Here is a 57,671-nt window from a genome sequence, read left to right as displayed (position 1 = left end):
GGGTCTCCCCATGTTCCTAGAGTGGAGCGCGGTCCAGATAATATGGGGGCAGGTACCATGCGTTGCAATAACTGCCATTCAAATAAAAACAACCCTGTTACCGGTGCGCCTGGAGCTCCAGGGTGGGTTATGGCACCCATTGAGTTGAACTGGTCACAAAAATCCTCGGCTCAAATCTGCAAGCTGCTAACTACTCCCCAGGACAACGGCGGGCGAGCACCAACCAGTCAACTGGAGTTTGTCAGTACCAGCCCACTGGTATTGTGGGGATGGCACCCCGGAGACAGCCGCCAGCCGGTAAATATCCCCCACGACAAGTTCATTGAAGCAATGAAAGGCTGGATTGCAGCAGGGACACCCTGCCCACCAGAGAGGGCATCAAACTAATTATGTATTTGCTAAATCTAAAATTATGCGGTTTACAGTGAGATGAAAATTCTTGAAAAAATATAATCTTAGTAATACAAACATCGAAATAAATAACAGTTCGGTATCTAGTTGAAGTTATTCTCGGAACCCTTTTATGGCCCACGATTTAACGCTAGACCATCTAAGAAACACCTACTCCCAAGGTATTACAACACCGCGTGAACTCATTGCCAGTCTATTAAAGCAAGCACTGCAGCAAGCCAATTATAACGCCTGGATAACTCTATTAACGCGAGAAGAGCTAGAGCCCTATCTAGAAGCATTGGACCGAATAAGGCCCAGCGATCTGCCATTATACGGAGTGCCCTTTGCTATCAAGGATAATATTGATCTTGCTGGAGTACCTACAACAGCAGCCTGCCCAGACTTTAGCTATATCCCTCACGAAAGCGCATTTGTTGTAAAGCTATTGATTGAAGCAGGAGCTGTGCCGCTCGGCAAAACCAATCTCGATCAATTCGCCACCGGCCTAGTAGGTGTTCGCTCCCCTTACGGAGAAGGTAAAAACTCTTTTAACCAGGAGTATATTTCTGGCGGGAGCAGTGCGGGGTCAGCTATTGCCACAGCACTTGGGCAAGTCAGTTTCGCTTTGGGAACAGATACTGCTGGCTCTGGTCGGGTACCTGCGGCACTCAATAATTTAATAGGCCACAAACCCACTCGGGGACTGCTGAGCACTACAGGGGTTGTCCCCGCCTGTAAAAGTCTCGACTGCGTGTCAATATTCACCCTAAATTGTCAAGATGCCGCCAGGCTACTTGATATTACGGCGAAGTTTGATTCAGCCGATATCTATAGCCGTACCACCCCATCTTCAAATAGGCTGCGGTACTTCCAGGAAAGCTTCCCTAACAATAAGATCAGTTTTTCTTTTGGTATACCTGAGCAACTTGATTTTCAAGGGAACAAAGAAACCCAGGCACTCTTTAATCAATCTATCAAAAAATTAAAAGTGCTGGGCGGACAGGCTGTAACTGTAGACTTTAATCCTTTTATAGAAGCGGCAAAGCTACTATACGAAGGTCCCTGGGTAGCCGAGCGCTGGATTGCAACTCAAGGTGTAAAACCGAAATCCATGCTTGAGGTAATCCGGAAGGTTATTAACTCCGCGGAAACAAAAACTGCAGCTGATGCTTTCTTGGGACAATACCGCTTACAAGCACTAAAGAGAATCTGTGATAAAACACTGGAGAATGTCGATTTTATCATTATTCCCACTATACCGACTGTTTACACCCGCCAGCAAATATCCGAGCAACCCATTCAAAGAAATTCTATTCTCGGAACCTACACAAATTTTATGAACTTATTGGACTATTCTGCGACCGCAGTACCCGTTGGCTTTCTTAGTTCCGGAATTAGCTGGGGAGTCACTTTGTTTAGCCAGAAACATTGCGATATGTCCCTGCTAAGTTTTTCTAATAGTTTACACCAGGCCTGCAATCTCCCATTGGCTGCTACAGGAGAACGCCCGGGAGAGACATCCAATCAAGGCAGCGGCTCTCGCCATTAGCTACACCGGACAAGCTGGTAAAAATTGTAGTCTGTGGTGCACATCTCAAAAAGGAACCTCTCAACTGGCAACTCACTGAGCGGGGAGAACAGTTATATCAGAAAACAACAACCAGTCTCCAATACCGACTCTATGCTCTCCCCGAGTAGGAGCTCCCCGCTCTGGTTCGCGATGAATCCGGAGATGGGCAAGCCATCCAGGTGGAAATATGGCAGTTGCCAACCGAATATTTCGGCAGTTTAGTTGCTGCAATACCCTCTATGGAAGCTGGCTTAACTGGCTCCAATCCAAACACTAAGCCCACTCGGCAAATTTACTTAGCCAGGAGGCATTCATTTTCCTTCCTACTACAAAGAGCTCTTCACTAGATTTTATATCTCCATCCTCCACCCTAACGATTACCCCACCCATTTCAGTTATCAGAGGCTCAGGCAGAAAAGCGAGCAGCCTATTATTTTTTACTAGCTGGCAAAGAACCCCATAATCATTTACAACGACCTGCACCTTGCGAGGATAATTAATTTCTGGCCAGCCATCGCTACCTATCCCCCGCTCTTCACCACAGAAGGGTGATATCCTCGGTGCGGCAAATGGATACTGCAAGATATCTGACAGTGAAGCCTTCACCTCAGCCCCCTGCTCCACGATCAAAGAGTGATCAGGCCCTGCAGCAATACACATTGATACTGAGCCAAGTGGCCGAGCATCCATTGTGGATGACAACTGCCCCAAAACCGCTCCGGTTATCAGGGCCAGGTCTACCTCCCCCCTGGATAACATCTTCAATGCCAAGGCTTCATAGGCCGATGTGAATGACAACCGCCCCCCTGCTTCCTCAGTAGTAAATTTGCGGTGGATAAATGTACCCCAGGCTAGTTGCAGCATAATCGGAGCAGCAATTCGGCACTCCTGATTTACCTTTAGCTCGCCAACTTCAGAGCGAATTCTTCTGGAAATCGCCACCATCTCAACCGCCCGACTTTGCAGTCTGCGGCCTGCTTCATTGATTTTCAGTTGCTTGCCAACTCGATCAAACAGGCGAGTACCCAGCTCTCCCTCCAGCCGTTTTAGGATTTTACTCAATCCACCCGGGCTCGTATCCAGCCTGTCTGCGGAGCGCTGCAGGTTCTCCGTCGCAGCAATCACTAGGAACTTCTCAAGTGCTTCTATTTCCATAGTGGAATCAAATGTCTCTATTTTTGAATCGATTATTCACTAGAGTACTCTTAGAATCCCCTGCATCCAAGGTCATAGCTACACAAAACCGATGAAAAATATTCTTCTATTTTTGGCGCTGACAATCAGCTCAAGCTTATGCTTCACACAATCTTCATTAGCACAAAGTGACAATTCGGTCGGCATTCATGGCATGGCCCTGTTTACCGTCGGCGGGCAAATTATTGCCACACACATGCCACTACATGGCGGAAAACACAGTCATCAAGTTATTTTGGAATTGGAGACTGATGACCAGGAGGAGGTGCAAAACCTCCTCAAGCGAAACGAGTTAGTTACATTGCTTCCAGAGGAATTTTCTTTACGCGAACTACGCGAGGGAAAACTCAATGCCTTTAACGCCCAAATGTTTACAGGGCATTTTGAACGAGGAGGAAAACTTGCGCTGCAAGCTGTTACTTTCCGAGTAACCTCTCGACTAATGGACAGCCCCCTTACCCGAACAGAAAATGGGCACTACCAATTAATACTCCTTAAAAATTACACTTTGCTTGTGCATGAAATTGCATCCACCCCCAGCTTCGACCAAATACTGCTGGTCAGCACCGACCATAATTTTTTCAGCGACATTTATAGCGGCAGTTTAAAACCGCTTTCGAAAGATAGCTGGCCAAAAAGCCTAACTAAAGCTGGCATCTACTATAAGGAAGAACTGTATTTTGAAAATCAGGATTTCCAGTAAGTGACCAAACCGATACTGATTATCCAACATGAGAAGACTGAGGGCCCGGGGTATATTTATGACTGGGCTACAGAGAAGCGAATACCGCTTTCTATCATTAACCCTCAGAAATCACCACTTCCTCAAAGCGGCTTTAGCGGAGTTATTATCCTTGGTGGGATGATGAACGTTTGTGAGCGCAAAAGGCTCCCCTGGCTTGCCAATGAGATTGCATGGGTAAAAAGCTGCATTGAACTCCCGATCCCAATACTGGGCATCTGCCTTGGGGCACAGATTCTTGCACATGCATTGGAAGCAGAGGTCCGCCAACTTCCTCAAGAGGAAATGGGCTGGCTACCTATAAGGTCTACAACAGCACTGAATTTTAATTTAGAGAGTGTATTCCAGGCACATAGCTATTTTTTTGAAATTCCGGAGGGGGCAATTTGCTTGGCAGAATCTGACTTGTGCCCTCATCAGGCCTTTTTATTCAGCGAAAAAATAATGGGTTTGCAGTTTCACCTAGAGTGGTCCAGTGAAGATATTGCCCAACTATTTCCTGAATACTTTAAAACCTACGGTTCCTCAGAGAAACTCCATCAGCAAGGGCGTGACTTTTTATATAAGATCCTAGACACTCACTTCTATAAACTAGGCAACCTTAGATAAGAAGCTTAAAAATGAACAAGTGGTGTAAAGCTGTACTCTCACCTAATAGTTATCATCCTTACTTTTTAAGGGGTAGCCAGGGGCGCAAACTCATCCAAGAGTAGCCGCCCCATATTAAACTGGCTATTAGTTACTACTCATCGGAGCATTCAATTCCACTCTCAAAGCAAAGGCCACCACGTTGAGAGCAAATTTCAAGTAATCTCCCCTTCGCTTCAATACGACTAAAGCCCTTAGAGTGAATACCCCCAGCTTTTACATCTGACATATAACAAGCCCACTTAGGGCGTTCCTCCACCGGAACTGGATGTGCCAATTCAGACTGAGCTTCAATACTCGCCTGCAACTCCAAAATCAAGCCCTGAAGCCGATGGACATTTTTTCGTAACTTAACCACTTCTTTTTCTAAGTCACGAACATTTTCAGCTCCAACACCTTGTTTGTGATCAGAGTGTACTTCTTTACGGAGCTTAACCACCTCTTTCTTTAACTGGCGGACTTCTTCCGCAGTTTGATGATTATCATGTGCAAATGCACTAGTGGAGAAAAGAGCAAAGGCAATTAAGAATGGCAAACTACGCATTGGGGTTACTTCCTAATGAATTTTTATTCCAGTAAAAATTTTGGGAGGAATATAGCGCAACTAACCTTAACTCAAAATGAATTCTATCGATGGAGATGCTCTGTTGACCGGATAAACATACCTACTCCAGCTATGACTCCCTCTTCACATTATTTAAATCAGAAGGATCTGTTTTAACCAGCAAAAGCGGACAAAATGCATTTGTTTTAGGTCAACAAAAAAGGGCGAACACTGTTCGCCCTCTCTTCCAAAGCCATGGATTTTGGTTACCCGCCAGTAAGGCTCCGCACCATACTGATCATCACACCCGCAGCCACCGCAGAACCGATAACACCGGCTACGTTGGGGCCCATTGCGTGCATCAACAGGAAGTTGTGAGGATTGGATTCGAGTCCCACTTTGTTGGACACCCGCGCGGCCATAGGTACGGCAGAAACACCAGCAGAACCAATCAATGGGTTAATCTTGTGCTTGCTGAATACATTAATCAACTTAGCCATCAACACGCCAGCCGCAGTGCCGATCGCGAACGCCACAATACCTAAGGCCAAAATACCCAGAGTTTTAGGGTCGAGAAATTTGTCTGCCGCCAATTTCGAACCAACGGAAAGTCCCAGGAAAATAGTGGTGATATTGATCAGCGCGTTCTGAGCAGTGTCCGACAACCGGGAAACGACTCCGCACTCACGCATCAAGTTACCAAAGCAGAACATACCCAACAACGGTGCAGCAGCCGGCAGGAACAGGGCCACCAAAATCAGCAGCAACATCGGGAAGGCAATTTTTTCCCGCTTGCTCACATGGCGCAATTGCACCATTTCAATTTTGCGTTCCTGCTCAGTGGTCAGGGCTCGCATAATCGGCGGCTGAATCATAGGCACTAGCGCCATATACGAATAAGCCGCTACAGCAATAGCCCCCAACAGGTCCGGGGCCAATAGGCTGGAAACATAGATAGCTGTGGGGCCATCTGCTCCACCGATAATACCGATCGCAGCGGCATCGGCGATTGAGAAGTCCATGATTCCCGCTACCGAGAGACCCACAGCACCGAGCACCGTGGCAAAGATCCCAAACTGGGCCGCTGCACCGAGGAACAAGGTGCGCGGATTGGCTAGTAGCGGACCAAAGTCGGTCATAGCCCCTACACCCATAAAAATTACCAACGGCGCAATGCCGGAAGCAATAGCTACGGAATAGAAGTTATACAGCATACCGTTGTTGAAACCGGCATCCCGGGCAAACTCAGCTGCTTGTACCTGCACGGCTGCCGGCGCACTGGCCAGAGCTTCCTTTAGCGCGGGTAAAGCTGAAGTACTATCGAGGCCCAGGATCTGGGCCATTTGCGCCAAAACAGCCCCATCTCCCTGGGTAAGGGCTGTCTCTGCGGCTGAGAGTGCCAAATCGGCACCGGGAATATTGGCCAGGATTCCGCCGAAACCGATAGGCACCAAAAGCAGGGGCTCAAAGTTTTTGCGAATGGCCAAAAACAGCAGGCCCAGGCCCACCAAAATCATAATGAACTGGCCCGATGCCATCTGCGCGACACCGGAGGAATGCCAAAGAGTAATCAGATTATCCACGTGTGACTCCTACCTTTGGCTATGCAATAGACAGCAGGGCATCACCCACCGCCACTGAATCGCCTTCTTTTACTGCCACACTGGCGACGTTACCGGCACGAGGGGCACTCACCACAGTTTCCATCTTCATCGCTTCCAGTACTAACACCGCCTGGCCTTCGCTCACCTGATCCCCAGGTTTCACCATTACTTTGAAGATATTTCCAGCGAGAGGCGCATTAACCGGCTCACCTCCGGTAGCAGGCACGGAAGGTGCACTAGCTGCAGATGCTGGAGCACCACCGGACACCGGAGCAATATTGGTTAAGTCGCCACCATCGGCCACAGTGACGGTGTAGCTCTGTCCCTCTACAGTCACGGTGTAAACTTCTTCACCTTTGTCGTTCTTAACTGCAGCACCTTCATTACCGGTAGGTACTGGCTCGAAAGCTTCTGGATTACCACGGTTTTTCAGGAACTTCAGGCCAATCTGTGGGAAGAGTGCATAGGTAAGCACATCGTCGATCTCCCCCTCACCATCGGTCAAGACTACATCCTGTTCACCGGTTTTCTCTTGAAGCTCCAGAGTCAATTTGTCCAACTCCGGTGCCAATAGGTCCGCCGGACGGCAAGTAACCGGATTAGCGCCATCAAGCACCCGGACTTGCAGCTCCTGGTTAACTTCAGCAGGCGTCGCACCGTACTCACCTTTCAAGACTCCGGCAGTCTCTTTAGAGATCGACTTGTAACGCTCTCCAGTCAGGACATTGAGCACCGCCTGGGTACCCACAATCTGGGAGGTGGGGGTAACCAGCGGGATAAAGCCCAGGTCTTCACGCACCCGCGGGATTTCCTCTAGCACATCATCCAAGCGATCCCCGGCGCCCTGTTCGCGCAGCTGGCTCTCCATATTGGTGAGCATGCCACCCGGCACCTGGGCCACCAGGATGCGGGAGTCCACTCCTTTCAAGGAACCCTCAAACTTCGCGTACTTCTTGCGGACGTTACGGAAGTAGGCCGCAATTTCTTCCAGCAGGTTAATATCCAGCCCGGTATCCCGCTCAGTGCCTTCCAAAATCGCCACCAACGCTTCGGTTGGGCTGTGACCATAGGTCATGGACATAGAGCTGATCGCTGTGTCCACGTTGTCGATACCCGCCTCAATACACTTGAGAGCGGTAGCCGTAGATAAACCAGTAGTAGCGTGGCACTGCATATGGATGGGGATGTCCACGGCGGCCTTCAAACGTTTCACCAGCTCGTAGCCCTCATAGGGGCGCAGCAGACCGGCCATGTCCTTGATCGCGATGGAATCCGCTCCCATATCCTCAATCTGGCGCCCCAGATCCACCCACAAGTCCATGGTGTGTACTGGGCTCACGGTATAGGAGATGGTGCCCTGAGCGTGCTTCTCTTGTTTCTTCACCGCAGCCAGTGCGGTTTTCAGGTTGCGCATATCGTTCATCGCGTCGAACACGCGGAACACGTCTACCCCATTGACTGCAGCGCGCTCTACAAACTTCTCAACCACGTCATCCGCATAGTGGCGGTAGCCGAGAATATTCTGTCCCCTGAACAGCATCTGTTGAGGCGTATTCGGCATAGCTTTCTTCAATTCACGAATACGCTCCCAGGGATCTTCGCCGAGATAGCGAATGCAGGAGTCGAAAGTGGCCCCCCCCCAGGACTCCAGAGACCAGAAGCCAACTTTATCGAGCTTCTCAGCAATCGGCAGCATATCGTCCAGTCGCAGTCGGGTAGCGAACAGTGACTGGTGGGCATCGCGCAGGACTACATCGGTAATCCCCAATGGCTTTTTAACCTCAGTCATGGGTTATCTCTCTCGGCAGAAATTATTGGAAATTGTTTGGAAGCGATTGGCGGTTAGCGTCTTTTGCGATGCTGTTCGATCGCAGCTTTAATCACCGCATGTAAATGGGCCTTATCATTCCCAGCGGTTGGGGAAGGCGCGTGGGATACGGGCTCCGCTTCGGGGAAATAGCGGGAGATGACTCTCGACATAATACCGGTACCGATCACCAGTAATAGCAGAAAAGTAAAAACAATTCCCATACCAAACAGGGTGATATCTAGCCCCTGTTGCAAAAGTGTTTCTTGCACTGTTTATTCCCCCTGGCACCAGGCAATAAAACCAGCCATCCTGGACGGTTTCATCCGTGCCCGTAACACTATGAATTTACGTATCTATTTATTCAGGACAGCTGAAACACCCCAATTGATATTTTGTGCGTATGTAAAATCTTCGCTCACAATTAAACAAATTTATGTTGTACAACCAATAAACTTGCCCGGGAAAATCTCACTTAGCCCAGCCGTCCCAAATTTCTGCACATCGGAATCTTATTCCCTAGACCGGTAATTTCAACCGCCGCTGCACCTGATCCTCCCCCAAAAAGAGCAGGCACACAGGAAAAAATTCGTTAGTTCCAAAATGCTGATATTTTTCTATTATCAATACAAGTTGCTTTTAAAATCAAACACTTATTGGTTTCAGGGGCAACGGAGGGGTCTAAATTGCCACGCCCAATTTTGGTGCGAAACATCAATAGGCTGAGTTTATTTCTCCTACTTTTATATACTGAAGAATGATCGTTTTTGCGCCATTACAATAACTTGCTGATAGAATATGCGCCTTTAGATTTATGATTTACCTCTCAACTGACTTATGACCGACAAGACACCTACCCCAGAACCTACGATTTACCAGGCACCAATGGAGGGGGTAATCGACCATCACGTACGTGCCCTGCTCTCCGCCATTGGAGGGGTCGATATCTGTGTTACAGAGTTTGTTCGTGTCACTAATACTCGCTTGCCTCGCAGAGTATTCACCCGCTTGTGCCCAGAGGTCGACAAAGGTGCAAAGACCCCAAGCGGGATTCCAGTACGGTTACAGCTGTTAGGCGGCAACCCCAATGCAATGGCAATTAATGCAGTAAAAGCAGTTGAGTTCGGTGCTACAGCAATTGATCTCAATTTCGGCTGCCCTGCAAAATCAGTGAATAACAGCGACGGTGGCGCCTGCCTATTGCAAAGCCCTCACAGAGTGGAAGCTATTGTAGGAGCGGTTCGCCGCGCTGTCCCGGAAAACATCCCTGTCACCGCAAAAATCCGACTGGGCTTTAATGATCGCTCTAGCTATATGGATAACGCCCAGGCCGCAGCAGCTGGCGGCGCAAATGAACTGGCAGTACACGCTCGCTCCAAAGTCGATGGCTATAAACCCCCAGCCTACTGGGAATACATCGGTGAAATTCGTCAAAAACTCGAAATCCCAGTCATTGCCAACGGGGATATCTGGACACTTGAGGAATTTCAACGCTGCCGTGAAGCAACCGGATGCCAAGCATTTATGTTTGGTCGCAGCCTGCTAGCCAGGCCAGATTTGGGCAAGCAGATAAAAGCCTACTGCTCAGGTGAGAGCTATACAGCAATGGGCTGGCAAGAGATTATTGAAATTCTTTGGGGTTACTATCAAACCACCCGAGAAGTTTACCCTTCCAAGTATCTGGGCAATCGTATTAAGCAATGGCTCGCTTACTTGAAATTGGCTTTTCCTGAAGCCCAATTGTTCTTTGATAAAATAAAACGTCTCAGGGAGGCAGAAGAGCTTGATAGAGCTTTTTCCGAAGAGCGGAAAATTCAAATAGCATCAATTGAGGCAGCCTAATTTTCTGCACCTCTGCCAGTATCGGAATTGATACTGGCAGAGGCAGTTACCCGCTCAGATCCACTCTCACAGATCCATTTTTGACTGCCGACTCAAGTAAGCCGGATTGTAAAATTTTTCCGCTAACTGATGCGCAGTGCTACTTTCGTAGTGAACTCTGGTTTCAGTGGTAGCTTTGATGCTATCAACCAAAACCATCTCCTGCACAAATAGCTCTTCATCCTTTATCCCCGATACAAAATGCGCAACCTTAGCCAACTTTCCAGATTTCAAGTAAAGCTCCGCTTGGATTGGGAAGAAACTCTCACTATCAAGCCACAATTTTATCTTTTGATAGCTGGCTCCTTTGGTTTTTGCCTCCAGCTGAAGTTTGTGGGTCAATTTATCCTTTAGAATTTCACTTGCCTCGAATTGCCCCCGATAGTCCTGGCTCCAGGTTAAAGTGGCGATATCACCAATTGAAGCCTCCCCCAGCAATCTTTGCATCGGTGTAATGCGGATAGGGCGGCGGCTGCGGGGCATCAATAGCCAGTAGTTATCCTGCAGCATCAGCATTTTTTGCCCCTCTTCACCAACACCTTTAAATACCACCAATGATTTTCTCTCAGCGCGAGTATAAACATGGTAGCGATCTTCGCTTTCTAACTCTCCCTGTTTAAAAACCTGGATGTTGGTGACAACTTTTGAAGATGACTCTCCAAGACGATAGGAATCGGCTTTGGCCAACATGCTTTCTACCTGTACAGCGGAAAAAAGACTTTCCTTCTCCTCAGTCCCAGCTAAAACAAAGGGAGAGAACATCAGCAACAAACCAATCGCCAAGCTAACTCTGCCTAATCTTAATTTATACATGGACCAATGCCTCAGTAATCGGTTTATTGACACCTTTCCGCGCCGCAAGAAAGGATGAAAAAACACATATCGCAGCTATTGCAACCGAAATCATCCAAGCCAAGTTAATAGAGAAATAAACAGTCAAAGGATACCCCGTTGTTTTTCCCGGAGGTGGCGGCATAGTAATGTCAAACATCATCAACCCAGCGCTTATCAGACCAGCCAAAATAACACCTGCTAAAGAACCCACTACAGCAAGTACTAAAGCCTCCAATATAAACCCAGTTATCAATTCCACTTTGGATGCACCCAGTGCGGACAAGGTACCTATTTCCCGTGTTCTCTCTGTTACCGACATTGCCAGCGTATTGAAAAGCGAGACAAAGATAACCAGTGCCATAATGATGCCCATCAACCCAAAAATTCGATCATAAAGACTCTTCACTCCCTGATAGAAAAAGGCACGATCCTCCCAAGTTGTAATTTCCAACTCTGGAACTAACTCACGCAGTCTTTCCTGCAAGCTCGATGTCTTATCAAGGCTATAGCCATAGATTGCCATGGTTGAGACCCTGTCACTATCTAAAAGGAACTGCGCAGCCTGAACAGAAATATATACTTGACGCTTATCCATATCTGGAACACCAGTCCCGAAAACTCCCCTAATCTTAAAATCCATTGCATTGAGAGCCCCATGAACTGTAGAGGACATTAAAGTAATATAATCCCCAGGCCTTACATTAAGATTTCTTGCGAGATCTTTACCCAGCATAATCTCAGGATCACTGATATCTTCACGGTTTGATAAAATACTGCCCTCAGTGACATTTAGAAAAGGCCCCTTCACCCGAAATTCACTTGGCAATATCCCCTGACCTAAAAAAATAGAAGACTTATCACCATTGGAAATTAACCCTTGCAGATAAACTCTAGGCTGCACGGCCTTCACATTTTCCTCAACCAACAAGTCCCTACGTAATTTATTGGCATTATCTAAACCAAGCTGAAGAGGAAAGTCCTCATCAGAAGAGAAATATCCCGGCTGTGTTAGCACCAAATGCCCCTCACTGCGCGCCGCGCTCTCTTTAAGGGATTGATATGTAAATAGGCCAAAACCTCCGGAGGTCATCAAGGCCGTTACCACAATGGAGATAATGGCAACAGCAAGAAAGCTTCTGCGACGATTGCGCAATAAATTTAAAACCGCGACTTTTAAGCGACGCATAAAGCACTCTCCTGCAGAATTACACCATCTTTCAACTCAACAACTCTATCGCAATGACGAGTCATTCGATCATCATGACTGGCAACAATAAAAGCTGTTTTTTGCTCCACTCCCAAATTTTTCATTAACTCAATAATTTGTTGTGCGGTAACACTATCCAAGCTGGCCGTAGGTTCATCAGCAATTACCAGTTTGGGCTGATGCACCAGTGCTCGAGCGATTGCTACTCTCTGCTGTTGTCCACCTGAAAGTCGATCTGGCCTGTAGTTGGAAAACTGGGACAGCCCGACATGATCCAACATGCCCATTACACGCCGCCTTACTTCACCTTCTTTCATTCCATTCAAAAGAAGTGGAAAGGCTACATTCTCAAAGGCTGTCATTACCGGAACCAAATTAAACTTTTGGAATACAAAACCCAGCTGGGTACGACGGATCTTCATTGACTGCCGATGGCTTTTTCTCAGCACCTCGCCGGCAAAGCAGACTTCTCCGCAGTAATCATGATCCAGTAGCCCGCAAATATTTAACAAGGTACTTTTACCAGACCCAGATGGTCCGCACAGAGCTACCATAGTGCCTGCTCGAATATCCAGATTCACATCTTTTAGGGCCCTAAGTTGAACCTCACCGGAAGTGTAAGTCTTTTCAATATGAGTGAGCTGTAACATAGATTTACTACCTGTTCGCACTATTAGTCAGAGTTTTTAACATCACCACATGGATTTGATATGCCATGACTCTCAGCCTTTGCTCCCCATAAATTCACTAACTCCTTATCACCCCCAAGCTCTGCAGCCTGCAATGCGCCACAGTAAATCCAGCGAGTAGCGTCTGGCGGTATATATCCCATGCGTGGATCACCCATCAACTCATAATAAAGTTCAAACCCACGGTCAAAAGAATTAAAGAACTTTGGCACCTTAGTAAAAGTTTTTGCAGCAATTCCTTTGAGCAGCAAGTCTTGAGGCATCCCATGAGAGGAACGACCAGGGTTATCCATTTCTTCAATTATGGTGAGCGCCTTATCCATACGGGCAATTCCATTCTCTGCATAACTGACCTTTCTCCAGGGCAACCAGCTTTCTTTTGCCATTAGAGTCTCACTAGCCCCCAGGTAAAAGAGTGCAATAGGATCAGACGGATCTTCTTTTTGCTCCAGTTTGAAAGCCTTATAAGACGCCATCACTGCCGTACCGCCCGCCTTTGTGGCTTTTTGGTATAAGTCTTCCATTTGCGCATCAACTGCAGCAAAGGAGGAGGTACTTGCTCCCAAATTAACAATCAGTGCTGCTATCAAATTTTTCATTACGCCTCTCCCTGTATTCAAGTTGGGAGCAGGCTAACCGAAGCATGACTAATGATCTTTATGATGCGATAAACAGTCACCAGGTGCGATAGGCGGGAATAAGCAATGCTGAATGGCTAAATAGAAGCAGATCTACAACTTTAATTGAGGGTACTGCTGGAAATTAAGAGCGAATACACCATCCCGAAATACACACTAACTAGATTCCTTCGTGTTCCTAGTCAGCATCCACACTCCACATGACTCTATGTGAAACGTATCTTCTCCTTTCAAAAAGTGGTACGGATTAGGGAAGATACTGAAAGGACATACAGTTTTACAGCTTCATAGCGAAAAATATTGACTTATCACTATTCTTAGGCAGGATTTTGGCTGATATATAGATTCTGTGGAAAGCAATGTCAGTATAAGGTGGATACATCTCATACTGACATATTGAAGTATGTGGAATAGAAGATTAAATAGCTTTTTTAATGTAGCTGACCGCTTCGCCTACCGCCTCTCCAAGATTGTTTTTAGCAATACTACGGACAATAAAGGTGTCACTTTCAATACCATCAAGGGAAACATGAATATCCACCTCCTGGCCAGCTAAAGCCAGATTAGCTGCTCGCAACTCTGTTGACGTCAGGACAAATCTTGCCTCATCCTCACCTAGTAGATTCCTTAAAAACAGGCAGCATGACTTCAACAGGCACTGAGAAGCAATTGCTACGGGTAACGCTTTCACCCTATCGAAATGTCCTAGACACATTTCAGGTGTCACCCGACCGATTGTTGCAGTTAAAGTTTGGTCATTAACCTTAAGGACTTTTACATCAATACTTTTTTCGTAAGGGTTAACACCCTCAATAGAAGGGGATATATCCTGAATACTTCCGCTGTAAATTCTGTGGAAGGATTTCTCCTTCATTACGTGGTATGTAACTTCAAGTCTAGCCGCAACTTTACCTACAGTATCAAATAACTCAGCCTCAGCAACCAGCTCTCTTTTATTGGTGAATACTGCTTTAGTTCTCGCATAGAGAAACTCAGGCCGTTCGTCCGAAACAAAATTATCAAAGGTTGTAAGGTCAGCTTTACAAGCCAAGTAGTAATGCCTGGACTTCACAGGGTTCGCCAATGCTCCAAAACATGACCCTAAAATGGCTAAGTGCCTACCTATTTCAGATACATCCATCAAAGTCTTTTCAAAAGTACTTTTACATTGAATCGGTACCTTTGAAATCAGCCAACCATCAACATCAAAGTGTAAAGACTCTAGTGCAAAGTAAGGCGCTTTAACTTCAATTAAGTCCTCAATACCATCAACAGAGATAGCGTAAGAAGCCAAATTGATACTGTTTAGCATAATAGATCCATTATTAGCAGATATAAAAATTAATGCACAAGCATCTGCACTGTGGTAAATACTATTGAATTGCCACTAGAACTTTAACACCAAAGCTAAGTAGGCTTCGGTAGCACAACCACAAATGGGTAAGGTAAAGCCTCACAAATTATAAATAATAGGCACAGCAGACCCAAAATCAAACTTCTTATTGAGAAGCACTAATATTTCTTAATAAAAATATAAGAGTATAGGTCTGATTTTTAAGTAAAAACCTCCGTCAGAGCCGGAGGCCTGAAGTGTTATCTACACCGAAAAACCTATATCATTCGTTCAAGCAGACTATTGCTATATGCAAGTGCGTATTGCAGGCAATTATCCCGGCCATTCCTAAAAAAGTAAATTACTGCGAATTACAGAGAGAAAATGCCAACAAATGACCAGCCCTTCATATTTATCATTGTAGGACAGGCTATGGGCGCACTATTCAGTTCCCTGATAAGCTCGAAGTATTTTCCCTGCATTATAGCCTTGTATCAACTCGCCATTAACTAGTAATAAAGGTACCCCGTTACCACCCAAGCGATCATATTGTGCTCTCGCTTCCTTTGATGATTCAATATCAAACTCAATAAAATCTATATTATTTTTATGCATTAGTTCTCTAGCTTTCTTGCAGTATCCGCACCACTTAGTGGCATATAGAATAACCTGCCCTTCCGACACCTCTACTTCGGAGGTGACGTCCATCATAGAAGGTGATGACGAAAAAACACGACTGATGTCATCCCACCTTTGAATTACAACAACAAGGGCGATAAAAATTATTAAATTTCTCATACTGAAGGACTACAACTAAATTCTTTAACTTTAATGGAAGATACGATAAGTAGAACTTCCACACAGATCCCTTTTTAGACTATCAGCGAGACCAATACCACAATTTATTTTTATTCTGCCTTAAAAATTAGAATCACCATTCTCATAGCCTCATCAACGCGACATCAAAATCAATACTGAACAAATACTGAATTACCTGAGGCAGCCGAGTCACACCCTAATTAGGGCTATAGTTCAGCAATCGTAAAGACTCCTAACTTGAAAAGACCAGAAGGGACTAAACGTTACTTTTACGAGCAAGCAGTGTTTCAAAGCACACTTTATTCCAAGACGCTATGGACCACAGAAGTTGATTACAAACTTCTAACAATGTATTCAAAGTCTTCCTGGTGCGCAGTGAATTCATTCCTTTTGAACCATCAAAAAATCCAAACACTTTTGGAGAGTAAAAAGTACACCCCCCTCTCTTACATAGACTTAAACATAGAAGCAGCCCGCCGGCTAACTGTATAGTGACAACCATCATTCATCACTACAGTGACACCACCAGTCAATCCTCGGCTAATCTTTTGAATACGTTTCACGTTAACAATGGTTGAACGATGTACTTGCCAAAATAAATCCGGGTTCAATTGGGACAAAAGTTCCTTTAATGGCGTTCGAATTATATGCTGACCTTGTTCCGAGTAAACTGTAGTGTATTTATCTTCGGCAACAAATGCCGAAACCTCATCGCAGGCAATCAGATGAATATCTTCTCCCTTGCTTGCCTTAATCCAACGAAGGTACTCAGGTCTGCTTAAGGAAAGCTGCCTCAGTAACGCCTCAATATCAGGTCCTGACTTTAGGTTACCCTCTTCCCGGTCTCTCAGGCGCTGCCGAATACGATCACAAGCTTTTTCCAATCGCTTGTCATCAATAGGTTTTAGCAGATAGTCGGCTGCCTCATGCTCAAAAGCACTTACAGCATACTCATCATAGGCCGTGATAAAAACAACAATAGGATTTGTTTGTAATTTGCCAAGAGCCTCAGCAACAGCCAAACCATCCATTCCAGGCATACGAATATCGAGAAAAACCACATCAGGCTCCTCTCGCTGGCACAGAGCTAACGCTTCGTTACCATCACAGGCTTTACCAATAACCTCAAGCTCAGGAAAAATATCGGCAAGCATTTGGTCGAGATGGTGACGCAATAAAGGCTCATCATCTGCAATTATGGCACGCATGGAAACTCCAAACGGGCAGTTACTCCGCCCTGATTATTACTTTGAATCAGTAGCTTACCACGCTCTTGGTAAAGGGTAGAAAGTCGCTCCCTAATATTGCTTAGCGCAATCCCATTGTGTTTGCTGGAGCTAAGTTTATTAGCTCCAGCAGTGAGTCCCACACCATTATCTTCCACCTCAATAACCCATTGGCCTTCCTTCTGTTTCACCCGCAACCGGACCAGTCCACCTTTGGCTGCAGGCTCAATGCCATGAAAAATTGCATTTTCGACTAAGGGTTGCACAAGTAACGGGGGAACAAATGTCTCTAAACTCACATCCTCTGATAAATCAACTTCATACTCTAACCTTTCCCCCAGGCGTATCTTTTGAATCTCTAAATAGCATTTCAAACTGCTAAGCTCAACCTTTAAAGATACCTGGTCGGAACGGGATTTTTTCAAGCTAATTCGCAAGAGATCACTAAAGTTATCCAGTAGGTCTTCTGCCTTTTGAGGGTCGTGACGAATTAGCATTTTTAGATTGGCCAGAGTATTGAATAGAAAATGAGGCTCTATCTGGCTTTGCAGCACTTTTAGCTGGCTTTGAGCAAGAGTCTTTTGTTGTTCAAGCTTTAACAATTCAGCTTCCTGACGTTCCCTCTCAAGCTGGTGAGATTGCTCCCGGTTAAGATGGACTTGATAGAGAAAAATGGAAAGAAGAATGGCAATAATTAAAAAATCAAGTACCCGAAATTCCCCAAAACCCGATATCCACCACCAAGCATGTAGAGTTCCCAGTACAATTGCCGCTAAACTCACTACCGCATACTTTACTTTTGAGGGCCAGGTGGGCTTGAAAAACTCGACTACCTGCCTCGTGGATGTCGCTATAAATCCGTACGCCAGAGAAATTACGCCGTGAACTGCATAGCTCCCCCCCCAGATAGCCTGGGTAATTACCGCCACCACCACACAAATTATCAATGTACGTAAGCACTCTCTTAACAGATTCACCCTTAACTCCACTCAAAAAACAATAGTCGTACTCAAGGTAAATACAGCCTGGTTTTGAAGCTGCGCAAAAGCAGACTCATCAGGACCAGCAAAATATCTTACGGATGTTCCAAGTACCCAATCGTTCGCAATCTCCCTCTCACCCCCGATAGTTAAAATAAGGCCACCATCTTCAGGCGTGTATATTAAATCTACTTTTGGATGGTACTCATTATTGGTAAGCGTCCAATGTAAAAGTAAATTGTGCCTCAGGGTATTATCACTTAAAAAGGCCATCGCTGAGGATTGGCGAAGGCCATCCCACTGCACTCCCTGATTTTGGTACCACAGGCTGTTATCAAACACCTGCTCCCATTCGCTTTTCCCCCAGGCCCGACTATCAAACCAATACTCTAAAATAACCGAATGCCCAATGCTGTTTGCCCATGTCATCCCTATAAGAACTTGCCAGCCATCATCCATCTGCTCCTGTTTTGGCATAGCCATCAAAGCTGGGGCTCGCCAGCGCCAGTATTCTTGCTGGTAGCGCCATTCTGTATGGATCTCCCATTGCTCTCCATAAGTATTAACCCAGCTTCCCCCTAAGTTCATACCTCGCTGATCATCCATGTAACCCAGTAACTGCCACTCTGCACTAGTTCCAAGCTGATACCAGCGCATGGCAAATCCCTTTGGGTGGTCACCCCCAGAGGCCTGGCTGATACCGGCATCCACCAGCATTACACTTAGCTCTCCATTCTCAGTGAAACGACTGGCAGACACCACCCCAACTCCTTCGCTCACTTGAAGTGATACCGGATTCCGCTCTATGGGTAGAAACCAATCCAGCGGACGATGACCATAACCAACACCAAAGTCCAGGCGGCGTTTGCCCAGCAACCAATCCCAGTCCTGCCAGCTCCCCTGCCAGAAAAGCTCCTCAACTACCAACTCTAAGTCTTCACTGCCACCGCGCTCTGCCTGGTGGAATGCAGAGATCTGCCCTTCCCAAGCTTCATACTGTAGTGCCCCCTGTAGTAAAGCTTGCCGAGACACACTTGATTGCGCCTCAAAAAGTGAGCTATCAGAAGCGCGATCATAAGCGGCTGTCATCGCCAGCTCCCACTGTGATTCAAGGGCATCCGCCTGGCTAGTAGCACTACCAATCAGTAGAAGTAGCGCCCAAAGAGAATATAGTTTCATAGTTGCCTCCATTCGTGGGAAGCACACTACCAACCTTCCAGGCCCATACCATCGGATAAGACCAACGGTACTGGAATCAGATAAATGGCTTTTGACCGAGATTAATGGAGGGGGTTATCCATTAAATAACCCTCTGAAAAGTTGATCACTCTTTGCGCAACCATCCGAGAATACGGTTATTCTCTACATACCATTGCCCTGGGGGCATGAAAATAAGTGGGTAACGCTCTCGGGAGGGAGAAAATGGACCCGCGTTCTGCTGAATAATCTCCAGGGTAGCATTCTCTATATCTACCATAGAAACGATAGCTACATGGCCATAAGGGTTAAAAAGGGAGGGGCTATAAACAACGATATCGCCAATATTCGGAGGGGTATTACCTTGGTTGTGAAACTGCAGTAATCCTCTTTTGGTATTCACACTCCCGTGCTGGACTGTCAGGTCAAAAAAATCTCTAGCATGTCCAAATGTATCCGGCATTCGATGCCCAAATCGCTCGTAATAATAGCGCTTAACAAACTCAACACACTGGTACCTTAGGCCAAGATTATAACCGTCTTCCGAGGTGTTGCGCTCTTCAACATTATTAACTCCTCCATTGTAATAAACTTCTACCCCATGAAGTGAGTCTATAATCTCTCCGACAGAATAAGCTGTATTAAGGTTTAGGCGAGTAGCCAGTTGATATATCACGGCGATCAAAAGTCCTATACCGGCCACAACAACAATTAACCTACCCTTCCTTCCACCTTCTTTGATTGTTTCAACGAAAGACAACATCCATATTTCCCTCTAATCAACCCCAACTAAAAACACCCCAATTTCAGACTCCCACCTGTGCAAAAAAGCAAATGGGGTTAAGTGCACTCTACGTTCAAATATAGGTCTCATTCCTTTATCCTACTCATTACACCTAGTTAACTTTTTGAACCCTGTCATCAATTGCTCAAACGGGGTTCACACTACTTACAGGCGCTAATAGCAATTGATCCAACACCGTCACAACCTGCCAAAAAAGCGATAGCTATTTTGCCTTAGGTGACCCAGAATCCAAATATAGTTATTTAACTAATAATCAGCAGGAACCGGGCCACTGAGCAGCTGTCCATCAATTACAAATCGCCTTGCTCAATTAGATTAAGAAATACGTCGAGTTTGTCATGCCTGATACCCTAAAATTCCTTACAGCATTCAGTTTATCGGTTCTCCTTACAGCTTGTGGAGGAGGATCCGGCAGTAGTAATTCCAACGATGAGACTACTGAAACCGAAACAAGTACCGACGGCGGAGACAACAGTGGTTCTGATGATTCCGATAACGGGGACGACGACAGTGATGAAGAAACGGGGGGCTACACTTTTAACCCCAGTAGTCCCCTGGCATCACTTATCGTAGGGACACAAGAGTATGCCAGTGGCACTCTCAGCCTCGAAGATACCGATAGTAATAGCCCCACTTTTCAAGCCAGCAGTGTGGCCGGAAGCTATGGAGATTTTACTCTCTATGAAAGTGGAAACTGGGAATATCAATTAAACACCAGTTCCCAGAGTTTGAATGATGGTGAGTCCGTGGAGGACACTATCTCTTTCCAGCTCACCGATGGCAGCACCCTCTCCGTGGTGTTCTCTATTCAAACCATCGAAGCCACAGAAAGCAGCATTGTCTTTATCTTTATGAACTTCTCAGATGCCGCCGTAGAAGATGATCTAAGCATTACCCAAATTGCAAATATGGCTTTCAATGACACAGATTCTCTTGATAATGCCTACCATGAAAACTCCCTGGGACAACTAAAGTTCAGCCGCCATCTAAGCAATGACACTTCACTAGATCAATACTGCTACGGTGAAGACAATGATGAGAGCACTTCTATAGACTGCTTTACCTACAGCATTGCCGACAGCCAGAATGGCGGTGTATTGAGCATCGAAGATGCGGAATCTCGCTCGGGCAGTGAATATAACGATAGCGGCTATACATGGAGAGATAGGGCAACCAGTTGGATCGAAAGCAATTACGTAGACTCCAACAACCAGCCCGTAGAGCTCAACGATTGGCGTCATCGGGTCTACATTTTCCCGGAAGCTGCGGCCAGTGCAGGACTGGTTGGCACGGGAGTCGCCTCTGTCGGAGGCCGCTGGAGCATGATAATTGCAGATAGTGATCAACTGATTATGGGCCATGAAATTGGGCACAATATTGGCCTGAGCCACGCCGGTAATGACGATAATAATGATGGGGATACCAACGATAGCGGTGAGAGTGAATATGGTAGTGACGGCTCCCTAATGGGCAATGCTTGGCAATCACGACTCTTTGGAAGCGGTCATCGTGACTATATGGGCTGGTATGACTCATTCCCCGGATACACTGAAACTATTGAGGCAGTCGCAGGCAGCACCACTAATATTGAGTTTCAAGCCATAGAACTTACTGCTGGTGAGCTTAGTAGCGATCTACCTCAACTCTTAAAGGCCGAAAGTATTGGTAGCAGGAATGGAGAAAACTACTATTACATCGAATACCACGTCGAGCACGACACCCTCAACCCCCATCCACACCACGAAAATGCGGTAACCGTTCACTATCTTAGCGGCACCAGTAATAACAATGTTACCGCCAACCAGGTAGCCACACTGTCAACTACCGGGGACAGCTTTTCTGACTCATCTGCTGGGATCACTATTGAATTCCTATCCACTGACAGCAGCAACAACTCTGCAACTGTTTCTGTAACTTATGATGAATAATTTAATGGGGAGTAAGACCGCAATGAAAAATCTACCCTTAGCCCTACTTCTCGCCCTTTCCTCTTCAGCGGTTGCCGAAGAGACCGTAACTGGCGTGTTAGAGGAAGAGATCTCCGAGAACTTTCAAACAGGAGAAGTGGATCACCGCTTCTCCGTAAAAGACGAAACTACCGGTGAGTACTACTTTATCGACGCAAAAGAGGCAAAGAATAAAGGTATGCAATCTGGTGAGCGAGTACGTATTCATGGAGAGCGAGAAAATAAACGGCGTTTTCGTATACGTGAATCTCAACGCCTGGAGTTAAGACGAGAGGAGTAACGCCCTATCTAACTATAATTTTAACTCCTACCACACAAATTCCGCATAGATCAATTCGGGTGTACAGAACATTATCAGTGCACCCGATTAACACAACACCAATTAGCCTAACACCTGGCCACCTCAGACCTAGATACATTTTACTGACCAAATTATTAAAGCTAATTATTTAAGTCTTATAATATCGGCACATCTTTACCATTTAAGTAAGTTGCAAACACACCTATTCAAACTACGCCGATAGAAAACCCGAGCAGGCAAGTCACTCTGAAATTCACAACGCCACTCCTGCCGTCATTTCCAGCTGAGCATATAAGCACTGCAATATATGCAGTAAAACCTAGTTATTGGCGCCAAAGACATCCATTGTGAAAGTTGACATTTTATAAAATTCTGAACGTGAACAACTCACCCCTTGTAGATTTCATCTTACCGCACCGAGATTGCAGCAAATAGCTCATCCAAATACCTTTTAGTCAAATATAATACTAAAGGCATTTCAGTCTCTTTAATTTTAAATACTAATTACCGCGCTTAAGCAATTAACTCAGAAATAAAACCGACCAGAGCCTCAGGATGAGAAACAGTAAAATTAAAAAGCTCTTTATGGGCAGCATCCCACCTATTCTGTTAATTATTGGCTCCAATAGCCTTGCCAACGATAGCCGCACAGTACTGGTAGAAGCAGCACAACCCTGGGAGCAAGCTATTAGAACAAAGTTATTTTGCTCTGTATCATCCCCTGCCTTACATCAAATATCTAGTCACTCAGATGCTGAACTTATAGAAATAAAGCCTGTTGGCTCCATTATCAAAGCTGGTGAGCTAGTAGCAGCCCAGGATGACTTTTATCTCTCCCAGCAAATGAAGATCATTCGCACCGATATTGAATTAACACAAAGCCAGCTTAACTATGCAGAAGAAGAACTAGGTAGACTGGAGAAACTTCGCTCAGCCGACATGGTTTCTCAGTCTCATTTAAATAACCTTAAGCTCAATGTGGACACCTATCAATTAACCAAGCAAAGACTCGAACAACAACTAAATACAGCTGAATATCGTTCTAAACGACTACTGCACTACGCAAAAACCGATAGTCAAGTTTTAAGCATAGAAGCTAATCCTGGAGAAAACCTCAATCCAGGACAAAGAATTATGCAGTTACTCCCACTAACTGAAAACCAAATTGAATGTAGTCTCCCTGAAGAACACATAAATAAAGAAAGCCTGCTAAGCAATAGCACCTTCAAAATTAAGGAGCAAGATATTGAACTCAGAAATATCAGCCATATAGTAAACCCAGAAACACAGAACTTTAATCTCTACTTTAAAGTAAACAGACAAAAATTCAAATCCTTACTGGTTGGGCAGCGATTTGAAATAACTATGTTTACCCCTTTCGCGGGTCATAGCGAGCAAGAATACATTACTAGAATTCCTAGTGACGCCGTAATTCTTGAGAATGGGCGACAATATAAGGTTTGGACTCTAGACAACGACCAAAGAGCAGTTAGTACCAGGGTGCAAATAATAGATACTCTCGATAATTACTTTGTTGTACGTTCAAGTATTGCTCCTGGCGATCTTTTGATTGTACTGGGTTACGAAGGATTACAGCTCAATGAAGCCGTTACTCCTACAAAGAGGGAAAACACATGAAGTCCCTGGAGAAATACAGCTCAATTATCATCTGTTGTACCTTTACCCTAATAATAGCCGGGATTATAGCCGGGATAAATTTACCAAACGCCCTACTCCCATCCATTAATCGCCCACAAATTGCACTCGCAACCTCCTGGCCAGGAAAGACCGCAGAAGAAATAGAACAAATACTAATTGCTCCGCTAGAACAGGAACTCTCCAGCCTAAGCCACCTAAAAGAATTGCAAACCAATGTTAATAGTAGCTGGGCTTGGACCGTAATTGACTTCCATTCGGAGGCAAATATGGAGAAAATGTATATTGAGGTCCTCTCCAAAATCAACCAAGTACCCAATTGGCCAACACAAGTTCGCACACCGGATGTATTCAATTTTGCAAATGGTGCAGGGGCTACGCTTGGATCCTTTTTCCTATATTCTGAGAAGCCAGCTAGCGAACTTAAATTAATCGACGCGTTTATAAATCATGTAAAGCCAGCCTTTAGCAAAGTTCCTGGTGTACAGTCCATTGAAGAGGCCGGCACACCCACTGCCCAAAGGGTCGATATTGAGTTCGATCCAGAAAAGATGACTCGGTACTCTTTAACCATTAGTGAGATAACCGAAAATCTAAACAATTTAACGGATCGCTCGGGAGGAAATCTAAAAATTGGATCAAAAGATTATGCCCTTCATTTTAAGGGGCAGATCCCACTAGAGGAACTTTCAACGCTACCTATCGCAACACGAGAAAGCCAAATCATTCAACTCTCGGATATTGCTTCGGTAAAAGAGCGTGTAGCTTCAGATTGGTTATATTTTGCCCTTGAAGGCAATAGATCTCTATACTTCTACCTACGCCCTACCGAAAATGTCAATGTTCTAGAAACTATCGCCCAGCTCAAATCAACAATAGAAGAATTAAATGACGGAGAGTTAAATCGATTGGGGATGAAGCTCGCCATAAGCCGGGATGACTCCACGGGTATTCAGAATTCCCTCAGCCTGGTATACGGAAGCCTCTTGCTGGGATCACTACTCGCCTGCCTGGTCATTTATTGGTTTTTACGTAACCCCAGAACTCTAACCCTAATATTTCTAAGCATTCCCATTTGTATCTCTCTGGTGGTTCTGGGAATGTATCTTGGAAATAGAAGCATGAACGTTGTTTCACTTGCAGGGATTGCACTTTCTATCGGGTTAATGGTCGATGCAGCAATTATTGTCGTAGAAAACATTCAAAGACTGCGCAAGCAGGGTATAAATATTCAGGAAAGTATCACGCGGGGAACCAAAGAAGTTTCGGGCTCATTAGTTTCATCTACAATCTCCAGTGTTATCGTGTTCCTGCCCATTATTGCTATGCAGTCAGCAACAGGGCAGCTTTTTCAAGACCTGGCCTTCACAATTTCAAGCGCATTATTAGCATCACTATTGTTTGCTCTACTAATACTGCCCTCATTGGCCAGACACTTACTTGGAAAAGCAGCAATTTCTGAGGAGGGATCCAGTAGTATTAAAATCAATAAGGTGCTTGAATGGTGGGTGAAGCTTTCTATCCGTTCTGCAAGCAATCCTAAGCTAGCCTCCACTGTGATTTTGTTAGGATTACCCGTCGCACTCATCGCTACCTTCTTTTCCAGCCCTGACATTGATGTCCTCCCAGACCCTAAACAAAATATGGTCTCTGTTTATATCAACTTTGAAAGTCCTTTATCTACAGAGACCATAAAAAATGAAATTGGGGAACGGGTCGTAAATAGAATCACAGCCAATAGAGAAGAAATAGAGAACCAAGTTTCAACCTATGGAATAATTTGCAACCCAAATAATTGCAATCTCTATCTATACACAAAAGGGGACTGGGATTTTGAAGAACTAAAGAGTTGGCTAAATGAAAAATCTCTCTTTGGACTAATTGGGACTCGAATACATTTCAGGCAAGGTGGTTTATTAAGGTTTGCCCTACCCAACAACCGTATTAGCCAGTTAGATATCAAAGGGGCAGAGCTATCTCGACTACAGATGGCGGGAAGTGAGCTGATGAGTCATTTACGCTTAGAATTTCCAGAAGCGCAAATTCAAGAGGGAAGCGCACTTCAAAATAGAGCGGTTCGTATTGAATTCCAACCCAAGCTAGTACAATTAGCTCGTTTAGGTATTACAATATCGGAATTAAATCATCATCTGATGGCTTTAACCGATGGAATATATATTGGGCACTTCTATACGGGAACCAACACTCTTCCTTTTTACTTTAAAGCAAGAGAACCGCAAAATCTTGAGACGCTCCTAAATACAGAGATACTGATTAACAGTCACGGCTTTATTCCTCTACGTGAATTGACCGACGCCAAAATCACTCAAGCGCCAGCCAGTATACTTCGTGTCGGCCAGGAAGTGAGTGCATCAATAAACTTAACTCCTCCCGAAGGCGTTGCCATGAAGTCATTTGTCGAGGATGTTGATCAATCTGTGAAAGAGTTTCTATCAGAAAGTTCCTACAATGATCTTCATACACAGTTTAGAGGTAGCGCTAATGAACTCAGCCTGTTCCTCAGTGAGTTCCTGAAAATTTTTGCAGCAGCTATCGCAGTATTGGCCTTATTAATGTATTTCGCCCAAAGGTCCGCAAAGTTAGCAGCAGCAGTACTCTGTGCTGTACCCTTATCATTTGCAGGCGGAATGATTAGCTTACAAATTTTAAATCTATTTACCCCCCAAAGCCTGGATGTAATAACCATGATCGGCTTTGTAATCTTAATGGGACTGGTAGTTAATAATGCGATACTACTAGTCAACCAATTTAATAAGTCATTGCAAAACGGAGCCAATCAATTGGAGGCGATATATATGGCTGCCAGCTTGCGTGTCCGCCCCATTATGCTTACAACAATTACCTGTATCTTTGGCAATATCCCTTTAGTGCTTAACCCCGGAAGTAGCGCAGCTATCTATCGCGGTCTAGCTGCGGTTATTACTGGCGGAATGGTGTTTAGCGCCTTATTTGTCTTGGCATTTATGTCTGCTTTACTATCACAAAGGCTGTTTAGCCCTCATACATCTGACACTACCCAAAAGAGTGAGTTGAAACTGCCAGAAGCCTCTACTGCGTGATATCCCTCATTTGACCTCAATTTATTCACGCCCAAACTGGAAGCATTATTTTTGTGCCAGAATGGGCGTTAATACCTACTCCGAAAAGCACTTTGCGACGCAGTGCGCGACTTATTCAAGTGACTTTATTTGCTATAGTTTTATAGGATGTAGTTAACCAACATGGAGAGCAAAGGTTTAATTACCACTTATAAATTGGTAAGGAATCAAGGATGAAGTCTCTAATATATTTACTTTTGAGTATCCCATTTACACTGCCACTTATCAGCGATGCCGCTTGGACAGAGAAGGCGCAAATTTACTACTTAAAAGTACACTCGAATGGTGTAGATGTCAGACTTAGAGGATTTGTCAATCCAGAGACAGAGGTGAGCTGCGTGAGCAAAAACACCTTTTTTCTTATCAATGACGACTCTGCCATATACAACACCAAAGTATCTTTTCTGCTTTCCGCTTATATGTCCCAGAAAACTGTAAAGTTTAGTTATTACGGATGTGAAGATGACAGGATTCGCTTAGGCTCAATCCGGTTTCATGATGAGTAGCCAAATCTCATATGATTGACTGGCCCTTTATAATTTGGGCCAGTCAATTCTTATCAATATCAATCTAAAAAATATCCGGATCATCTATCAAACTTGCATTTTCCAACCCATAGTACTCGATCACCCAAGCATAACTCTGGTATATCTCATAACGAGTCGGATAGGCCCGCCCCACTTCATCCCAGCGTTTCCGCGCATTGGAATAGCTGGAACCTTTGATAACTCCTGACAACTCGAACTCATCACCATTATGGGGATTCATGACCGTTGTGGTATAGGGAACTTCAACCTCGCTATTTTCCACCATCATCCGCGCCATCATCAATCCATAGGCGGGTACATTAGATGGCATGGCATCTTTAACAGTTTCCTGGTTGCTTTTGGTCGATGTTTCCCCAACGGTCGTTGAAACACTAAAAGTCTCAGAAAAACTGAATGTAATGGAGCCACTATTTTCAACAGTGCCGGGAACACCGACTTTGTAACCCTCGGTCAAGCTAACTCCAGCAGTAACCGAAATACCCATAGTATTAGTCCAGGTATCTGTTTCACTCTTCCCGTCGGTATACCAGACTTCTGTACTGTCGTTTTGGGCAATACTGCCAGAGTTCTCAAGTAATCTCTCACCAAAGAATGTCCTGGTATTGTTGGGGGTTTCCACAATCTGATCCCAGTGAATCTCTACGCCAGATTCCACCAATTCCAAACGATCCGCAACGCAAGGGTAAATACTCCAAACTTTACTATCACTCGCAGTACCAGCAAATCCAACTACTGACCGGGTTCCAATACTTAGATGGTATTCCTCCCACTTATACCAGCCATTATTACCTCCAAAGGTAATATCACGGGTTGAGTTATCAGCCATGTCTTTCAAGTAGACTCGAATCCTGGAAATATTGCCATCGCGCTTTTTATAGAAGCGCCAACCCTGAATATATTCGGTAGCACCAAGCAACTTTCGATACCCGGAGATAGTGGTTTTACCAACCTCCTCATCTCCTGCATATAAGTATTCGAGTTTTAACCCTTTGATTCTCTCATCACCGCTAAAACTGGTTATAGCGGTGATCTTATCTCCAGGGATTCGGGTGGTAACATAGCTATCGCACATATCGAAATCGCTACCATTCCCACTCTTACCATACTGAAATATTGTATCGTACCTTAGGGTCCCACCATTATCTGATGTATTAAAGTACTGATCCAAAATATTTTCTGTTGCACTAATCTGCACAGAAGCCAATAAACCTAACATCGCTGTGACGAAATACTTCATAGTCAACACCTTCTTTATAAGATTATTCTTTTAAACGGATACAACTATCTGAGTACAACCTTTTGTCAACTTCGTCCGTGTCCAACCCTCCTGTATTGCCTTTATTGTTTAAGTTTTCCATCCTGTGGGGTGAAAAATAGAAGTAATCTGACTTCGCGCTACCAGAACGAACCAACCACCAACGCAGTAACCACAAGCAGTAGCACAGACTGAACTCGATAGTTTTTCCATAGTGGCTGTGCTTTCAGGGATACGGTCTCAGTGTCAAAATCACTTTTAGACCAAGTGAAAGATTTGGCTTCTTCGCTAATCTCAGTAGGATAAAGTAGGCTGGCAATCACCAATACCAGTGAACAGAAGACAAATAAAATTGGAGCAATATAGAGGAAATGTAAGTTTGTCCAGTCGAAGACTTCATTGACAAAAAAGAGGCCAACACCGCCCAAGGTGCCTAACAGCAAAGTAGCTATAGCTCCCTTGGAGTTAGCACCACGCCAAAAGAATCCGATCAGGAAAAGTGCCAGTACAGGGGGAACTGCATAGGAAAGTACCTTCTGCAGATACTGGAATAAGGAACCAAAACTCTCAATTTGTGGTGCCCAAAGTACGGCAAGTATCATAAAGATAAAGGTGACCAGCTGACCTACACGCATTAACTGGTGCTGGTTTAGGCCCGGAAAAAACTTCCGCACAAAGTCCATGGTCACCAGCGTGGAAGCTGAATTAAGCGTGGAATCAATTTGTGACATTAGTGCAGCAACAAAACCTGCCAACACTAGCCCCAGGATACCAACAGGCAACAGCTCAAATAACAGAGTGGGATAAACCATATCTGCGCGCTCTAGCTCGGGGAAAATAACAATCGCCATAGTGCCAGGCAGAACCATGATAAACAGCACGGGAAGTTTGAGTAGACCGGCAAATAAGGCTCCCCAGCGGCCGTGATTAACATCTTTTGCACTGAGTACCCTTTGCACCATAAATTGGTTAGTACACCAGAAATAAAAGCCCAGCAAAGTGACTCCCGTAATTAGCCCCAACCAGGGTACGCTCGAATCACCAATGGGCCGTATCAGACTCAATTGTTCCTCGGAGACCTGGGATACAACATTTTCCCAACCTCCTGCGCGATCCAGGGCAAAAATACTGATCAGGATTGAACCAAATATCAGCAGCAGCGCCTGAATGGTGTCGGTATAGATAACCGCAGCCAAACCTCCACAGATGGTGTAGATACCCGCGATCACCGCCAAAATTGAAATCGTGGTCCAAATTGGTAATTCAGGAAATATCAATTTCATTACCAGGGCCCCTGCATAGAGGCTACCTGCAGTATCAACCACAATATTCAGGAAAATAGTCAATCCCGAAAAATAAGTGCGCGCGGTGCTGTTAAAGCGACGCTCAAGCATTTCCGGCATCGTGTAAATGCGCGAGCGAAGAATTGTGGGCAGATAGAAAACGGCAAAGAAAACCAGGATAACCGCCGCCATCCACTCATAGTTAAAGACCGCTATGCCAGTGCTGTAAGCATCTCCGGCTAAGCCGATCAAAGTGGTGCTCGATATATTGGAAGCGAACAGGGATAAGCCAATCAAGGGCCATACCATTTTCCTCCCAGCGAGGAAGTAATCCTCTGCAGTATCGTGGCGGCGACTTAGGAAGAGCCCAAGGGCGATGGTGAAAACGAAATAGACGACCAGAATGGTCGCATCGACTGGGTGGAGACCAAAATCGACCGGCATAACTTCCTCGTTCACTGCTAGCAGCGTATTTTTAGAATGATTTGCTTGAACTTGGCCGAAAATTAAATCACAGTGATTTAATTAAGTAAAGCCAAGCTTCAACAAACAAAAAAAGTTATATTAATCAATAGGTTATATAAACTCTGATCTTAGTACCAACGAAGTCAATAGACTAAGCAAGGGCTTTAAAGTTACACTTTTAACAATAGAACCGGACAATCAGTGGCCGGATCAGATCACGTTTCATCTCAGGGGGCACGGATGGGTAAAGGTAGCAATTCCAGTGGTTTACGCCGTTATAACGAGCGAGTGGTGCTTACGACCCTGCGGAAGACTGGCGCAGCCTCCAAGTCCGACCTAGCGCGCCAAACTGACCTCACCGCTCAGGCGGTTACCCGGATTGTCGATGATTTGGAAAGCGCAGGGCTGGTAATGCGAGAGGGGCGCCGACTGGGCGGCAAAGGCCAACCCTCGATTATGTACGTTATTAACCCTACTGGTGCTTACTCTGTCGGTATCAAGGTGGGACGGCGCAATATCGAGCTGCTACTAATGGATTTTGGTGGCACAGTACTAAAGAAGATTTGCCACGAGTTTGAATTCCCGGAGCCCGAATTTTTATTGGCAAAAATTGAATCGGGCCTCCAGGCACTTACTGATACCCTACCCGCTAAAGACAGAGGGAAACTAGTGGGCGTTGGTATCGCTATGCCCTGGTTTATCGGCGCCTGGACTGAAGAGCTCAATATGAGCGAGGAACTAGCGGCCCAGTGGAAAGAAATTAATTTTGCTGAAGAAGTTGCTCAGCGCACACATCTGCCGGTCTTCTTCGAGAACGACTGTTCCGCTGCTGCTGTTGCCGAATTGCAGTTTGGCAATGGCCAGGACATATCCAATTTTCTCTACGTTTATATCGGGACCTTTATCGGTGGAGGCCTGGTATTAAATGGCAGCCTGGAAACCGGCGTCCATGGCAATGCGGGCAATCTGGTTTCCCTGCCAGTGCCCCCCTCAAAACTTAGCAGTACCCCTGAAAATCAAGGGGCATTTGAGCTACTCCTCAATCGCGCTTCACTATTTGGGCTGCGCAGACATTTACGAGAGTGCGGCATCGAAATTACCAGCACTTCCGAACTTGAAACGGTAATGGACCAGGCCCGCCCTCAGATCCAGGAGTGGCTGGACGACTGTGCAGATGCGCTGGTTTATGCATTTCTATCGGCAAACAGCGTACTGGACCTGGAGGCTATTATTGTCGATGCGCATTTACCCCGCTTTTTATTAGACGAACTGGTCGAAATGATTTCTCGCAGGATAAAGCAGGTGGCGCCTTCAGGCGTATTTGCGCCCAAAATTGTCAGTGGAAAAATTGGAGTCGATGCCATCGCCACAGGCGGTGCGATTCTGCCTTTTTACTCAATTTTTGCACCGGATAAAACAGTTCTATTAAAGGGCGGCATACCAGGAAGAATATCTACCTGATTGCGCCTTAATTGGAACCCCAGAAAAGCATAAAAATAACTCTGGGCTCCTTAAGAATAATCAAAGCAATAACTCACCGGAAAATTTCCAATCAGCACTAATGAGGTAAATATCATGGCATTTAATCTCGATAATAAATGGGTATGGGATTTTTGGTTCGCGCAGGACGGCGACCAGTACCATGTATTTTACCTTCAAGCCGATAAATCACTGGGCGATCCTGAGCTGCGCCACTGGAATGTATCTGTCGGTCATGCCGTTTCTACGGACCTCATTCATTGGACAACGCTCCAGGATGCATTAAAACCCTCACCTCGAACTGCAACCGCCAGTGAGGAAGCTGCAGACTCTTACACTACCTGGACCGGCTGTGTACACAGAGAAGGCGATACCTGGTATATGTTTTATACCGGTACTAAATATTCAGAGAAAGGTCTGGTTCAGCGGGTCTGCCTGGCAACTTCCAAAGACTTATTACACTGGGAAAAACACCCCAACAACCCCCTGGTGGAATTAGATCCCAATTTCTACGATGGCCTGAACCTTGAATATTGGCACGATGCATCCTGGCGTGACCCATGGATCGTTAAAGACCCCTCGCAGAATCTCTACCATATGTATCTCACTGCGCGCTGTAACCAGGGCAGCCCTGATGGGCGTGGCGCAGTTGGCTATGCCAGTTCAACGGACTTAATTCACTGGAAAGTGGGGCAACCGGTATTGGCTCCCGGTTGGTATGGCGAAATGGAAGTACCGCAAATTGAATATATCCATGGCCGCTACTACTTATTCTGCTCAGTATCGACAAAGTTCCACAGCACTGCCCATCGACAATCCATGCAGGGCACACCACTGACTGGCACAAAATATTTTATCGCCGATGATCTGAATGGCCCATACGAAGTGGTTGGAGATGGCTTTATCGGCGCAGACCAGCAGGGATCACTCTATTCCGGCCGGGTTATCCAGGGGCCGGACCAACAATGGTATCTGCTGGCTTTTAATCGGGACGATGCAGAGGGCAACTTTATCGGCGGTATCTGCGACCCCAAGCGCATCGAGTTTATGGACGATGGACAACTGGAATTGGCCAAAGACTAGCAGGCAGGAGTCGCAACCAAATCCTTAGGTAGATGCTCACCAGAAGCATCTACTGCCCCGTATCCCCTTCTCCCGCAACCAGTGCTACTTAGAAAGACAAGCAGCACTGTCACCAAAAGCAAAGATCGATACCGCGAAAATCACTACTTCCCCTTGGTTTACTTATCTATTTGCTGATTCCACTGCGTAAATTCCGCAAATTTTCGTGTTGCCTTTATTAAATCACAGTGATTTAATAAATGTGTTCGCGGGGAGAGGTCCCACCCATGCGGTAACAGGAAGAGAGTCTCGAGCCCGCAGAGAACGGGCCGTGAAAAATCTAATAACCATAAGAGATGATTGAGGAGAGCGCCGTGATTGCAGAGGGCTTCCAAGCAGGTTCAGAGACACAGAAACACTTTAAACCACACTCCATAGCCCTGGCAGTTGCCATGGCCTCCAGCGTAGCGGTACCGGCAACAGCTGAGGAAATGCCGGAAATTGAAGAGGTGATGGTTACCGCAACCGCCCGACCGGTTACCAAGATGGAATCCAGCGTATCCGTTAGTGCACTGGACACTGAGGAAATGGCGAAGTACGCCCCGCGCTCTACCGCAGAGCTGTTCCGCAGCTTACCCGGTATTCGGGCGGAATCCTCCGGTGGCGGCGGCAATGCAAATATCACCGTTAGGGGTATTCCCCTGGCAACTGGCGGCTCCAAATATATGCAAATCCAGGAAGACGGATTGCCTGTATTAGAATACGGCGATATTAATTTCGGTAACACTGACAACTTTGTTCGCACCGACTCCTCTCTCGCACGTATAGAAAGCGTACGCGGCGGCTCTGCCTCCACCTTTGCCAGTAATTCCCCTGGCGGTGTGATCAATATGATCAGCAATACCGGCGAAGAAGAAGGTGGTAATGTAGGACTTTCGTTTGGTGCGGACTACGATGAGTCCCGCCTGGACTTTGGCTATGGCCACCACTTGAATGACACTTTGCGATTCTATGTCGGCGGATTTTTAAGAGAGGGAGAAGGCATCCGCGAGACCGGCTTTGATGGGGATTCCGGCGGCCAACTCAAGGCCAACCTCACCAAAGAGTTTGATAACGGTTATGTCCGCCTCTATTACAAACATCTCGATGACCGGTTAACAACTTATCTTCCTGGCCCTGTAACCTATAAGGGCGATGGTGAATTCGGCACGGTTGCCAACTTCGATGCCAGCAGCCAAACCCTACATTCCGATAATTATCGATACATTTCCACTTTTGATGCCTACGGCAATCCGGTAACCCGCGACTTATCCGACGGTATCGAATCTCTGGTGGAAGCCTATGGCTTTGAAACCAAATTCGAATTTAATGATGGCTGGACTGTTACCGACAAATTCAGAATTTCTGATGTTAGCGGCAGCTTTATTTCCCCCTTTACCGATACTTTCGGCGATTACGGACCACAATCCACACAGGATATGGCTGATACCATTTGTGCAAATGCCGTAGGCAGTAGCGGAGAGGCCATAGACTGTAGCGCCGGCACAACGGTGACTTATGCCAATGGTGAAGAGGCCGAAGGCCTCGCCTATGTCGACCTGCTCTTTGATACAGAAATACACGATTTGGGTCTGATAGTTAACGACTTTAAAGTCGATAAATTAATTGGCGATAATATTGTTGTTTCCGGTGGGTTCTATTACTCCAACCAAAATATCAAAACCAGCTGGAATAGTTGGAATGCCCTAGTTCAAACTGTTGACGGCAGCAATTCTGAAAACCTCACCATAACTGCCAATGCCAACGGAGATGTACTGGTAGATGATGGGGTCTGGTCTGCAAGCTTTCTTTCCTGGGCCTGGGACCTGGAATATGAAACTTATGCACCCTATATGAATGTGGCGATCGACATCGGCGACTTTACCTTCGATGTCAGCGCCCGCCACGATATGGTCAACGCCAAAGGCTCCCTGGTTTCCAGCTGCTGCGGTGGTGATACAGACTACGATCTGAATGGCGATGGTATTATCAGCGATGTGGAAAGTGCTAGCGCTTCCGATGCCTTTGGATTCACCGGCGGCGTCATCACAATGGCCAATGGATCCACCCAGCTCGTTGACTACGATGCAGACAACACCTCTTTCTCTCTCGGTGGAAATTATATTCTCAACGACAGCATGGCTATTTTTGCCCGCTACAGCGAGGGTGGCCGAGCAATTGCCGATCGGCTCCTGCAAATTAGCGGCGCCCTCAACAGTGACGGAAGCCTAACCGACACCACCGATGGCTTCGACTCTGTGGACCAGCTGGAAATTGGATACAAACTCTCAACCGGCGATCTGGATTTCTTTGCAACTTACTTCAATACGGTCACTGAAGAGACCAACGCAGAAATCACTAGCGGCTTAACGTTTGTACGCGAGTATGAAGCCCAAGGAATCGAGCTGGAAGCAGCCTACAGTTATGGAGACTTTTCCGTAAATGGAAACCTCACCTGGACCGACGCCGAAATTTCAAAAGATGCCAACGACAGTTCTGTCGTAGGTAATACGCCGCGCCGCCAAGCTGATTTCATTTACACGATTACACCGCAATATAACTTTGGCGATGACTTTACATTTGGTGCAAGCCTCCAAGGGTCTACAGAATATTTTGTTTCTGACTCCAACCAGTTGAAACAGGAAGGTTATGTCCTGGTCAATCTGTTTGGTTCTTATTACCTGACAGAGGACCTTACCGTTTCCTTTAATGTAAACAACCTCACCGATGAATTTGTTGTTACCGAAGTTGAAGAGTCTTACGCAGAAGTTGGAGACATAGTACGCGGACGGGCTATCAGTGGCCGCTCCACAAGTGTCAGTTTCAATTACGCTTTTTGATCGTTGTTCTTCCCTACTCTAGTAAGTGGTTTGCAGTTCTGCCCATAGCTTTGCAAACCCCGAGCGTCTGGCCCCCACCGGCGCTCGGTTTTTTTCTTTCAGAAACAATATAACCAGCTATAAACTATCAGTAGTGTAATTTCAGCAACCATCAACTGATAATACGAATAACTTATGTAACCCGGGGAGCGGATTAGGATGGAAATGCAAGGCAATGCGGTAGATACCTTGCTCGGCGGAATTGAAGCCGGTGGTACCAAATTTAACTGTGTGGTAGCTGCTGGGATTAATGACATCCGTGAGCGAGCCAGCTTCCCAACCACCGATCCAGAACATACGCTATCCAAGGTCGCTCAGTTTTTTCACGAAAGCAGTCAGCGCCACGGCACTGTTTCTGCGCTGGGCATAGCCAGCTTTGGCCCGGTAAACCTGGACCCAGAATCCGCCTACTATGGCTATATCACCCAAACACCTAAAGCTGGCTGGTCCAATACCAATATGGCTGGCTACTTCAGCCAAGCCCTGTCGGTACCAGTTGCTTTCGATACAGATGTTAATGGCGCCGCCCTTGGAGAGCACCTCTGCGGCGCCGCTACAGATGTAAAGAACTTTGTCTACGTCACCATCGGTACCGGCATCGGCGCCGGCATTATGATCGACGGGCAGCTGATCAATGGATCTATGCACCCGGAAATTGGGCATATGTTGATGCCTAGAGACAGCCAAAAGGATTCTTTTAAAGGCAACTGCCCATTTCATAACAACTGCCTTGAAGGACTGGCCTCAGGTCCTGCGATAGAGGAGCGTTGGGGACTGCGTGGCCAACACCTCGAACAACACCACCCGGCCTGGGACCTGGAGGCGGAGTATCTGGCCACTATGTGTGTCAACCTTACCAGCTGCTATTCCCCACAGCGGATCATACTGGGGGGTGGAGTGATGATACAGGCGCACCTATTCAACCGTGTAAGACAAAAATTCCTAGCCTTAGCCGGTGGTTACTTTCCTCAAGTCTCAGAAAGTAATATTGAACGGTATATCGTTGCACCAAAACTAGTGGGAAGATCCGGTGAAGTCGGCTCCCTACGGATGGCCCAGCACCTATACAACACTAAAAACGTCATTGCCTGAGCCAGGGAGGGGACATCCCCTTCCCGCCCATCCTCTTCTCAGTGGGCGTGGTTCCCAAGTGCAATATCCCTATTTCTGTGATTACGACCACTTCTTGAGCAAAAACTTGCGATGAAGAGTGATTCCTGCGGCAGTAACCCCCTCCCCAGCTAGCGATTCCCTTTACCTATCTGTTAGGCTTCCATATAGATACCTCTAGTAAGCAGGGCGATAACAGGTAAGTTTCAGCGCCCCTCAGGGATAGCAATGAAAATAATTAGATTATTAGTGATAGGTATTCTTAGTACCTGTTGCCAGCTGGCAGCAGCCGGCAGTGCCGAACCCACAACTTTCACCCGCCCGGGGATACTGTCCTACAACTTTTACTCTGATTTACTAGAGCGTGAGTACGTTATCGACATAATGCTGCCTCTCTCGTACACCCCGGAAAACACCGATCGCTATCCAGTCATTTATATGACCGATGGCTTTCTGCATTTTCCTATGACAGCTCCTAACCTTCTTCAGGAACAGGTTCCCGATGAGTTTGGCAATGTCAAAATGCCCCCTGTAATTCTGGTAGGTATCTCCCACGCTTTTGACAGCCCGAATTTCGCCCAGCGAGTAATGGATTTCACCCCCGTGCCTGGTGTGATCAAAGGTGCTGAACTAGGTGGCGGCGCCGATCACTTTCTTGAGTTTATCGAAGAGGAACTCAAACCCTTTATCAATAATAATTTTAAAGGTAACGAAGAAGACGAAACCCTAGTGGGCCATTCCCTGGGTGGGCTTCTGGCTCTCCATGCACTTTTTAACCACACCAATAGCTTTGACCGATATATCATTGGAAGCCCCAGTATTTGGTGGGCCGATAAGCAAATTTTAGATAGTGAATTGGCCTATGCAGAACGCAATGCCGATTTAGGAAAAAGTGTGTATTTATTTATTGGTGGTGAGGAGACTTGCAGTGAAATCGACTCAGTTTGCGCAGTAAAAGACTTCTCTCAACTAGTAAAAAGACTGAAGTCCCGTAACTACAATAGCCTTACTCTAAGAAAACGTGTATTTGATAACGAGAATCACGGTAGTGTTGTTAATCCAGGCTATGATCGAGGGATAGAGAAAGCCTTTAAAGCAAAGCTTACTCCCAGAAAATACTCCTTTTAAACAATGAATTCAAATTCACTTAACTGAGGGTTTTCAGAGACATCTAGTTATAATCAAGTACCAGTCTCTCAAACATGCAAGTCGACTTATCTTAAGAAGCACTTCTAGCCGCTCGCCACTTAATATGATTCCAATAGGTGGTCTGAAGCTTTTAAGAGGCACCTTAAGTAAAAGGGCTTGCAGTCAAGAATACTATGTAAAAACGTAGATATTTTTTAGGCTGATACAGTACACACACCGTTACTTGTGACTTACAGTATCTCTGGAAGCATGAGCAACAACACATCAGGCTCATCAACTAATCTCACTTAAAGATAAGCTATTACATCGTCAATGATTAAAAATAGGAATAACCCTAAATTCTCGTCAAAACAATAAAACGCATGGGGTTCTCAACCCACAATATACTCTAAAAACCTTCCTCAGTTAGCTTTGAGGGCCACGCCCTAAAGCAAACCCTCAAAACTTAAACCTTACCGAAATACTAAGGCCCTTTTCTCTGCCCAGCTATCAGACAAGGGATATACACCTATAGAGAGTACACATTCAACCAACCTGAATGATTCATAAATGCAAAATAGGTAATCAACAGATAATGCAAAGCCGCAAGGACCATAACAATTTTTATATTCATGGTTACAGTGGCCTCTGTGGTTCGAGCTGCCATAAAGCCTCCCCAAAACATGCGCAAAGGTATGAAAACAAAACTCGTCGCTATATATGCCAGGTCAAATGGAATAGCAGAAAACAGATACAACAAGGAAGCCTGTTCTGCGGCAACTGTAAAAAAAAGATATCCCGCAAGCAGCTGGGCTTTACGGTATAGCCCGCCTTGTTCCTGCTTGGTAAAGTCCAAACAATATCGCCAGGGGAATAATAATAAAGAACATATTAAAAACAACCCAATAATTCAGTTGTTTTATAAGCGTGACTAGCTGATAAAAATAGATAAGGGAAGAGCGGGAACGTATCCCCGCTCCAAAGCTAAGCTTTTCTCAGGCGGCGTAAATGCTCGTCATGGGTCTTACGCATATTAATTACATAAGTGCGACTTAATCGATCGTGCAGGAATTTGCTCCCTAAAAAGAAATTGATAATCCATGTTACAAGCCCAAATGCACTAGTGATTGCAAAACTCACAGTCCTCCAAAGCCCTCGCAAGTATCCTATCCGCTCGAATTTTTGACTGGTTACCCGATAGCCCATTATATACTTGCCTGGTGTTGCCTGAAGTTTTGAACACTCAAACATCCAAGCAAATACCAAGTAGGCCCCCAAACAAAAAGGGATTACTTTTGCGGCTGCTATAGCTTCCGGCAAATCAAAGAGCTTCATCATCGCAGCTGTAGCCGGAGAACCTACAGCCATATAAGTCATGACCAAGTCTAAAAAAAGTGCAACACTTCTAGGCAGGAAATCCCCAAAATAATACTTTTCATAGCGCTCTTCAAATTCAGCCTCACTTTGTGCCTCTACCTTGCCCCCGCCACGAAGCCCTTGCAAAGGATCAATACGGGACTCATGGGTTTCCAAGCTATTAAATATGCTATTGCACAACTTCTCGTCAAGTGCTTGGTAGAGGTAAGACGAATTCCCTCGCCAATCGAACAACTGGTCACAGTACTGCAGGATGTTCGGCGTTACTTGCGGGCGAAACCTTGCGGACTTCCCCCCCTCTACAGCATTTTGATTAAATTGGGCAAAGCGTTCAAATACAGAAAGACCTAAGTTCCAATTATACTCCTCATCCAGCATATAGGGACTCTTGGTGAGAAAGCCCCAACTTTTCTCCAAGCTCATTTCCAAGTGATTATTGAGCATCTCATCCACTTGCTTAAGCACCCGCCGAAACTCTTCGATACGCAAATCTCTATCCGGATCTTGCGCTTCCCGAGATTCACTTGGCTGCGTATCAGGGGATACACCTTCGCTCTGTTCCAAGGAGTCAGAAGCGCCCTCTTGTTTTACTGGGAGTTCCTCAGCTTCAAGCGGAGTTGACGCTTCATCAGCGGAAGACCGCACTTCTGCTTCCTGCACCCCTTCTAGTACAGCTACTCTTTCACTATTAACCTTCTCATGGTTTGTATTTTCTGTCTGCCCAAGTGAAGGAGTTTCCAAGGAGACTTCAGTATGCCCAGCAACTTCCTCTTGCAATTGCTCAGCCAGTTTCAGTGCTTGCTTATAAGCCGCATGAAGTGCCTGGAATTCTTCCGGTTTTTCATCCGGGCGGGTTTGCTTTAGTTTTTTTGCATAAGCACGCTTAATCGCGCGAGCATCAGTGATGGGGTTAATTTCAAGAATGGCCCAGGGATTCATCAAATCCAGTCCTCGCCATCCAAGCGATCCAGAATTTCACTAACCTCAGTTCGAGCCTTAATAATTTCTGTAGGGTTTTGCCTTTCTAGGACGCTATCAAACGATGACAGTAACTGAGCTATATACTCACGCTGCTCGCCCAGACTGGATTCATACAAGCGCTCACCACGAGCAATAATTGCTTGGTTTTTCTCATCTTCACGAGGGTGGAATTTCAGTTTTGCCAATTTTTGCAGGGCTTCAGCCTTTTGTACATCGGAGAGAGCCCCCGGCGTAAACTCAATTAACTTGTTGAAAGTTTTACCCGTGGATACCACGGTCACATCCACTTCTAAAAGTCCATTCATATCGTAGGTATAGCGAATATCTGCCGATTCTTCCCCTTTAGGCTTTTTCGGCACAGGAACTGTCATCTCACCCAGGTACACATTTTTAGCTACCAAGCGATTCTCTCCCTGGTATACGTCTACACAAAGTTGGGTTTGATCATCCCGAGCAGTCCAAACCCGCCTTACAACACTAACTGGCACAACGGTATTGCGCTCAATAATAGGCATAAAGTAAGCACCGAGCTGCGGATTATCTTCATTGATAACACCCGTCCCCAAGGTGTAAGGGCATACATCAGTCAGGACAATATCATCCAGTGCCGAGTTCTTTTCTTTTAAGCCAGCCTGAATAGCTGCTCCCATCGCAACGACAGTGTCCGGGTCCAAATGACAGGCTGGCAGACGGCCAAACATTCGACCAACCATTGAACGAAACTGGGCCATGCGCGTCGAACCGCCAACCAATACCACCTCATCAATTTTCTGTGGGGGCAAATCTGCATCGCGCATTGCCCGCTCAATTGGCCGTTTCGCTCTTAACAACAGAGGGGTGCTGAGTTTTTCAAACCACTCTGGGGTCACCTGGAATTGCAGGGAGCGCCCATCAAGTTGTAATTCAAGTTTTTGCTCAGGCTGCTGGCTGACTCGACGTTTGGCGCTTTCCATTTGCATATATAAGTTTTGCAAATCGCGAGGGCTTAATGCCTCTTTCTTAATATCAAACTCAGCCAGGACATCATCGATCATTGCCTCAACGAAATCCTCTCCACCGAGGAAGTTGTCTCCGGCACTAGCATGAACTTCCATAATGCCATCAAAAAATTCCAGGATGGAAACATCGAAGGTGCCACCCCCAAGATCTAAAATAAGGAAGTTTCCTTCGCGCTTGTCATGTAAACCGTAAGCAATGGCAGCCGAAGTTGGCTCGTTAATAAGGCGCTCTACTTTTAATCCCGCAAGCTCTCCTGCCAACTTGGTGGCATGGCGCTGATTATCATTAAAATAAGCTGGGACACTGATTACCGCTTCGGTTACCTCTTCACCAAGAAAAGTTTCAGCATCTTCTTTGAGCGCACGTAAGATTAACGAGGAGAGTTCCGTTGCACTAAATTTTTGCTTCCCCAGGGAAACTTTGTGGTCAGTGCCCATCAAGCGCTTAAACGCAGCCACAGTGGTACTACTGTGATTAATAAGACGTTCTTTAGCCGTTTTGCCGACTAGCAGTGTGCCAGAATCATCAAGCCCCACAACTGACGGGGTCAAAATTTCACCCAAACGGTTGGGAATTAGTTTTACCCCTTCATCAGTCAGTACCCCGCAAGCACTATTTGTGGTTCCCAAGTCGATACCAATAATGGCCATATTTCCCCTACCTACCCTTGGATTCGAATTGCAAAAACGATCGAATCTATAGAATTTTTAAGACATTAGTTTTAGCTATATTTATGGCGCATTATTCTAAGCGGCCTTGACCACAAATTGCCAGATAAGACACCGCTATAACACAATATCAGGGGATAGGTACTCACAAAGTGAGGCGTGATTAAGCGGTTAGTTGTGGCCCAAAGGGCTGGGCCACGAAAAGATAAATATAAAAATTAGGGAGCGCGACGTTCTATATTCCAGCTTTCCTTTTCTTTACGGCGATAAATAAAACGATCGTGCAATCTATTTTCACCCCCTTGCCAAAATTCAACCGCATTGGGCACCACACAGTAGCCGCCCCAAAATTCTGGCAATGGAATTGTTTTACCGGCAAAGCGAGCCTTTTCTTTATCAAACTGCTGCTCCAGTTCCTCCCTGGACGAAAGCGGCCGGCTCTGGTGCGAGGCCCATGCGGCCAACTGGCTATCCAGGGGGCGCGACTGGAAATAGGCCTCTGCCTGCTCGCGGGAAACGGGCTCCACCTTCCCATAAACAATCACCTGCCGCTCGAGACGGCACCAGGGAAACAACAGCGACACCTGAGGGTTAACGGCCATATCTCGGGCCTTGTCACTCTGTAAATTGGTATAGAAAACGAAACCCTTCTCATCGAAGCCTTTCAGCAAAACAATACGCTGCGAGGGGTGCCCGTCCGCGTTAGTGGTGGCAAGACACATGGCGCTGGCATCAACTAATTCTGCTTCAACAGCTTCTGCAAGCCACTTGCGAAACTGCTCCACGGGGGTCGGCTTCAATTCAGAGCGCCTTAAACCACCCATTTGGTATTCCCGACGCCATTGATCGATTTCCATGGTGATACTTCCTCGGTTGTTCTAGCTCAAAGTTTATTCAGCGAAGTGCCGGAAGGCTATTGTGCGGCAGCCACCTCGTCAAATTCCTCAAAATCTACTGGCAGGCAAAGTAACCCAAACGTACAAAGTTTCCTGCCGCAGTGCCGGGTGAATCTCAATTTTCCTGCGATATTGCCTGTGAAGGTGCAGACTCTGCGGGTGCTTGCACGGCTTTTGGTGGGCCGCTAGGCTCACTGCATTTTTACACGAATAAGGAAAATGGTGCTTATGTCCTCTGCGCCCACATGCGCCCAGGTGCTGATGCGCCTGCTGCGCGAATACCAGGTAGAAAAAGTTTTCGGGATTCCCGGCGTACATACCATTGAACTGTATCGCGGCCTGCCCGGTAGCGACTTGATGCATATCACGCCAAGGCATGAGCAGGGCGCCGCCTTTATGGCAGACGGCTATGCCCGCGCCAGCGGCAAACCCGGTGTCTGTTTCTTGATCACTGGGCCGGGGCTGACCAACGCAGCCACTGCGATGGCGCAAGCTTACTCAGACTCAATTCCTATGCTGGTTATTTCCGCCGTCAATCGCCGGGAAGACCTTGGCATGGGCCGTGGGCGCCTGCATGAGCTACCCCGCCAAAGCGATGCCAGTCGAGGCTTCTGTATCTGGCAGCACACCCTGACCCAGGCAGAACAATTACCGGAAGTGATGGCACGGGCATTCCAGCTGTTGCAGTCCAGCCGCCCCGGCCCTGTCCATATCGAAATCCCTATCGATTTATTCCCGGCGCCTATGTCCGGCAATCTGGACGATTACCGCGCGGCACCCAATGCCATGGTACCGGCAGCCAACGCGACAGCTATCGCGACTGCTTCCCAATGGCTGCAAGCTGCCGAACGCCCGGTGATTCTCCTGGGCGGTGGCGCGCAATCTGCTGGAGAAGCGGCAACACAGGTATCAGAAAAAATTGCAGCTCCAGTCTTCCTGTCTCTGGCCGCCAAAGGCGTTGTCGATGAAAGACTTCCTCTGTGTGGCGGAGCCAATCTCAGTTTTGATTGCGTGCGTGAGCGAGTAGAAGCTGCCGATGTGGTCTTGGCCGTTGGCACAGAGCTTTCGGAAACCGATCGCAATCTGGTAAGAGAGGATTACGCTTTCTCCGGCAAACTAATCCGTATCGACATTGATCCGGCTCAACTGGTAAGCAATGCCCAGCCGGACCTGGCCATCTGTGCCGATGCAACAGAAAGCCTTCAGCAGTTAAGCGAAGCCCTGGTTCAGTGCGAAGAGAGCTCAAAACAGCGCGCAGAAGAGGAAGTTTCACAATTAATCGGTAACTGCCGCAAAGAATGGTGGGAAGGTTCAGAGGAGCGCTTCCCTTGGGTTGAAGCTCTGCGCGAAGCCCTGCCCGATGAGGGAATTCTGGTTACCGACTCCACACAACTGGCCTATAACACTAACCACGCCTTGCCGCTGTACCACCCTCGCAGCCATATTACCTGCACCACCGGTTACGGCACGCTGGGCTTTGCCCTGCCCGCCTCGATCGGGGCCAAGTTATCCAGCGAGCGGGATGTAGTTGCCTTGATCGGCGATGGTGGCCTGATGTTTACTCTCGGTGAGCTGGCCGTTGCAGTAGAACAGCAACTGCCCCTGCCAATACTGGTTTGGAATAACAGCGGGTATGGAGAGATTCGCGACTTTATGGATGCCGCAGAAGTACCTCAAGAAGGTGTTAATCTTCGCACTCCGGATTTTGTCGCACTGGCAAAATCTTTTGGCGCTGAAGGTTGCCGCATCGACAAACCACAGCAATTAGCTACGGCAGTCGCAGAAGCCCTGCAACGCAAAACACCAACAATTATCGAAATCACCGCCCCTTGAACTGGCGCGAAGCAAACGGAAGCGTGACATGACAGATTTCAGCAAGCTGCATACCGACAAACTGTTTATCAATGGTGAGTGGCGCGAGCCCCTCGGCACCAGTTCCCATCCTGTGATTAACCCCGCCACTGAAGAAATGATTTGCCAGGTGGTGGAAGGCTCTGCTGAGGATGTGGATATTGCCGTTGCCGCTGCCCGCAGCGCCTTTCGCAAGTGGCGCCATACCAGCGCAGATCAGCGCTCAGCACTGCTAAATGCCATTGCTGACGGTATGGAAGAACGCAAGGAAGACTTGATCCAGGCGATCTCACAAACCCTGGGTTGCCCCGCCCATATCACCCGTTGGCTGCATGTGGATGGCCCTATCTACGCCATGCGTTACTACGCCGGTCGCACTTCAATCATGGAAGAGACCGAAAAGGCGGCCCACTCGGTATTAATCCGGGAGCCGATTGGCGTGTGTGGCTTTATTACACCCTGGAATTACCCTCTGCACCAATTTGTCGGCAAAGTAGCGCCAGCCCTCGCAGCGGGCTGCACCATGATTACCAAGCCTTCGGAAACCACTCCGCTGCAGGATTTCGTCATGGCGGAGATTATCCAAACAGCCGGTGTTCCTGCGGGCGTATTTAACCTGATCCCCGGTGCTGGCTCAGTCGTCGGTGCAGAGCTGTCATCGCACCCGGGAATCGATATGGTGTCCTTTACCGGCTCCACCCGTGCAGGCGTTGAAGTTGCCAAGGCTGCCGCGCCCACAGTTAAAAGGGTAACCCAGGAGCTGGGTGGCAAATCGCCTCTGATTATCACCCCGGACGCGGATCTTAAAGCAGCAGTTCGCTGGGGCTGCGAAGATGTATTCATCAACAGCGGCCAAACCTGCACCGCACTCACCCGTATGCTGGTTCCCGCTGAGCACTATGAAGAGGCAGTGGAAGTTGCCAAGCAGGTGGCTGAAGAAGTGGCCATGGGCACCGATGCCAATGCCTTTATGGGCCCCCTATCTTCCGCTCGCCAACTGGAAATCGTGCGCGGCTACATCAAGAAAGGGATCGAAGAAGGTGCCCGCCTTGTGACTGGCGGCCTCGATCTGCCCACCGAGCTGGATAAAGGCTTCTATGTGAAACCCACGGTATTTGCCGACGTTCACAACGATATGGCCATTGCCCGGGAAGAAATCTTTGGCCCGGTGACCTGCCTGATCCCCTACAAGGATATGGATGAAGCTGTCGCCATTGCCAATGACACCGAATACGGTCTGTCCAGTGGCGTATGGGCTAAAGACGCCGAAAGCGCCATGCCTATCGTTCGTCGCATTGAAGCGGGCCTGTGCTTTGTCAACGGCGGTGAGTTTAACTACGACGCCCCCTTCGGCGGTTACAAGCGGTCCGGCAACGGACGCGAGTTTGGTGAGGCCGGTCTCGGTGAGTTTATCGAACTGAAATCCGTGCAGCTTCCCGCATAAACTTCTGCACCGCCCTCTAATGGGGGCGGTACTGTTGACTGCTAATCCCCTCCCCGTTATCTTTGCTCGCACATCACGAGAGTGGCTGACGCCAACGCCAACCTGCCGACCGGGGCAAGGTGGTTCTCTCTCTGCGGCACACAAGGCCTGCGGGGAGGATGGGGCTCTACCAGAGCAAACCAACCGGATTAGCGAACATCACTTCGCCGCTTCCACGTCAGTCCTCCATAGTTTTACCATTGGAGGGACCATGTCCGAATCACCGTTTTCCAGTAAAGACATTATCGAAATTCAAATTGCCAGCCAAAGAAGCCACACGGCAGTACGCGCGGTGAGAAGAGGTGATCGTCAGTTGTTGTGGCAACTACTGTTCGACACTGCCGAAGAGGCATTAAAATTTGCCACCAGTTGCCGCGCCAGTGAGCACCCTATTTCGGCCCATGAGGCCTGCGAACTGGCGGGATAAAGTAGAACCAACAGGCGCCGCGAGCTCGCGCCCGTTACCCTGTGCCAAGAGCACCCGACAGGAGCTAAAAACAATACCATGTCAAAGCCAGAACAATTCTTTGAGCACCTGCGCAGCGAACTCAAACAGATCGATGCAGACGGCCTGTACAAACGCGAGCGGATTATTACCTCCCAGCAGGCCGCTGAGATCCAGGTGAACAACGACACCCAGGTACTGAATTTTTGTGCGAACAACTACCTGGGCCTGGCCAACCACCCGGACTTGATTGAAGCGGCCAAACAGGGGCTCGAACAATACGGCTTCGGCATGGCATCGGTGCGCTTTATATGCGGCACCCAGGACATTCACAAAGCGCTGGAATCGCGCCTTTCTGAGTTCCTGCAAACCGAAGACACCATTCTTTACACCTCCTGCTTCGACGCCAATGGCGGCCTGTTTGAAACACTGCTGGGCCCGGAAGATGCCATCATCTCCGACTCCCTCAACCACGCCTCCATCATCGACGGCGTGCGCCTGTGTAAAGCCAAGCGCTACCGTTACGCCAACAACGATATGGCGGAACTGGAGAAGCAGCTACAGGCCGCAGACGCCGCTGGCGCCAAGACCAAACTGATCGCCACTGACGGCGTTTTCTCTATGGACGGAGTTATCGCCAACCTCAAAGCCGTTTGCGATTTGGCCGACCAGTACAATGCCCTGGTAATGGTGGACGACTCCCACGCAGTGGGCTTCCTCGGTGACCACGGCCGCGGCACCCATGAATACTGCGATGTGATTGACCGCGTCGATATTATTACCGGCACCCTGGGCAAGGCCCTGGGCGGCGCTTCCGGCGGCTTTACTTCTGGCCGCAAGGAAATTATCGACATGCTGCGCCAGCGCTCGCGCCCCTATCTGTTCTCCAACTCCGTAGCCCCGGCGATCGTCACCGCCTCCCTGAGAGTGTTGGATATGCTGACTGAAGGCGGCGAGCTGCGTGAACAGCTGCGCGACAACTCCGCATACTTCCGCAAGCGCATGTCCGAAGCCGGCTTTACCCTGGCTGGTGCCGACCACCCAATCATCCCGGTGATGATTGGCGATGCTGCGCTGGCGCAGAAAATGGCTGACAAGATGCTGGAGCGCGGCATCTACGTAGTGGGCTTCTTCTATCCAGTAGTGCCCAAGGGCCAGGCCCGCATCCGCACCCAGATGTCCGCCGCCCACACCCGCGAGCAGCTCGACCAGTGTATCGATGCCTTCATTGAAGTTGGCCGCGAACTGAATATTATCTAAACCAAACAGCGGTGCTGATACGGTAATTCTCACAAGGAATTCACCGGAGCGGCACCGCGCCCTGCCATTTGTAGTTTTAAAAACAATGAAAGCACTATCAAAGCTGAAATCTGAAGTGGGAATCTGGCTTACCGATGTGGAAATCCCCACACCGGGCCACAACGACCTGCTGATCAAGATTCACAAAACCGCAATTTGCGGTACCGACATGCATATCTACAACTGGGATGAATGGTCTCAAAAAACTATTCCTATCCCTATGGTGGTAGGCCACGAATATGTGGGTGAAGTCGTCGGTATGGGGCAGGAAGTTGCAGGTTTCCAGGTGGGCGACCGTGTTTCCGGTGAAGGCCATATTACCTGCGGCCACTGTCGCAACTGTCGCGCCGGCCGCCGCCACTTGTGCCGCAACACTTATGGTGTCGGTGTAGACCGTCCCGGAGCTTTTGCAGAGTATCTGGTAATCCCCGCGCTCAATGCCTTCAAGATCCCGGATAATATTTCTGACGATCTCGCCTCTATTTTCGATCCCCTCGGTAATGCGGTACACACGGCCCTGTCTTTCGACCTGGTGGGCGAAGATGTACTGATTACCGGCGCCGGCCCTATCGGTATTATGGCCGCAGCAGTCGCCAAACATGTTGGCGCACGCCATGTAGTTATCACCGATATCAATGAATACCGCCTGGACCTGGCACGCAAGATGGGCGCTACCCGCGCCGTAAACGTTGCCAAGGAAAACCTCAGCGATGTGATGAACGAGCTGGGAATGAGCGAAGGCTTTGATGTTGGCCTGGAGATGTCCGGCGTACCCGTCGCCTTCCGCGATATGATCGCCGCAATGAACCACGGGGGCAAAATTGCCATGCTCGGTATCCCCGCAGGTGAAATGGCGATCGACTGGGGGCAGGTTATTTTTAAAGGCCTGATGATCAAAGGTATTTACGGCCGTGAGATGTTTGAGACCTGGTACAAAATGGCCAGCCTGATTCAATCCGGCCTGGATTTAACCCCAATTATTACTCACCAGTTTTCGATCGATGACTTCCAACAAGGCTTCGATACCATGGGATCTGGTGAATCCGGTAAGGTTATCCTGAACTGGAAATAAGTCCCAATGGCTGCGGGATTGCCCGCAGCCATTCTCCCTGCCCTCAATTTACCACTCCCCCTGCCCCAAAATATTCTTGCTTTGCCTGCCTGTTTCAACACTTTCGCAGTTGCTGCAGCTTAAATAGTTAACGACTGAAATAGATCTTCTATAACTTCGATTATTTTTTTAAAATCCTGGATCATTAGGTTCCAGCCCACCTAACACGCGATTCATTCAGCATCCCTGAAGCCTCTTTTTTACTGTACATCTTTATATTTATAGCGCCTGAACCTGGTACGATTGGACCGGATCGCTACCGCACTCTACTGCTGCAGTAGGTCTTCCGGTTTTTAGTCCAATTGATTCCAAGATAACAATCAGGATAATAAAGATCATATTTACCGCGGCACAAATGTTAAAAGTAAGAACATGAAACTTTATTTAACTTTGGCATTACTTCTTTTTACACCATTTGTCATAGCAGATGAAAACCTCTTCTATGTGGGAACTTGGCAATCAAATGAAAAAAAGACTTTAGCCAGCATGAACAACGTGGAGGACATACCCGAGAAAACCCAAATGCTCTTCCGCTCCAATTTCTTTGGGCGTCTCGTGAATGTAGTTCGAGCAGATTCGTTTACAACTTACATCATAGGGGAAAAGCCTGAGGTATTGACATTTTCACCACATACGATTGAAGTATTGAGTGCCGATACGATTCGTATCACATATTACGACGAACTCTTCACTTCTGATGAGACACGGATTTTAAAATACGAAAATAACTGCTACTCATTGCCAGTAACAAAATGGGAGTTTAGAGAATATTTTTGTCGTGTTGAATAAGACTCGCAACAAGCAGAAGTATACTCGCGTACTTCGAGTAATCGATCTCAGCTTCACCCCCCATACTTTGGGAAGTTACACTTAGAGAGACTCTGAATAACTCCATAATACCCCTGCGGATCTTGAAGGCTGCAGACGTTAGGCACAGTTCACCGAAAATGACCTGGTTGAAACGCAGCAGCTGTGGCATTCAACCCCCACTCTTCAGGGCCTACAGATTTGTTAAGAGGCTCCATGAGTAGTCACCCAGTATGGTCAAATACAGGAAGTTTCGAACGATGTTCCCATTTAAGAAATTCTGCTTATCGATTTATAGATTATTATTTGAGCAAACATGGTAAATTACTCCGCATCTAATTTTTTACAAATAGCCTTTATCACCCTATCGATTCTAGGTATTGCATTACTTTGGGCGCACACCCGTTTTACAGCAATGCGATACTTGTTAGGCGCCACTGCATTATTGATGACATTTAATTTTGTAGAAGAAACGAAAGTGGTTAATCTTGACTATTTAATCACGCCTTCATTCTCATTATTGATGGGCCCATTATTTTTTGCTGTGGTTGCACAATTAATATCCACCAATTATCAACAACAGCGTAAACACTGGGTACACTTAGTACCAGCAGCAATCAGCTTATTATTTAATCACTGGCCCCAGTGGGTTTTAGCGGCCGGTACTTTAAGTCAGATTGTTTATTTCTCATTAAGTATAAAAGCGCTTATTCGATATCAACATATCTTGCCCCAAAACCGCTCCGATGCTAACAAATTGAGAGCTGATTGGGTTAAGCGTATCCTATGGGTTCTGGTTGGCGTTGCACTGGTGGATGCAGTGCGGCATAACTTGCAACCTTACTTACCCATTCCTCTTTTGCTCAGATGGTACCTTGTTATGCAGCTGAGCTATTTTTTGATTATTGCTTTGCTTGTAATTCGCGCGGTTAGGGAACCGCAGCTATTTGCGGGTTTAACAGATGGCGAACAAGCCCTGGGCTTATCCGTAATAGAAGGTTGTGATAAGGGAAAGTGCAAAGCTGACGAAACGACTCAGGCGGATGCCCTTTTCAAGGAGCTTAACAAACAGGTTCATAGTCAACAGCTCTATCGCCTACCAAGGCTATCCCTCCGGGACTTGGCACAACATACAGGGCTTGGAGAGAAAGATATTTCCTGGGCCATCAATCAGGGCTATGGCGGTAACTTTAATGACTATGTTAATGCTCAGCGTTTGGCCGATGTAGTTTCGCAACTTGATTCAGCAAAAGAGAGTGATTCGGACAAAAAAGTTCGTCTCCTCGATATTGCACTTGAAGCGGGTTTTAACTCTAAATCCAGCTTCAACAGCCTGTTTAAACGCCACCTTGGGATGACTCCTAGTCAGTATTTAGTAGCAAAACCCCAATAATGGTTACTTTGGACGTGCAAAATCTGGATTTCGGACGCTAGAAGCTGATAATTTTGGCATTTTGGCCTCTTTGATTCACAAGAGGTCATTATGAAGTTATCTTCCTATTTTGCTCGTTCATGGAAAGCAGCGGTAGCTATTTTAGTGTTCATTAGCGTTGCTGCGCTCGGATCTTGGGGATGTGCATGGTACATCCCTCCCTCTTCCTACGGGTTAGCTGAACAGAATGCTCGCATTGTAGTTACCGATATCACAGTCATCGACACCCAGCATAATACAGCCGCAAGTAACCAAAACCTCGTCATTCAAGGTGGAAGAATTGCCCAAGTAACTAGCGATGTAATACCTGAGATTGAAGGCGAGCTGAGGATTAATGGCCTGGGTAAATATGTGATGCCAGGCTTAATCGATATGCACAGCCATGTATGGGGTCGATCCGATCTATTAGCTATGTTAGCGCACGGAGTCACTCGCACAAGAGTTATGGCTGGCAATTCCCCTCAGCGTATTCTTAAAAAATGGATCGATACTGGGGATATAGCCGGCCCTCATATGGTGTTATCCGGTGCACCTGTTAATCAAGATTCCCACTATGCTAGTGGACGACACCACAAGTTTATTGGTAGTAAAGAAGAGGCTCGCCAGCTGGTTCGCCAGCAATATCAACAGGGGTACCAGCAAGTTAAAGTTTATGACGGTTTATCCCGTGAGGTTTTCTTCGCTATAGCTGATGAGGCGAAGAAGCTCGGCATGCCTTTAGCTGGCCACCCACCTTTTGGTATTACTCTCAATGAATACTTATCGGCTAAACCGCAGTCATTAGAGCATGTGGAAATGATCTTTCAGGCACATTTGAACTACGACTATCAGCAGGAGAGCTTCGATGAAATTGTGCAGCAACTACTAGATAGCAACGTACCAGTTAGCCCTACATTAATCGTATATGACAACGTAGCACAGATCGCTCAGCATGGGCCAGACTACTGGCACAGCGTAGCTGATGATCTCGAGCTCAATCACCCCGCGATAAAAGCAATGGGTGAGCAGAAGGTTAATGGGATACATAGCGCTAAAGCGCAACAGGATTGGCAGGGTAAATCCAACATTTTCGGAGATATGGCCAAGCAGCTAAACCAAGCCGGTGTTGAGATACTGATAGCGTCAGACGGAGGAACCTTCTATACGCCCAACGGCTTGGGCACTATTCAAGAAATGCAACGATTAGTGGAGGTGGGGATTCCTGTTCAAGATGTATTGCGAGCAGCAACCCATCACCCAGCAAAAGCACTGGGCATTAGTAATAATGTGGGCTTAGTTTCCACAGGCTTTAATGCCGAACTATTATTGCTCGAAGACGATCCACGAGAAAACTTAAACACACTCACCAAGCCCCTAGGGGTAATTTTGGATCAGAGCTACTACGATAGATATAGCCTTAGTGAAATGAAAGAGCTAGCTAAAAGCACAGGATCGAAAAGCAAATTCTATTTTTGGTGGATTGTGGATAATTATATTTATTAGCGGCCATGCCAGTTAAATAAACTACTAATGTATCCCCCGAAATAAAAGCCCAGCCGAATTAGAAGGGAATTCCATATTAAAAGGTATAGTCACCCCACAAAGTGAAGGTGACCAAACCTACTAATATCCTCACTCAGAACCATCTAATTCGGCTAGTAAGCCATACAAACCTCAAACCCAAAGTTTAAAAGTAGATTTTTTAACCTGAGGTTCACTACCAATGATTCAATGAGTTCGAAGTGCGAATTTACAAAATATAGGCACAAAAATGATCTTATTGGATTTTATTAAGTTTGTTTTAATATCAAAGCTACGTAAAATCGATGGATATGTATCGGCAAATAAAGGTTACTTGAACGAGTCTCTATGAGGTTCAAGTAAGCTACAAGAGAGACCTAAGATCTCTGAAAAAGACTCACCTACTTAAAGGAGAACGCTAGAGCAACATAAGAATAAGTAAAAGGCGCTGACCCAAGGTGCTACCAACACCAGGGGCCAGCTAACCACATTGATATCTACACTATCAAAAGTCGAGTAGACCAAAGGAACTTCCCCTTCAGCCTCTCACAGAACCGTACGTGAACCTCTCAATTCATACGGCTCTTCGTATTCAGCACATTTTCAATCTTCCCATTCTCCAGTGTGCAAACAAGCCGCGCATTTGTTGACGAACCTTTCCAATAAAGACCCAACTCTTGAAACAGCTTCGCTTCAGATGCTTAAACTTCTTCCTGGCCCAACGCATCAGCGTTTGGTCAAGATACTTCTGAAGTCGATAAACACCATATTTCCGCCCAAAGTGACCGTAGTAGTTCAGCCATCCTTGTATTGCTGGATTAAGTGCTTGTGCCATCTCCGACAGTGATCGATCCACCCAGTTAATCACACGCCATTGCCTAACCTTATCCTTGATCCTCTTGAAAGCTTTAGGGCTCATTGATGGACCAAAGGCAGTGAAGGTTTGTCCATGGCGATTCTTTGCTTTCCTGGGACCAAATCGATAACCCAGAAAGTCAAAATGGATCACAGGGTGGTTGTCTTTTCGATTGCTGTTCTTGCAATAAACCTTGCGGGTTTTCTCTGGATGAGCTTCAAGCCCGCAGGTAGTCAGGCGTGCTTTTAGAGCCGACAGTAAGCGATCCGCCTCTCGAGGATTACGACAATGGTAAACAGCATCATCCGCGTAACGCTCAAAAGGAATATCTCTGTGCGTTCTCACCATCCAGGCGTCCAGCGCGTAGTGCAAAAACAAGTTTGCCAGTAGCGGGCTAATTACGCCCCCTTGTGGAGTACCTTGTGTTCGCTCTTCAAGCTGTCCGTCCCGATGTTGTACTGGAGCCGTTAACCAGCACTGTACATAGAGTCTGACCCACCGATGATTATTATGTTTATCTAATGCCTTCAGCAGGAGTTCGTGATTAATATTGTCAAAGAAACCTTTGATATCTAAATCAACTACCCAGATTCTATCCCAGCATCGTTGTCGAGCTCGACGCACTGCGTCTATAGCAGATTTGCCTGGCCGATAACCGTAGGAGTCAGGGTGAAATACCTTCTCCAATTCTGGCTCCAGCAGTTGCTTAGCCACCATTTGTGCAATGCGATCTTCGATTGTGGGGATACCCAGTGGTCGCAGGCTGCCATCGAGTTTCGGAATATCCACTCGTTTGACGGCTGATGGAAAATAGCTGCCAGATGACATCCGATTCCATAGCTTGTACAGGTTTTTGACAAGATTCGATTCGTATTGCTCTATCGTTATCTCATCAATCCCTGCTCCGCCGCCATTGGCCTTGATCTGCTTCCACGCTTCCCAAACCGCTCGCTTGGGAATATTGAATGGCTTTGCGCTAATCGTTAATTCCTCCCCATCTGGGTTGATTACACGGTTAGTCGCCGAATACGACAACCCCTTCGCTCCACGTCCATTACAGCCGCTTCTCCACTACTACGGGTTGTTCCGCCCCTGTGACCAGTCTTGGTACTCAACGTCTTGTAGGGCCTCTACTTGACGCTCTTCCTTAACACCTGGACGACAGGTTCTCCTGTTCCACCCAAAAGCCTGCTGTGTGTTCACGCCACCTCTATGCCGGATGCCACTCGGTCGGTAAACAGGTAACCTCCAAGCTTATCCCCGCACTTAGCCAGTGCACGGGTTTTGACATCATCTTGGTAATACGCTTTCGACACCTCATCAGTGGTTCATTTGCATTCGTCTCTACACAACATACCTGACGTATCTCGTACGCCTTTTCCTCAATCGCTTCTAACCAAAGCTCTTTACTCCGATCACCTTGAGGCGGTTTGTTACCACTTCCTGCAAAGCGATAACGGAGGGCCGACCTCCATCTCCTGGATAGCACGTATTTTTTTATTTATAAAAAAATAAATAAAAAAAAAAATACTCAGGACGCACTGGCTATATGCATCATACGCTAGATACCCGCTCGTCTTCAATAAAGTGGAGTAGATCCAGCAGCTTGGAGCGTGTCCTCAAGCTCTGGGAGCGTTGCGCCCGACTTTTCTTCTTCTATGCCTATCGTTCTCGCGCCCCCCCCTTTCAAATCCCACACATTACTTCTTGAGTCTTCCCACTGCGGAAGGCCATCTTCTATTTTGCAATTCAGCAGGAACGAAATATGTTAATTTTAAACCGCCGAGTTGGTGAAAACCTCAGAATTGGGGCAAAGATCTCAATCACAATATTGGAAGTTAAGGGAAACCAGATAAGCATCGGCATAGACGCCCCAAAGTCAATATCCGTGCACCGTGAGGAGGTCTATCTGCGTATTAAAATGAACAAGCGGCAATAGATAGTAGCTACTGATCATAAGTTTGCTTTTGTACTACTTAATTAGTCTATAGCTCGTAAATCCAACAACGGGAAGAGCTGAAGCATCTATTTTGTGTGAAGCATCTAAAATCCCATGCTTGATTGAACTGACAGGCTTTCAAAGCCAGTAAGATCTATCAAGATCCTCATCCTGCGTACAGCAAAATCACTAACACTCAAAAATAGCTTTCACCCAAGTTCAATAATGTACTCACATCGCCACTATAGAAGCTAGCCGCTTAACCATCTCTCAATGATCAGTGTCAAGCAACAATACTGCACACAGCCCTGCCCTTTAACTGCTCCACGTCCTTAACTCGGCTAAGGAGAGCCAGAACCTCTCCTTAGCCGCCTTAATACTTTGATCTGTTAAGCAGATAACCACCACATAAATTACTACTTCAAACAAAAATAGAGCCAATTTTCCCCACTAGACTTCTACTACTCAATCGTCAGTTATTCAGAGCAACTGTTCCTAGGATTCCACTCTGTTTATAGCCCACTTTCTGTATATTTTTTGCCGTTTCAACCTATCTTACACGAGGTCCAAATAAAATTAGCAAGCGCTAGCTCGTCAGATTTTCGATCATCATGACCGTTATTTTCTTACTAGCGAGAAATAACGCTGAAATAGTATATAATTCAACAAGTTAAGAGCTTTCTGATATTGTTTGATAGTAGTCATGATGATCGTTTTTCCATTTGGTACGATTAGCCCAAATTCTTATAATCTTCTGATTTCACACGGAAATTGATCTCTCTCTAACTAGATTGATTCCGAGATAGCAATCAGGATAATAGTGATCAGAATGATTACTATATAAATGTTATGTTTCAAAATGGTAAGGAGTACTTATGAAAGAGAAAGAAGGATTTTTTAAAAATCTGAATCCATACGTGGCCATTGTAATAGCTATGGTATGTGGTTTAGGTTCCCTATACTTCGGCACAAAATTAATCCCAGTATTCTTTGAAGTTGCCGAGCTAATCGACAAAGGAACACCAATTGGGGCTAAAGGCGCAGCTGTAATCGGCTTTCTCGCCATGTTTGGAGTTTTCACCTATTTTTTAGCCCTGTGGTTTCAACTGGCGCAAAAACGAGTCGTAGAGGCATTCTATGGCTAAACATAACAAGTTGCTCAATTTCGTTTCGGTCGCAAAAGACGCGGCCTGCACGGGACAGCCTACGCGTTGCTTCGGCTGCCCATTAGCAAAGCGTTAAGTTTCTATGAGGTTTTGATTAATGTTCAAATATCTATTAGCACTACATATAGCGTTACTTCCTTTGATGACATCGGCTCAAGAGCGAGAACACTTATCCGTCGAAGTTAACGGAAAGAATATAGGCTATGTATGTAAAGGTACCGGGGAATTGACGATACTGCTCGTCGCAGGTATGGGTCTGAACGTGCAATCAACATATAAAAATACATTTAGAAATATTGATCCTGCTAACTATAAGGTGTGTATGTACGATCGCGCCGGATATGGCATGAGCACTTATAGCGATCCAAAAGTTAGAACTATGTCTGAGCTAGCCGATGAGCTAACAACTCTTACTGAGAAGTTAGAATGGAACAAAGTAGTGCTTGTTCCCCATTCGTT

Annotated in this window: 48 protein-coding genes, 1 pseudogene and 1 riboswitch (2 of these 50 cut by a window edge); of the genes and pseudogenes, 27 read left to right on the top strand and 22 right to left on the bottom strand. The window is 46.6% G+C overall.

All coding sequences use genetic code 11. From position 1 onward, the window contains the following. The 3 genes and pseudogenes from ACJJIM_RS04960 to ACJJIM_RS04950 form a co-directional block, all read left to right on the top strand. Nucleotides 1-387 carry the 3' portion of a hypothetical protein gene (locus ACJJIM_RS04960; RefSeq protein WP_444912577.1) on the top strand. The gene continues 219 nt to the left of window position 1, outside the view, so only the last 387 of its 606 coding nucleotides appear in the window; its start codon lies off the left edge, out of view; the stop codon is at nucleotides 385-387. A gap of 136 nt (nucleotides 388-523) precedes the next feature. Beyond that, complete coding sequence (gene atzF / locus ACJJIM_RS04955; protein ID WP_444912576.1) at nucleotides 524-1,942, top strand: allophanate hydrolase; 1,419 nt, start codon at nucleotides 524-526, stop codon at nucleotides 1,940-1,942. Beyond that, a pseudogene (locus ACJJIM_RS04950) lies at nucleotides 1,867-2,310 on the top strand (allophanate hydrolase-related protein). The gene atzF and the pseudogene ACJJIM_RS04950 overlap by 76 nt, the downstream one beginning before the upstream one ends. On the opposite strand, the gene ACJJIM_RS04945 reads toward ACJJIM_RS04950, so the two are convergent. Next, nucleotides 2,237-3,118 (bottom strand): LysR family transcriptional regulator, encoded by an 882-nt coding sequence (locus ACJJIM_RS04945; RefSeq protein WP_444912575.1) that lies wholly within the window; start codon nucleotides 3,116-3,118, stop codon nucleotides 2,237-2,239. The pseudogene ACJJIM_RS04950 and the gene ACJJIM_RS04945 overlap by 74 nt on opposite strands. Nucleotides 3,119-3,209: 91 nt before the next feature. Between ACJJIM_RS04945 and ACJJIM_RS04940 the strand changes: the two genes are divergently transcribed. Further along, the gene (locus ACJJIM_RS04940; protein WP_444912574.1) at nucleotides 3,210-3,860 is read left to right on the top strand and encodes a hypothetical protein; all 651 of its coding nucleotides are present in this window, start codon (nucleotides 3,210-3,212) and stop codon (nucleotides 3,858-3,860) included. Further along, nucleotides 3,861-4,508, top strand: coding sequence for a type 1 glutamine amidotransferase (locus ACJJIM_RS04935; protein WP_444912573.1), 648 nt, complete (start codon nucleotides 3,861-3,863; stop codon nucleotides 4,506-4,508). It begins immediately after the preceding gene. 133 nt (nucleotides 4,509-4,641) lie between these two features. Here the strand turns inward: ACJJIM_RS04935 and ACJJIM_RS04930 are convergent, their stop codons facing one another. The 4 genes from ACJJIM_RS04930 to ACJJIM_RS04915 all read right to left on the bottom strand — a co-directional run bounded on the left by ACJJIM_RS04930 (nucleotide 4,642) and on the right by ACJJIM_RS04915 (nucleotide 8,774). Beyond that, nucleotides 4,642-5,091, bottom strand: coding sequence for a hypothetical protein (locus ACJJIM_RS04930; protein ID WP_444912572.1), 450 nt, complete (start codon nucleotides 5,089-5,091; stop codon nucleotides 4,642-4,644). Between the two features lie 266 nt (nucleotides 5,092-5,357). Next, complete coding sequence (locus ACJJIM_RS04925; RefSeq protein WP_282933579.1) at nucleotides 5,358-6,674, bottom strand: sodium ion-translocating decarboxylase subunit beta; 1,317 nt, start codon at nucleotides 6,672-6,674, stop codon at nucleotides 5,358-5,360. A 19-nt stretch (nucleotides 6,675-6,693) separates the two neighbouring features. Beyond that, a complete protein-coding gene (oadA, locus tag ACJJIM_RS04920) occupies nucleotides 6,694-8,484 on the bottom strand; it encodes a sodium-extruding oxaloacetate decarboxylase subunit alpha (protein WP_444912571.1) in 1,791 nt (596 codons plus the stop codon). A 53-nt stretch (nucleotides 8,485-8,537) separates the two neighbouring features. Beyond that, complete coding sequence (locus tag ACJJIM_RS04915; RefSeq protein ID WP_282933580.1) at nucleotides 8,538-8,774, bottom strand: OadG family protein; 237 nt, start codon at nucleotides 8,772-8,774, stop codon at nucleotides 8,538-8,540. A gap of 565 nt (nucleotides 8,775-9,339) precedes the next feature. On the opposite strand from ACJJIM_RS04915, the gene ACJJIM_RS04910 reads away from it, so the two are divergent. Further along, complete coding sequence (locus ACJJIM_RS04910; RefSeq protein ID WP_413665038.1) at nucleotides 9,340-10,344, top strand: tRNA dihydrouridine synthase; 1,005 nt, start codon at nucleotides 9,340-9,342, stop codon at nucleotides 10,342-10,344. A gap of 66 nt (nucleotides 10,345-10,410) precedes the next feature. Here the strand turns inward: ACJJIM_RS04910 and ACJJIM_RS04905 are convergent, their stop codons facing one another. The 10 genes from ACJJIM_RS04905 to ACJJIM_RS04860 all read right to left on the bottom strand — a co-directional run bounded on the left by ACJJIM_RS04905 (nucleotide 10,411) and on the right by ACJJIM_RS04860 (nucleotide 20,069). Beyond that, the gene (locus ACJJIM_RS04905) at nucleotides 10,411-11,196 is read right to left on the bottom strand and encodes an outer membrane lipoprotein-sorting protein (protein ID WP_444912570.1); all 786 of its coding nucleotides are present in this window, start codon (nucleotides 11,194-11,196) and stop codon (nucleotides 10,411-10,413) included. Then, nucleotides 11,189-12,403: an ABC transporter permease gene (locus ACJJIM_RS04900; protein WP_444912569.1), complete on the bottom strand. Its 1,215-nt coding sequence runs from the start codon at nucleotides 12,401-12,403 to the stop codon at nucleotides 11,189-11,191. The genes ACJJIM_RS04905 and ACJJIM_RS04900 overlap by 8 nt, the downstream gene beginning before the upstream one ends. After that, nucleotides 12,391-13,074 carry an ABC transporter ATP-binding protein gene (locus ACJJIM_RS04895; RefSeq protein WP_444912568.1) on the bottom strand — a complete coding sequence of 228 codons (684 nt, stop codon included), beginning with the start codon at nucleotides 13,072-13,074 and terminating at the stop codon, nucleotides 12,391-12,393. The genes ACJJIM_RS04900 and ACJJIM_RS04895 overlap by 13 nt, the downstream gene beginning before the upstream one ends. 23 nt (nucleotides 13,075-13,097) lie before the next feature. Beyond that, on the bottom strand, nucleotides 13,098-13,712 hold the full coding sequence (locus ACJJIM_RS04890) for a hypothetical protein (protein WP_444912567.1): 615 nt from the start codon (nucleotides 13,710-13,712) through the stop codon (nucleotides 13,098-13,100). Nucleotides 13,713-14,169: 457 nt separating this feature from the next. Next, nucleotides 14,170-15,063 carry a hypothetical protein gene (locus ACJJIM_RS04885; protein WP_444912566.1) on the bottom strand — a complete coding sequence of 298 codons (894 nt, stop codon included), beginning with the start codon at nucleotides 15,061-15,063 and terminating at the stop codon, nucleotides 14,170-14,172. A gap of 462 nt (nucleotides 15,064-15,525) precedes the next feature. Continuing rightward, complete coding sequence (locus ACJJIM_RS04880; RefSeq protein ID WP_444912565.1) at nucleotides 15,526-15,882, bottom strand: glutaredoxin family protein; 357 nt, start codon at nucleotides 15,880-15,882, stop codon at nucleotides 15,526-15,528. A gap of 467 nt (nucleotides 15,883-16,349) precedes the next feature. Continuing rightward, entirely contained in the window at nucleotides 16,350-17,111 is a 762-nt protein-coding gene (locus tag ACJJIM_RS04875) for a LytR/AlgR family response regulator transcription factor (protein ID WP_444912564.1), read from the bottom strand. After that, nucleotides 17,099-17,911 carry a sensor histidine kinase gene (locus ACJJIM_RS04870; protein WP_444912563.1) on the bottom strand — a complete coding sequence of 271 codons (813 nt, stop codon included), beginning with the start codon at nucleotides 17,909-17,911 and terminating at the stop codon, nucleotides 17,099-17,101. Before ACJJIM_RS04870 ends, ACJJIM_RS04875 begins: the two co-directional genes overlap by 13 nt. Nucleotides 17,912-18,118: 207 nt before the next feature. Next, the gene (locus tag ACJJIM_RS04865; protein ID WP_444912562.1) at nucleotides 18,119-19,288 is read right to left on the bottom strand and encodes a hypothetical protein; all 1,170 of its coding nucleotides are present in this window, start codon (nucleotides 19,286-19,288) and stop codon (nucleotides 18,119-18,121) included. Nucleotides 19,289-19,433: 145 nt separating this feature from the next. After that, complete coding sequence (locus ACJJIM_RS04860) at nucleotides 19,434-20,069, bottom strand: CHAP domain-containing protein (RefSeq protein ID WP_444912561.1); 636 nt, start codon at nucleotides 20,067-20,069, stop codon at nucleotides 19,434-19,436. 380 nt (nucleotides 20,070-20,449) lie between these two features. Here ACJJIM_RS04860 and ACJJIM_RS04855 point away from each other — a divergent pair, with 380 nt between their 5' ends. The 5 genes from ACJJIM_RS04855 to ACJJIM_RS04835 all read left to right on the top strand — a co-directional run bounded on the left by ACJJIM_RS04855 (nucleotide 20,450) and on the right by ACJJIM_RS04835 (nucleotide 27,660). Next, a complete protein-coding gene (locus ACJJIM_RS04855; RefSeq protein ID WP_444912560.1) occupies nucleotides 20,450-22,039 on the top strand; it encodes a VCBS domain-containing protein in 1,590 nt (529 codons plus the stop codon). A 22-nt stretch (nucleotides 22,040-22,061) separates the two neighbouring features. After that, nucleotides 22,062-22,358, top strand: a complete 297-nt coding sequence (locus tag ACJJIM_RS04850) for a hypothetical protein (RefSeq protein WP_444912559.1) — start codon at nucleotides 22,062-22,064, stop codon at nucleotides 22,356-22,358. 576 nt (nucleotides 22,359-22,934) lie between these two features. Then, the gene (locus ACJJIM_RS04845) at nucleotides 22,935-24,017 is read left to right on the top strand and encodes an efflux RND transporter periplasmic adaptor subunit (RefSeq protein ID WP_444912558.1); all 1,083 of its coding nucleotides are present in this window, start codon (nucleotides 22,935-22,937) and stop codon (nucleotides 24,015-24,017) included. Further along, nucleotides 24,014-27,115 carry an efflux RND transporter permease subunit gene (locus ACJJIM_RS04840; protein ID WP_444912557.1) on the top strand — a complete coding sequence of 1,034 codons (3,102 nt, stop codon included), beginning with the start codon at nucleotides 24,014-24,016 and terminating at the stop codon, nucleotides 27,113-27,115. The genes ACJJIM_RS04845 and ACJJIM_RS04840 overlap by 4 nt, the downstream gene beginning before the upstream one ends. A gap of 212 nt (nucleotides 27,116-27,327) precedes the next feature. Continuing rightward, nucleotides 27,328-27,660, top strand: coding sequence for a hypothetical protein (locus ACJJIM_RS04835; protein ID WP_444905878.1), 333 nt, complete (start codon nucleotides 27,328-27,330; stop codon nucleotides 27,658-27,660). A 64-nt stretch (nucleotides 27,661-27,724) separates the two neighbouring features. Here the strand turns inward: ACJJIM_RS04835 and ACJJIM_RS04830 are convergent, their stop codons facing one another. Next, nucleotides 27,725-28,939 carry a hypothetical protein gene (locus tag ACJJIM_RS04830; protein WP_444912556.1) on the bottom strand — a complete coding sequence of 405 codons (1,215 nt, stop codon included), beginning with the start codon at nucleotides 28,937-28,939 and terminating at the stop codon, nucleotides 27,725-27,727. A 158-nt stretch (nucleotides 28,940-29,097) separates the two neighbouring features. Beyond that, nucleotides 29,098-30,699 carry a sodium:solute symporter gene (locus ACJJIM_RS04825; protein ID WP_444912555.1) on the bottom strand — a complete coding sequence of 534 codons (1,602 nt, stop codon included), beginning with the start codon at nucleotides 30,697-30,699 and terminating at the stop codon, nucleotides 29,098-29,100. A gap of 246 nt (nucleotides 30,700-30,945) precedes the next feature. On the opposite strand from ACJJIM_RS04825, the gene ACJJIM_RS04820 reads away from it, so the two are divergent. The 5 genes from ACJJIM_RS04820 to ACJJIM_RS04800 all read left to right on the top strand — a co-directional run bounded on the left by ACJJIM_RS04820 (nucleotide 30,946) and on the right by ACJJIM_RS04800 (nucleotide 38,402). Beyond that, complete coding sequence (locus tag ACJJIM_RS04820; RefSeq protein WP_444912554.1) at nucleotides 30,946-32,166, top strand: ROK family transcriptional regulator; 1,221 nt, start codon at nucleotides 30,946-30,948, stop codon at nucleotides 32,164-32,166. Nucleotides 32,167-32,280: 114 nt separating this feature from the next. Next, nucleotides 32,281-33,267: a hypothetical protein gene (locus ACJJIM_RS04815; protein ID WP_413665021.1), complete on the top strand. Its 987-nt coding sequence runs from the start codon at nucleotides 32,281-32,283 to the stop codon at nucleotides 33,265-33,267. Nucleotides 33,268-33,602: 335 nt separating this feature from the next. Further along, complete coding sequence (locus tag ACJJIM_RS04810) at nucleotides 33,603-36,125, top strand: TonB-dependent receptor (RefSeq protein WP_444912553.1); 2,523 nt, start codon at nucleotides 33,603-33,605, stop codon at nucleotides 36,123-36,125. A 198-nt stretch (nucleotides 36,126-36,323) separates the two neighbouring features. Next, the gene (locus tag ACJJIM_RS04805; RefSeq protein ID WP_444912552.1) at nucleotides 36,324-37,256 is read left to right on the top strand and encodes an ROK family protein; all 933 of its coding nucleotides are present in this window, start codon (nucleotides 36,324-36,326) and stop codon (nucleotides 37,254-37,256) included. Between the two features lie 246 nt (nucleotides 37,257-37,502). Beyond that, nucleotides 37,503-38,402, top strand: coding sequence for an alpha/beta hydrolase (locus tag ACJJIM_RS04800; protein WP_444912551.1), 900 nt, complete (start codon nucleotides 37,503-37,505; stop codon nucleotides 38,400-38,402). A gap of 529 nt (nucleotides 38,403-38,931) precedes the next feature. On the opposite strand, the gene ACJJIM_RS04795 is transcribed toward ACJJIM_RS04800, so the two are convergent. From ACJJIM_RS04795 to pdxH, 4 genes are all read right to left on the bottom strand, one after another. Next, a complete protein-coding gene (locus ACJJIM_RS04795) occupies nucleotides 38,932-39,258 on the bottom strand; it encodes a hypothetical protein (protein ID WP_444912550.1) in 327 nt (108 codons plus the stop codon). 128 nt (nucleotides 39,259-39,386) lie between these two features. Further along, nucleotides 39,387-40,718: an RDD family protein gene (locus ACJJIM_RS04790; protein ID WP_444912549.1), complete on the bottom strand. Its 1,332-nt coding sequence runs from the start codon at nucleotides 40,716-40,718 to the stop codon at nucleotides 39,387-39,389. Then, nucleotides 40,718-42,409: an Hsp70 family protein gene (locus tag ACJJIM_RS04785; RefSeq protein WP_444912548.1), complete on the bottom strand. Its 1,692-nt coding sequence runs from the start codon at nucleotides 42,407-42,409 to the stop codon at nucleotides 40,718-40,720. Before ACJJIM_RS04785 ends, ACJJIM_RS04790 begins: the two co-directional genes overlap by 1 nt. A gap of 236 nt (nucleotides 42,410-42,645) precedes the next feature. After that, nucleotides 42,646-43,284: a pyridoxamine 5'-phosphate oxidase gene (pdxH, locus tag ACJJIM_RS04780; RefSeq protein ID WP_444912547.1), complete on the bottom strand. Its 639-nt coding sequence runs from the start codon at nucleotides 43,282-43,284 to the stop codon at nucleotides 42,646-42,648. Between the two features lie 267 nt (nucleotides 43,285-43,551). Here pdxH and ACJJIM_RS04775 point away from each other — a divergent pair, with 267 nt between their 5' ends. From ACJJIM_RS04775 to ACJJIM_RS04740, 8 genes are all read left to right on the top strand, one after another. Further along, nucleotides 43,552-45,156: a 5-guanidino-2-oxopentanoate decarboxylase gene (locus tag ACJJIM_RS04775; RefSeq protein WP_444912546.1), complete on the top strand. Its 1,605-nt coding sequence runs from the start codon at nucleotides 43,552-43,554 to the stop codon at nucleotides 45,154-45,156. A gap of 28 nt (nucleotides 45,157-45,184) precedes the next feature. Then, complete coding sequence (locus ACJJIM_RS04770) at nucleotides 45,185-46,618, top strand: aldehyde dehydrogenase family protein (protein ID WP_444912545.1); 1,434 nt, start codon at nucleotides 45,185-45,187, stop codon at nucleotides 46,616-46,618. A 65-nt stretch (nucleotides 46,619-46,683) separates the two neighbouring features. Continuing rightward, a riboswitch (SAM-I-IV-variant riboswitch) is annotated at nucleotides 46,684-46,810 on the top strand. A gap of 58 nt (nucleotides 46,811-46,868) precedes the next feature. Further along, nucleotides 46,869-47,084, top strand: a complete 216-nt coding sequence (locus tag ACJJIM_RS04765) for a hypothetical protein (protein WP_108732493.1) — start codon at nucleotides 46,869-46,871, stop codon at nucleotides 47,082-47,084. Between the two features lie 78 nt (nucleotides 47,085-47,162). After that, nucleotides 47,163-48,362, top strand: a complete 1,200-nt coding sequence (locus ACJJIM_RS04760) for a glycine C-acetyltransferase (protein WP_444912544.1) — start codon at nucleotides 47,163-47,165, stop codon at nucleotides 48,360-48,362. Nucleotides 48,363-48,447: 85 nt separating this feature from the next. Further along, nucleotides 48,448-49,473, top strand: coding sequence for an L-threonine 3-dehydrogenase (gene tdh, locus ACJJIM_RS04755; RefSeq protein ID WP_444912543.1), 1,026 nt, complete (start codon nucleotides 48,448-48,450; stop codon nucleotides 49,471-49,473). A 411-nt stretch (nucleotides 49,474-49,884) separates the two neighbouring features. After that, nucleotides 49,885-50,301 carry a hypothetical protein gene (locus tag ACJJIM_RS04750; RefSeq protein ID WP_444912542.1) on the top strand — a complete coding sequence of 139 codons (417 nt, stop codon included), beginning with the start codon at nucleotides 49,885-49,887 and terminating at the stop codon, nucleotides 50,299-50,301. 334 nt (nucleotides 50,302-50,635) lie between these two features. Further along, a complete protein-coding gene (locus ACJJIM_RS04745) occupies nucleotides 50,636-51,712 on the top strand; it encodes a helix-turn-helix domain-containing protein (protein ID WP_444912541.1) in 1,077 nt (358 codons plus the stop codon). A 90-nt stretch (nucleotides 51,713-51,802) separates the two neighbouring features. Beyond that, the gene (locus ACJJIM_RS04740; protein WP_444912540.1) at nucleotides 51,803-53,233 is read left to right on the top strand and encodes an amidohydrolase family protein; all 1,431 of its coding nucleotides are present in this window, start codon (nucleotides 51,803-51,805) and stop codon (nucleotides 53,231-53,233) included. A 610-nt stretch (nucleotides 53,234-53,843) separates the two neighbouring features. Here ACJJIM_RS04740 and ltrA read toward each other — a convergent pair. Continuing rightward, a complete protein-coding gene (ltrA, locus tag ACJJIM_RS04735; protein WP_444912539.1) occupies nucleotides 53,844-55,142 on the bottom strand; it encodes a group II intron reverse transcriptase/maturase in 1,299 nt (432 codons plus the stop codon). Between the two features lie 730 nt (nucleotides 55,143-55,872). Here ltrA and csrA point away from each other — a divergent pair. The 3 genes from csrA to ACJJIM_RS04720 form a co-directional block, all read left to right on the top strand. Continuing rightward, entirely contained in the window at nucleotides 55,873-56,046 is a 174-nt protein-coding gene (gene csrA, locus ACJJIM_RS04730; RefSeq protein ID WP_444912538.1) for a carbon storage regulator CsrA, read from the top strand. Nucleotides 56,047-56,921: 875 nt separating this feature from the next. Next, the gene (locus ACJJIM_RS04725; RefSeq protein WP_444912537.1) at nucleotides 56,922-57,191 is read left to right on the top strand and encodes a hypothetical protein; all 270 of its coding nucleotides are present in this window, start codon (nucleotides 56,922-56,924) and stop codon (nucleotides 57,189-57,191) included. 118 nt (nucleotides 57,192-57,309) lie between these two features. Then, nucleotides 57,310-57,671: the beginning of an alpha/beta fold hydrolase gene (locus ACJJIM_RS04720; protein ID WP_444912536.1), read on the top strand. 475 nt of this gene lie beyond the right edge of the window; only the first 362 of its 837 coding nucleotides appear in the window; its start codon is at nucleotides 57,310-57,312; its stop codon lies beyond the right edge, outside the window.

It is taken from the genome of Microbulbifer maximicatervae (SeqCode), from assembly GCF_052467615.1.
The sequence above is the reverse complement of the archived record's forward strand: the minus strand, read 5'-3'. Positions and strand labels throughout refer to the sequence as shown.

What these genes read in the sequence shown, in the direction of transcription:
- ACJJIM_RS04785 (WP_444912548.1), bottom strand. Translation starts at nt 42,409, where the DNA reads ATGGCCATTATTGGTATCGACTTGGGAACCACAAATAGTGCTTGCGGG.
- ACJJIM_RS04885 (WP_444912566.1), bottom strand. Translation starts at nt 15,063, where the DNA reads ATGCTAAACAGTATCAATTTGGCTTCTTACGCTATCTCTGTTGATGGT.
- ACJJIM_RS04905 (WP_444912570.1), bottom strand. Translation starts at nt 11,196, where the DNA reads ATGTATAAATTAAGATTAGGCAGAGTTAGCTTGGCGATTGGTTTGTTG.
- ACJJIM_RS04860 (WP_444912561.1), bottom strand. Translation starts at nt 20,069, where the DNA reads ATGTTGTCTTTCGTTGAAACAATCAAAGAAGGTGGAAGGAAGGGTAGG.
- ACJJIM_RS04945 (WP_444912575.1), bottom strand. Translation starts at nt 3,118, where the DNA reads ATGGAAATAGAAGCACTTGAGAAGTTCCTAGTGATTGCTGCGACGGAG.
- ACJJIM_RS04845 (WP_444912558.1), top strand. Translation starts at nt 22,935, where the DNA reads ATGAGAAACAGTAAAATTAAAAAGCTCTTTATGGGCAGCATCCCACCT.
- ACJJIM_RS04805 (WP_444912552.1), top strand. Translation starts at nt 36,324, where the DNA reads ATGGAAATGCAAGGCAATGCGGTAGATACCTTGCTCGGCGGAATTGAA.
- ACJJIM_RS04880 (WP_444912565.1), bottom strand. Translation starts at nt 15,882, where the DNA reads ATGAGAAATTTAATAATTTTTATCGCCCTTGTTGTTGTAATTCAAAGG.
- oadA (WP_444912571.1), bottom strand. Translation starts at nt 8,484, where the DNA reads ATGACTGAGGTTAAAAAGCCATTGGGGATTACCGATGTAGTCCTGCGC.
- ACJJIM_RS04765 (WP_108732493.1), top strand. Translation starts at nt 46,869, where the DNA reads ATGTCCGAATCACCGTTTTCCAGTAAAGACATTATCGAAATTCAAATT.
- atzF (WP_444912576.1), top strand. Translation starts at nt 524, where the DNA reads ATGGCCCACGATTTAACGCTAGACCATCTAAGAAACACCTACTCCCAA.
- ACJJIM_RS04850 (WP_444912559.1), top strand. Translation starts at nt 22,062, where the DNA reads ATGAAAAATCTACCCTTAGCCCTACTTCTCGCCCTTTCCTCTTCAGCG.
- ACJJIM_RS04750 (WP_444912542.1), top strand. Translation starts at nt 49,885, where the DNA reads ATGAAACTTTATTTAACTTTGGCATTACTTCTTTTTACACCATTTGTC.
- ACJJIM_RS04855 (WP_444912560.1), top strand. Translation starts at nt 20,450, where the DNA reads ATGCCTGATACCCTAAAATTCCTTACAGCATTCAGTTTATCGGTTCTC.
- ACJJIM_RS04745 (WP_444912541.1), top strand. Translation starts at nt 50,636, where the DNA reads ATGGTAAATTACTCCGCATCTAATTTTTTACAAATAGCCTTTATCACC.
- ACJJIM_RS04895 (WP_444912568.1), bottom strand. Translation starts at nt 13,074, where the DNA reads ATGTTACAGCTCACTCATATTGAAAAGACTTACACTTCCGGTGAGGTT.
- ACJJIM_RS04800 (WP_444912551.1), top strand. Translation starts at nt 37,503, where the DNA reads ATGAAAATAATTAGATTATTAGTGATAGGTATTCTTAGTACCTGTTGC.
- tdh (WP_444912543.1), top strand. Translation starts at nt 48,448, where the DNA reads ATGAAAGCACTATCAAAGCTGAAATCTGAAGTGGGAATCTGGCTTACC.
- ACJJIM_RS04865 (WP_444912562.1), bottom strand. Translation starts at nt 19,288, where the DNA reads ATGAAACTATATTCTCTTTGGGCGCTACTTCTACTGATTGGTAGTGCT.
- ACJJIM_RS04890 (WP_444912567.1), bottom strand. Translation starts at nt 13,712, where the DNA reads ATGAAAAATTTGATAGCAGCACTGATTGTTAATTTGGGAGCAAGTACC.
- ACJJIM_RS04900 (WP_444912569.1), bottom strand. Translation starts at nt 12,403, where the DNA reads ATGCGTCGCTTAAAAGTCGCGGTTTTAAATTTATTGCGCAATCGTCGC.
- ACJJIM_RS04740 (WP_444912540.1), top strand. Translation starts at nt 51,803, where the DNA reads ATGAAGTTATCTTCCTATTTTGCTCGTTCATGGAAAGCAGCGGTAGCT.
- ACJJIM_RS04725 (WP_444912537.1), top strand. Translation starts at nt 56,922, where the DNA reads ATGAAAGAGAAAGAAGGATTTTTTAAAAATCTGAATCCATACGTGGCC.
- ACJJIM_RS04790 (WP_444912549.1), bottom strand. Translation starts at nt 40,718, where the DNA reads ATGAATCCCTGGGCCATTCTTGAAATTAACCCCATCACTGATGCTCGC.
- ACJJIM_RS04940 (WP_444912574.1), top strand. Translation starts at nt 3,210, where the DNA reads ATGAAAAATATTCTTCTATTTTTGGCGCTGACAATCAGCTCAAGCTTA.
- csrA (WP_444912538.1), top strand. Translation starts at nt 55,873, where the DNA reads ATGTTAATTTTAAACCGCCGAGTTGGTGAAAACCTCAGAATTGGGGCA.
- pdxH (WP_444912547.1), bottom strand. Translation starts at nt 43,284, where the DNA reads ATGGAAATCGATCAATGGCGTCGGGAATACCAAATGGGTGGTTTAAGG.
- ACJJIM_RS04830 (WP_444912556.1), bottom strand. Translation starts at nt 28,939, where the DNA reads ATGAAGTATTTCGTCACAGCGATGTTAGGTTTATTGGCTTCTGTGCAG.
- ACJJIM_RS04760 (WP_444912544.1), top strand. Translation starts at nt 47,163, where the DNA reads ATGTCAAAGCCAGAACAATTCTTTGAGCACCTGCGCAGCGAACTCAAA.
- ACJJIM_RS04775 (WP_444912546.1), top strand. Translation starts at nt 43,552, where the DNA reads ATGTCCTCTGCGCCCACATGCGCCCAGGTGCTGATGCGCCTGCTGCGC.
- ACJJIM_RS04910 (WP_413665038.1), top strand. Translation starts at nt 9,340, where the DNA reads ATGACCGACAAGACACCTACCCCAGAACCTACGATTTACCAGGCACCA.
- ACJJIM_RS04820 (WP_444912554.1), top strand. Translation starts at nt 30,946, where the DNA reads ATGGGTAAAGGTAGCAATTCCAGTGGTTTACGCCGTTATAACGAGCGA.
- ACJJIM_RS04770 (WP_444912545.1), top strand. Translation starts at nt 45,185, where the DNA reads ATGACAGATTTCAGCAAGCTGCATACCGACAAACTGTTTATCAATGGT.
- ACJJIM_RS04810 (WP_444912553.1), top strand. Translation starts at nt 33,603, where the DNA reads ATGATTGAGGAGAGCGCCGTGATTGCAGAGGGCTTCCAAGCAGGTTCA.
- ACJJIM_RS04930 (WP_444912572.1), bottom strand. Translation starts at nt 5,091, where the DNA reads ATGCGTAGTTTGCCATTCTTAATTGCCTTTGCTCTTTTCTCCACTAGT.
- ACJJIM_RS04835 (WP_444905878.1), top strand. Translation starts at nt 27,328, where the DNA reads ATGAAGTCTCTAATATATTTACTTTTGAGTATCCCATTTACACTGCCA.
- ACJJIM_RS04840 (WP_444912557.1), top strand. Translation starts at nt 24,014, where the DNA reads ATGAAGTCCCTGGAGAAATACAGCTCAATTATCATCTGTTGTACCTTT.
- ACJJIM_RS04815 (WP_413665021.1), top strand. Translation starts at nt 32,281, where the DNA reads ATGGCATTTAATCTCGATAATAAATGGGTATGGGATTTTTGGTTCGCG.
- ACJJIM_RS04875 (WP_444912564.1), bottom strand. Translation starts at nt 17,111, where the DNA reads ATGCGTGCCATAATTGCAGATGATGAGCCTTTATTGCGTCACCATCTC.